This is a genomic window from Streptomyces sp. SX-6 (assembly GCF_059089585.1).
The window spans coordinates 170141-227811 of sequence record NZ_JBTHHU010000010.1 but is presented as its reverse complement, the minus strand read 5'-3'; the positions used below and the strand labels follow the sequence as shown (position 1 = coordinate 227811).

The window sequence follows — 57671 nt, the reverse complement described above, 5'->3', positions numbered from 1 at the left end:
CGCAGGGTGGTCAGCTTGACGCCGAGTGCGGCGAGGTGGAGTCGGGCGACCTTCTCGTCCAGGTGCTTGGGCAGGACGTAGACGTCGGTCGGGTAGGACTCGGGCTTGGTGAACAGCTCGATCTGGGCCAGCGTCTGGTCGGCGAAGGAGTTCGACATGACGAAGGACGGGTGGCCGGTGGCGTTGCCCAGGTTGAGCAGGCGGCCTTCCGACAGGACGATGAGGACCTTGCCGTCGGGGAAGGTCCAGGTGTGGACCTGCGGCTTGACCTCGTCCTTGACGATGCCGGGGAGCTGGGCCAGGCCGGCCATGTCGATCTCGTTGTCGAAGTGGCCGATGTTCCCGACGATGGCCTGGTGCTTCATCTTGGCCATGTCGGAGGCCATGATGATGTCGCGGTTGCCGGTCGTGGTCACGAAGATGTCGGCCGTCTCGACGACCGCGTCGAGGGTGGTGACCTGGAAGCCGTCCATCGCGGCCTGCAGCGCGCAGATCGGGTCGATCTCGGTGACCACCACGCGGGCGCCCTGGCCGCGCAGCGACTCCGCGCAGCCCTTGCCCACGTCGCCGTAGCCGCAGACGACGGCGACCTTGCCGCCGATCAGCACGTCGGTGGCACGGTTGATGCCGTCGATCAGCGAGTGGCGGCAGCCGTACTTGTTGTCGAACTTCGACTTCGTCACCGCGTCATTGACGTTGATCGCCGGGAAGAGCAGCGTGCCCGCCTGCTGCATCTCGTAGAGGCGGTGGACGCCGGTCGTGGTCTCCTCGGTCACGCCGCGGATCTCCGACGCCAGCTGGGTCCACTTCTGCGGGCTGGCGACCAGGGTGCGGTTGAGCACCTTGAGGATCTCCGCGTACTCCTCGCTGTCCGCCGTGGACGGGTCCGGAGCCGCGCCGGCCTTCTCGAACTCCACGCCCTTGTGCACCAGCAGCGTGGCGTCACCGCCGTCGTCGAGGATCATGTTCGGACCGCCGGTGGCGGCGTCCGGCCAGGTCAGCGCCTGCTCCGTGCACCACCAGTACTCCTCCAGCGTCTCGCCCTTCCAGGCGAACACCGGAATGCCCTGCGGGTTCTCCGGCGTACCGTCCGGACCCACCGCGATGGCCGCGGCCGCGTGGTCCTGGGTGGAGAAGATGTTGCACGACGCCCAGCGCACCCGCGCACCCAGCGCGACCAGCGTCTCGATCAGCACCGCCGTCTGCACCGTCATGTGCAGCGAACCGGTGATCCGGGCGCCCGCCAGCGGCTGCGCCTCGGCGTACTCCTTGCGAATCGCCATCAGACCGGGCATCTCGTGCTCGGCGAGGGTGATTTCCTTGCGGCCGAAAGCGGCCAGCGACAGATCCGCGACCTTGAAGTCCTGGCCGGTGGAGGTGGTGGACATACGGGCTGCTCCTCCTGAAGGGCGAGCGAGGGTTGGGTACGGCCGTGCACGCGACCAGGCTTTTCCGACGCAGGAGTCCCACGGGCACCCTCAAGGAGCCCAAAGGTCTCGTGCACCCCCTGGACGCAGCGCAGTTCGTCGGAGGCCCTCTCTCCCTCGGCCGGTCCGTCGCGTCCATCGCGCGAACCGCCCGACCGCCATCAGCAGCGACGTCTGGCTCTGCCCGAATCTACACCGGACGGCATGGTGATCCCCAGCCCCTTCCCCGCCTCGATCCGGGCCCGCTCCGGCGGAATTCGAGATTCCGGGTCCGTCCGGACACCGGTCGTGCCCGATCGCTTTGATCCACTGGCCGGTTGTTGCAGGATGCGCATGCGCGAGGGCACAAGGAGGAGTTCACGTGATCAGTCCAGCAGATCCCCCCGAGGCCGCCGGGGCGGGCGGACGGCGGCTCAAGTTGCTGGCCGTCACCGCCTGTCCGACCGGCATCGCCCACACCTACATGGCGGCGGAGAAGCTGGCGCAGGCCGCCGAGGCGCTCGGCCACCAGATCAAGGTGGAGACCCAAGGATCCATCGGCGCCGAGAACGTCCTTTCCGACAACGATGTCAGGGAGGCGGACGGCATCATCGTCGCCGCCGACAAGGACGTCGACCTCGGCCGCTTCACCGGCAAGAGAGTGCTGTCCGTCGGCGTTGCCGAGGGCATCCGCCACCCGGAGCAGCTGATCGGGCAGGTCATGCAGGCGCCCGTGTACAGGGGCGGGGGCGGCGGCACCGCGGCTGCCGCGACGGCGGTTGCGGGCGGTGGTGGCGGCAAGGGCCGCGGCGTCGTCTACAAGGCGCTGATGAACGGCGTCTCGTACATGATCCCGTTCGTCGTCGTCGGCGGGCTGCTGATCGCGGTGTCGCTGGCGCTGGGCGGCCATGCGACCGAGCACGGTCTGGTGATCCCGGACGGCTCGTTCTGGAAGCACGTCAACGACATCGGGGTCATCGGCTTCACGCTGATGGTGCCGATCCTGTCCGGCTATATCGCCTACGCCATCGCCGACCGCCCCGCGCTCGTGCCCGGAATGATCGGCGGCTGGATCGCCAACACCGGTGCGCTGTACGGCTCGAAGTCGGGCGCGGGCTTCATCGGGGCGATCGTCACCGGCTTCCTCGCCGGGTACGTGGTGCTGTGGATCAAGCGGATCCGGGTGCCGCGGTTCGTCCAGCCCATCATGCCGATCATCGTGATCCCCGTGGCGGCGACGTCGGCGGTCGGCCTGTTCTTCGTCTACGTGCTCGGCAAGCCGATCTCCTGGGTCTTCGAGCACCTCACGGACTGGCTCGGGACCCTGACCGGGGCGAGCGCGGCGGGTCTCGGGGTGCTGCTGGGCCTGATGATCGCCTTCGACATGGGCGGACCGGTCAACAAGACGGCGTTCCTCTTCGGCGCGGGTCTCGTCTCCAAGAACCCCGAGATCATGGGCATGTGCGCCGCGGCCATCCCGGTGCCCCCGCTCGGCCAGGGGCTGGCGACGCTGATGCGGCGCCGGCTGTTCGACGAGCAGGAGCGGGAGACCGGCCTGGCGGCGCTGTTCATGGGCTTCTTCGGCATCACCGAGGGCGCGATCCCGTTCGCCGCCGCCCGCCCCGCCCGGGTGATCCCGGCGAACATGCTGGGCGGCGCGGTGGCGGGCGCGATCGCGGGCCTCGCGGCGGTGAAGGACCATGTGCCGCACGGCGGTCCGATCGTGGCGGTGCTGGGCGCGGTCGGGCGCGTGCCGATGTTCTTCGTCGCCGTGGCCATGGGTACGGCGACGACCGCGCTGGCGACCGTCACTCTGATGTCGCTGGGTCGTAAGTCCGCCGAGCCCCAGCCCGTACCCGTACCCGTAACGCCGCCCGCCGTGGCCGAGGCCGGAGAGGTGCTCTCCGGACACCTCACCGAGCTCACCGTGCGCACCGGACTCGCGGCGGGCCGGAAGGAGGCCGCCCTGCACGAGCTGGCCGAACTGCTCGCCGCGAGCGGCAGGGTGACGGACATGGACGCCCTCGTCCGCGCGGTCCTGGCCCGCGAGGCGCTGGGCACGACCGGGCTCGGCGAGCACATCGCGATCCCGCACGCCAAGACGGACGCCGTCTCGGCACCCGTCGTGGCCTTCGCGCGTTCCGCCGAGGGCATCGAGTGGGGCTCGATGGACGGTACGAAGGCCCGGCTCCTGTTCATGATCGCGGTGCCCGAGGCGGCCGCCGGCGACGAGCACCTGCGGATCCTCGCCATACTGTCGCGGCGCCTGATGGACCGCGGGTTCCGGGAGCGGCTGATGGCGGCCCCGGACACCGCGGCGATCATGCGGGTGCTCAGCGAGGTGGGCTGAGTGCCGAGGAGCGGTGAATGTCCGGCTCCAGATAGATCACCCGGGCGATCGGCACGGCCGCGCGGATCCGCGCCTCGGCCGCGTCGATCGCCCTGGCCACCTGCGCGGCCGTGTCGTCGTGCCGTACCGCGATCTTGGCGGCGACGAGCAGTTCCTCCGGCCCCAGGTGCAGCGTGCGCATGTGGATGACGCCCGTCACCGTCTCGCCGTCGACGGCCGCGGCACGGATCAGCGCCACCTGGTCGGGCCCGGCGGCCTCGCCCAGCAGCAGCGACTTCGTCTCCGCCGCCAGCACCAGCGCGATGAGCACGAGCAGCGTGCCGATGCACAGCGTGCCGACGCCGTCCCAGATGCCGTTGCCCGTGGCGACCGACAGGGCGACACCGCCGAGCGCGAGGACGAGGCCGACGAGGGCGCCGAAATCCTCCAGCAGGACGACGGGCAGTTCGGGCGCCTTGGCCGTGCGTACGAACCGGCTCCACGACTGGCCGCCGCGCAGTGCGTCGGCCTCCTTGACCGCCGTGCGGAACGACAGCCCCTCGGCCACGAGCGCGAAGAGGAGCACGCCGACCGGCCAGTACCAGTTCTCCAGCGTGTGCGGCTGCCGGATCTTCTCGTAGCCCTCGTAGAGCGCGAACACGCCGCCGACGGCGAACAGGACGACGGAGACGAGGAACCCGTAGACGTACCGCTCGCGGCCGTAGCCGAAGGGGTGCTCCTCGGTCGCCTCGCGCCGGGCTTTCTTGCCGCCCAGCAGGAGCAGCGCCTGGTTGCCGGAGTCGGCGACCGAGTGCACTCCCTCCGCGAGCATCGACGACGAGCCGCTGAACGCGAAGGCGGTGAACTTCGCGACGGCGATGGCCAGATTGGCCCCCAGCGCGGCAACGACGGCCTTGGTCCCGCCGGTTGTGCTCATGTGCCCGGCCCTCAGACCGTCACCGTGGCGCGGAAGACCGTGCACGCGCCGTCGAGGACGGCCTGCTCCCCGGCCCGTACGAACGCGGACTCCCCGCGCGCGAGCGCCAGTTCGCCCCCGTCCTCGCCCCGCAGGACCGCGGTGCCGGAGGTGCACAGGAGGATCTGCGGGGTGCGCGCGTCGAGCGGGCGGGGCGGCGAACCGGCGGCGCGTACGTACCGGGAGAGCCGGAACTCGTCGACCGGGGTGTCGTAGACCTCTTCCTCGCCCTCGCCGGCCTCCGGGCGCAGCACCGCGGGGGCGCTCGGCTCGAAGCGGACGACGCGCAGCAGTTCGGGCACGTCGACGTGCTTGGGCGTGAGGCCGCAGCGCAGCACGTTGTCGGAGTTGGCCATGATCTCGACGCCGAGGCCGTCGAGGTAGGCGTGCGGGACCCCGGCGCCGAGATAGAGCGCCTCGCCCGGCTGGAGCCGTACGTGGTTGAGGAGCATGGCCGCGATGACGCCGGGGTCGCCGGGGTGGTGCCGGGCGACGGAGGCGTACGCGGCGTACGCCTCGCGGTGCGGGCCGGGCTCGGCGGCGAGCTTCTCGGCCGCGGTGGCGGCCGCGGCCACGGTGTCGGCCATGGCGGTGCGGTCGGCGGTCAGGACGGCCGTGAGCACCTCGCGCAGGGCGTCGATCTCCGGGTGGGCGTGCAGCAGGTCGACGTACGGCTTGAGGGAGTCGACGTCGAGCGCGGCGATCAGTTCCGCCGTTTCGAGGGGGTCGCGGAAGCCGCACAGTCCCTCGAAGTGGCCGAGGGCGCAGAGGAGTTCGGGCTTGTGGTTGGTGTCCTTGTAGTTGCGGTGCGGGGCGTCGCGGGGGATGTCCTGGGCCTCCTCCTCGGCGAAGCCGGCCACGGCCTGGGCGCGGTCCGGGTGCACCTGGAGGGAGAGCGGGGAGGCCGCGGCGAGCAGCTTGAGCAGGAACGGCAGCCCGGGGCCGAGGTGCTGGACGGTGGCCTCGCCGAGCTCGTGCACCGGGCCGGCGGCGATGACCTCGCCGAGGGAGCGGAGCCCGTCGCCCCGGTCGATCCGGGAGGGCGCGCCGGGGTGGGCGCCCATCCACAGCTCGGCCTGCGGCTCGCCGGTGGGCGGGGTGCCGAGCAGCTCGGGGATCGCGGTGGTGGAGCCCCAGGCGTAGGGGCGCACGGTGTTGACGAGGCGGTCCATGGGCGGTCCTGACTGTGGGGGCGTGGTTCCGGTCGCTGGGTACGGCTAGGGCGTGCCGGCGAGGGCCAGGTAGACGGCGGCGAAGTCCGTGACGGCCAGGAGTTCGGCGACGGTTTCCAGGGCGGCACCGCCGTCCTCGGCCTCGAGCTCGCTGACGGGGGTGCCGCGGTGCAGGGCGAGTTCCCGGGCGGCGGAGGCGGGCGAGGTGACGGCCGGTGCCTGTTCGCGGAGCAGGACGACGCGGGCGTGCAGCGCCTCGGGGTCGTCGACGCGGTCACGGAAGAAGTCGTCGGGGTCGGCTCCGGCGGCGAACGCCCCGGAGAGCAGGGTGCCGTGCGCGGTGAGCGCCTCGGGCAGCTCGGCGGCGAGCGCGGGCCGCCCGGCGAGCGCGGCGAGGACCGTCGCGAAGCGGCGGCCGACGGCGGCGGCGAGTTCGCCCTCGGTCCAGATCAGGGGGAGGGTGTCCGCCAGCTCGGCGGCGAGGGTCTTGGCCGGGTTGCTGTAGGTGGCGATCGCGGGCCCGCAGCGCTCGGCGAGGCGGTCGAGGCGGTCGGCGAGCGATTCGAGCGCGGAGGTCGGGGCGTCGAGCACGCCGATGCGGTCGGCGAGCGCGAGGAGCGGGGTGAGCAGGGACCAGAGCGTGCCCGGGCCCGTGGGCAGCACCGTCCCGTCGTCCGCCGGCCGCTCGCCGCTCGCCATCGCGGCCTCGTACGGGGTGTCGGTCAGCGGGATCGCCAGGCCGCGTACCTGGGCGGTGGCCTCGGCGAGCGGGGAGCCCGCGGGGGTGACGCAGACGACGGAGCAGCCGCGGCGGTAGGCCTGTTCGAGGAGCTGGGCCAGGCCCGGTTCGGTGCCGTCCGGGCTGGCGACGAGCAGCAGGTCGAGCGGGCCCGTCCAGCCCGGGAGGTTCCAGCGCAGGGCCCCCGGGGCGGGGGCCACGCCGGACGGGCGGATCAGGGCGACCGGGCAGCTGCCGTCGGCGAGCGCGGTGAGCAGGTCGGCGGTGGAACCGGCGGCGTGTCCGGGCCCCGCGACCAGGATGGCGCGTGGGCGGCCGTCGGGCTTCAGGGCGCCGATGCCCGCCTCGGCCGCGTTGCGGACCGCCGTGCGCACGCGGGCACCGGACTCGGCGGCGCCGCGCAGCAGGCCGTGGAGGTCGGCGCGGGACAGGGCCTCGGGGTCATCGAGGAGTGACTCGTCGAACACCGTTGATCAGCCTCCGGTCGCCGGTGCGTTGGCCGGCGGCTTGGTCGGTCGGGGGTTGCCCGTACGTTCCCCCAGGGCTTGTCCGGCGGGTCCCTTCGCCGCGGCGGCGACCCGCCGGCCACCGCTAGGCGGGGCGCCGGGCCTCGTCGACGAGCAGGACGGGGATGCCGTCGCGGACCGGGTACGCCAGCGCGCAGCTCTGGCCCTCGCAGACCAGCTCGGAGGTGTCGCCGTCCTTCTCCGCGACCTCGCGCAGGGGGGCGTGGCACGCCGGGCAGGCGAGGATCTCCAGAAGTCCGGCTTCGAGCGGCATGAGGGTTCCCTTCGGGACGTGCGTCTTCGTTCGGTCAGCGTACCGCCGGGTCCCGGGGCCCCGCGCCGCGTGACCCCGGAGATCGGGCTGGGACCGGCCAGGACCCGCCTCAGGCGCGGACGATCGCCAGGACCTCGTCACGCACACGGGCGACGGTCGCCGCGTCGCGCGCCTCCACGTTCAGCCGCAGCAGCGGCTCCGTGTTGGAGGGACGGAGGTTGAACCACCAGTCGGCGGTGCTGACGGTGAGGCCGTCGAGCTCGTCGGCCTCGGCACCCTCGAGAGAGGCGTACGCGGCCTTGACCGCGGCGGTCCGGCCGGCCTGGTCGCCGACGGTGCTGTTGATCTCGCCGGAGCCGGCGTAGCGGTCGTACTCCCGGACGAGGTCCGAGAGCGGGCGGGCCTGGCCGCCGAGCGCGGCGAGCACGTGGAGCGCGGCGAGCATGCCGGTGTCGGCGTTCCAGAAGTCGCGGAAGTAGTAGTGCGCGGAGTGCTCGCCGCCGAAGATCGCGCCGGTGCGGGCCATCTCCTGCTTGATGAAGGAGTGCCCCACGCGGGTGCGGACGGGGTTGCCGCCCTGCTCCCGGACGACCTCCGGCACGGACCAGGAGGTGATGAGGTTGTGGATGACCGTGCCGCCCGGGTGCTTGGCCAGCTCGCGCGCGGCGACCAGCGCGGTGATGGCGGACGGGGAGACGGGGTCGCCCTTCTCGTCGACGACGAAGCAGCGGTCGGCGTCGCCGTCGAAGGCGAGGCCGATGTCGGCGCCGGTCTCGCGGACCTTGGCCTGGAGGTCGACGAGGTTCTTCGGGTCGAGCGGGTTGGCCTCGTGGTTGGGGAAGGTGCCGTCGAGCTCGAAGTACATCGGGACCAGGTCGACGGGCAGGCCGTCGAGGACGGTGGGGACGGTGTGGCCGCCCATGCCGTTGCCCGCGTCCACGACCACCTTCAGCGGGCGGATCCCTCGGAGGTCGACCAGGGAGCACAGGTGGGCGGCGTAGTCGGCGAGGACGTCCTGCTCGGTGACCTTGCCCGGGGAGGCGACGGGCGCGGGCGCGCCCTCCTCGGACCAGCGCTCCACGAGCGCGCGGATCTCGGTGAGCCCGGTGTCCTGGCCGACGGGCGCGGCGCCCGCGCGGCACATCTTGATGCCGTTGTACTGCGCGGGGTTGTGGCTGGCGGTGAACATCGCGCCCGGCAGCCCGAGACGGCCGCTCGCGAAGTAGAGCTCGTCGGTCGAGCAGAGCCCGATCCCGGTGACGTCGGCGCCGCGGGCCGCCGCGCCGCGGGCGAAGGCCTGCGTCAGGCCGGGTGAGGAGGGCCGCATGTCGTGTCCGACCACGATCGCGTCCGCGTTCGTCACCTCGGCGAAGGCCGCGCCGAACAATTCGGCGAGCGTCTCGTCCCACTGGTCGGGGACCACACCGCGCACGTCGTACGCCTTGACGAGCTGCGACAGATCGGCCATGGTCAGCCCCTCCTGGAGTCGGGTTTGCAGACCCCCCAACCTACCCGGCGCGACGGACGTCGCCATCACTCCTACGAGGTGTCAGAGGCGTCAGGAGAGGTGTCAGGAGTCGGGCGAGCGCAGCACCCTGAGGTGGCCTCGGCGGGCGACCTCCATCGGATCGGCCTCGCGGGCGTTCGGGGCGACGGGCCCCTTGAGCGCGTTCCTGCCGGTGATGCGTTCCTGCGGACGGGCCGCCTCGCGCACGGCGTTGGCGAGGGCCTCGAGGTCGTCGCCGCTGGGGCGGGCGGTGGAGCTGTCGACGGCGAGGCGCACGACGTCCCAGCCGCGCGGGGCGGTCAGGCGCTCGGAGTGCTCGGCGCACAGGTCGTAGCAGTGCGGTTCCGCGGAGGTGGCGAGGGGGCCGAGGACGGCGGTCGAGTCGGCGTAGACGTACGTCAGTGTCGCGACGGCCGGGCGGCCGCACGCGGTGCGCGAACAGCGACGTACAGGACTCACGAGGTGGGACGGTACCGCACTCTTGAGCGGGCCGCGACGACTCACCTTTGGCTCACCCCTCCGTGTCCAACCGGCTCGCTGGGTGGACGCCTTCTCCGGAGGGCCTGCTTGACCTGCGGGGAGAATGCGTGAACGGGTGGCTGCCGGTAAGGCGGTCCGTCACCGCCCGGCCCCCATAGTGTCATTCGGTATGCGGCCACCGGTCGCACAGGTGGCTGTAATCGATCGCAAGGATGACCGGAACGGTCATGGGGCGACATGCGATGAGATGCGCGGCCACGCGTGTACTCGGCCGGGTGGCGGATACTCTCGGAAGTGATGGACAGCCCCGTACCTCCCCGCCCCACCGGCCCCCGTCCCCGGCACCGCGACCGGCACGGCCGCGGCATGCGCGGGCCGATCGCACCGCCGCAGGTGCCGCTGTCGGTCAGCCGGACGGAAGCGTTCGTCGACCTGGTGCAGGACTCCGTGGAGCGACTGGAAAGGCGCTGGCCGCAGCTGGCGTCGGTGGACTTCCTGGTGCGCGAGGTGCCGGTCGCGGGCGAGGACGGCGAGCCGGGCGACGCCCTCCTCGACGGCGACACCGTGCCGCTCGGCCGCTGTGTCGCGGCGCACGGCGACAGCCCCGACCGGATCATCGTCTACCGCCGCCCGGTGGAGATCCGCACCAAGAACCGCGACGAGCGGGCCCTGCTCGTGCACGAGGTCGTGGTCGAGCAGGTCGCCGAACTCCTCGGGCTGGCACCCGAATCGGTGGACCCGCGCTACGGGCAGGACTGACGACGCCTCGTCAGCGGTTCAGCATGGACAGGTCCGGCCGGGCCTCGGGGACGGCCACCAGGGAGCGGTCGTCCGGCAGTGGCTGGATCGTGAACATGGGGACGCCGTCCTTGGGCAGCGCGAGCATCCGCGCCGCGTACACCGGGCCGCCGGACACCTTTTCCACCGTCAGGGCGTAGCTCCCCTTGCCCCCTGAGGGCTGCGGCGGCTCGACGGCCAGGGTGGTGCCGGCCTTGACGGTGTACGTCTTGGTGACCGGTGACCCGCCGTCGCTGCCCGCCGATGCCGTGACCTTCACCGTGGCCTCCTTGCCGGGCGCGGCCAGCGACAGCGTGGTGCCCTTCGGGCGGTTGTCGGCGACCGTGCCGCGCACGTCGACCGGGGGCGTGCCCGGGATGAAGGCGGTCTCCTGCTTGTCGTCCTTGCCGCGGGTGACGCGCAGGGCGGCGACGACCGGGCCGCTGCCGTCCTGGGAGGACAGCAGCAGCGAACCCGCCTCGCCCTTGGTGAGGTTGCCCAGGTCGACGGCGGCCGTCATCCCGCTCTTGACGTGCAGCTGCTCATGCCCGGCCGGGGTGATCGAGCCGCCCGGCCCGGCGAGGCGCAGCGTGACGTCGGCGTCGTCGGTGCCGGGCGCGAAGGCGACGAGGCGTACGGACGTGGCGTCGGCGGGGATGCCGGGGAGGACCACGTTCCCGGAGGCGTCGGCGGCGGGCGGCAGCCAGTCGCCGCCGGCCTTGTCGTCGGAGGCCTGTACGGCGGCGCCCAACCGGCCGGAGCGGGCGACCGCGTGGAGGGTGAGGCTGTCGGCGGGGCCGTCGGTCAGGGTCGACAGCAGGACGGGCACGGTGGAGCGGGGCGGGATCGTGATGCCCTCCCCCGCGGGGGACTTGATGCGGCCGTCCTTGCCGTAGAGCTCCAGGTCCACGACGGCCGGGGTGGCGTCGGGGTTGGTGAGGTGGGCGTAGTCCTGGCGGCCCTTGGCGGTGCTCGCGCCCGGGAACCAGAAGGACGTGCCGGGGGCGGTGCAGGACAGGCCGTGCAGCCCGCGGCCGCTGCCCGCGCCGATCACCGTGGTCTGCTGCACGGTCCAGCCGGGGGCGAGCGCGCCGGAGGCCGTGCCGATGAGGGCGGGGGCGTCCGAGCGGTCGGTGGAGGCGGTGACGGGCTTGCCGGGCTCCTTGAGGGAGAGCACCGGCTTGTCGGCGGCCTTGGCGCCCCCCTTGCCGGCGGCGGGCAGGAGGTCCGCCGCCTTCTTCGTCCCGCTCCCGCCCCCGCTGCCCGCCGGGGTGACCGCGGTGTACGTCGTCTCCCCCACGTCCGACGAGGTCGGTGCCGGGCAGAGCAGCGCGGACTGCTGCACGGGCAGCCGTGCGGGCGCGGTGACGGTCTGCTTGCCGCCGCCGTCCGAGGGCGCCTGGAGCACGGCGACGCCGGTGACCGCGGCGAGGGCCGCGGTCGCAGCGAACAAGCTGTGTTTTGTCCTCAAGCGCCGGACGGGCTGAGGGGTGGTGCGCTTCACTGCTGCTCGCTCCCGTCGCGGTACGTCGTGTCGTAGTGCTGCTGCTGGCCGTAGCCGTAGGGGTCGTACGTCCCGTCCGGATACGGGGCCTGCTGCGGGTACGAGCCGTCGTACGTGGTGCCGTAGGGGTCCTGGTAGTAGGGCTGCTGCTCGTGGCCCGGGTACGCCTGGGCGGTGTCCCAGCCGTAGGGCTGCTGGTGCGGCACGGCGGCGTACGGGTCGGCCGGGTCGGCCATCGCGGGCTGCTCGTACGGGTCGGCCGGTTCGGCGGGCTGCGGCGGTACGGGCTCCGGCGCGGGCGCGGCGGGCGGCTCACCGGCAGCGGCGGCGCGCAGGCGGCGTGCCCGGCGGCCCTCCCCCGTCGCGGGCTGCGCGGGCACGGCGGTCTGCGGCTCGGCGGCCGTCGTGCCGTCTTCCGGCAGGTCGTCGTCGACCTCGCGGCGACGGCCGGGCAGGGCGAGCACCACGAGCACGAGGGTGAGCAGCGTCTGGGTCCACACCCAGGCGCTGTGGGCGAAGGGCGTCTCGTAGGTGAGGGACAGCTTCCCGCCGCGCGCGGGGAGTTCGAAGCCCTGGGCCCAGCCGTCGACGGTGGTGCGCTTGAGGGCGCGCCCGTCGAGCGTGGCCGTCCAGCCGGGCGCGGCCTTGTCGGCGACGCGCAGCACGCGCCCGCCGGGTCCGCCCGGGATCGTGGTGTGCGCCTCGACGGGCCCCGCGGCGACGGGCACCGGCGCACCGGCGCCGGTGATGGTGACCCGGGCGACCTGCCGGTCGACCCGCCACAGCGAGCTGTCGCTCTGCTTGCTGAGCCGGGTGAGGCCCGGGGTGGTGTCCAGGACCTGGCCGAGCTCCTTGGGCGCGCTGTCGCGTACGAGCACGTAGCCGACCGCGTAGTCGGCGAGCCGGGCCGCCTGGTCGGCGCCGGACCCGGCGACGAGGTTGGCGACCAGGCCGTCGAGCCTGGTGTCCCGGCCGGCGGTCTCGGCGTCGCCGAGCCGTACGCCCGAGCCGCGGACGAGCGCGTGGCGGACGTGTGCGGCGTCGCCGTCGAGCACCAGGGTGCGGGTCCGGTCGCGGGTGCCCGACTCCTCCGCGACGAACGCCGGCACCTGTGCCGGGTCGCGGCGCTCGAGCGGGCCGCCCGCGCCGCTCACCGCCCAGCACACGGCGCCGGCCAGCGGGGCCAGGACCGCGGCGACGGCGACGAGTCCCGCGGCGGGCTGGCGCCAGCCGAAGCTGAGCGCGGCGACGCGCTCGCGGGCGCCCTCGGCGCCAACGACAGCCGCCGCGATGAGCGCCAGGCCGTAGACGAGCGTCGCCGGTCCCGCCCACGCGGTGTGGTTGACGAGCGCCGCGCACAGCAGCGCGGCGAGGGCGGCGGCCCAGGCCGTGCGGACGGCGAGCGTGCGGTCCGCGCGCAGCAGGGCGGCGAGTGCCGCGAGGACGATGCCGGCGCACAGCAGCCCGCCGAAGGTCTTCGGCCCTCCGGGGTCGCCCGTCAGCAGCCACAGCGCGGAGGAGGTGCCGTGCCCGTAGGCGAGCCCGGCCTCGTCGAGGAAGCGCCCCGGGTGGGTGAGCAGGCCCAGCGACCAGGGGGCGAGGACGACGACCGGGGTGGCGGCCACCGTGAGGAACCCGAGCCCGTGCGCGGCGAGCCGGCCGGTGCGGCGCACGGCGCGCACGACGAGGACGGTCAGGCCCAGCGCGACGGCGAGCGGCCACACCACGGGGGTGAAGGCGGTGGTGACGGTGAGCAGGAGCGCGTACGCCCAGACCGCGCGCCAGGAGGGCCGGGCGTCCGCGGAGCGGAAGCCCGCGGCGGAGACGGCCGAGCGGGCCATGAGCGGCAGCAGGATCGCGAGGACCGCGGTGCCCAGGCGGCCGGTGGCGAGGGCGCCGGTCGCGGCGGGCAGGAAGGCGTAGGCGACGGCCGCCCAGGCGCGCAGCAGCCGCGAGGAGACCAGCGGGCGGGAGGCGAAGTACGCGGTGAGGCCGGCCAGCGGGACCGAGCACACCAGCAGCAGGGTGAGCGTGGTGCCGGTGGAGCCGAGGAAGATCCCCGACAAGGCGGCGAGGAACGCCAGGTAGGGCGGTGCCCCCGCGGTGGTGCCCGTGCCGACGGGGTGCCAGCCGTCCGCGTAGCCCGACCACAGGGCGGACACCCCGTCGGGCGCGGGCAGCAGGGCGCCGCCGGACAGCGCTCCGCCGCCGAACAGCCCCCGGCAGGCGATGGCGGAGACCAGCAGCAGGAGGAGGAAGAGGACGGGCGCGGGCTTGCGCGCGATCCGCTTCAGGCGGGCGAACTGCTCGATCTCCAGGTAGTCCGCGTCGTCTCCGCCGGGCCCGGACTCGACCGCGCCGTGGCGGCCCGCGGAGGACGCCTCGGCGTCCGCGCGTCCGCCGAAGCCGGCGGCCAGTTGCTCGGCGGCCGCCCGGAGCGTGGCGCCGGGCGGCGGGAAGAGGGGCCGCAGCTCACCGGCCGTCACCTTCGGCGCGCCCCTTCTGCCGCGCGCCGCGCGGATGCGCCCTGGGCGCAGCAGGACGGCGGCGAGGCCGGTGAGTTCGTCCAGCGCCTGCCCGGGTGCCTTGCCGACGAGGTAGCCGAGGGAGCGCAGCAGGGTGCCGAGGACGATCCGCAGCATGACGTACGGCAGCTGCGCGCCACGGGTGTTGGCGAGCAGGGTGTGGACGGCGCCCGCCTTGTCGACGCGGTGCGGCGTCGTCCGTTTGCGGCCCGCGCAGTCGACGGGGCGGCGTTCGCGGGACGCCGCCTCGGCGTGGCGCAGCACGGCGTCGGGGGCGACGAGGACGCGGTGGCCGGCGGCGTGGGCGCGCCAGCACAGGTCGAGGTCGTCGCGCATGAGCGGCAGGCGCGGGTCGAAGCCGCCGAGTTCCGCCCAGACGTCGCGGCGGACGAGCATGCCGGCGGTGGACACGGAGAGCACGGTCCGTACCTGGTCGTGCTGGCCCTGGTCCTGCTCGCGGCGGTCGAGCCCGGTCCAGCGGCGGCCGCCGCGGGCGACGGAGACGCCGACCTCGAGCAGCTGGCGGCGGTCGTACCAGCTGCGGAGCTTGGGACCGATGACGGCGGCGGGCCGGCCGGCGGTGATCTCGGCGTCGGCCACGCGCAGCAGCTCGCGCAGGGCGTTGGGCTCGGGCGCGCAGTCGTCGTGCAACAGCCAGAGCCACTGCACGGGTTCGGCGTCGCGGGCGGGGGCGTCGAAGTCGTGGGTGTCCTCGCGCCAGGTGCGGCTGACGGGGTCCCAGCCGCTGGAGCTGCGCAGGTAGGGCAGGTCGTCCTCGGTCGGTGCGGGGGCGGCGCGGACCGCCTCGTCGACGGCCGTGCCGAAGCTCGCGCGGCGGGCGAGGTGCAGGACGCCGCCCGCTCCGAGCGCCTCGTCGAGCAGCCGTGCGGAGTCGTCGGTGCTGCCGGTGTCGGCGGCGACGACGCGCTGCACGGGCCGGTCCTGGCCGAGCAGTCCGGCGAGCGCGTCGGGCAGCCACCGGGCGCCGTCGTGCGCGACGAGCACGGCGGTGACGACGTGCCGCGGGAAGGCCGGCGGACGGTCGGGCTCGTACGCGGAGGCGGGGGCGGCGAAGGGGGCGGCCGTACCCGGGTAGGGGACCGTCGTATTGCTGTGTACGGACATCGGCGTACGGGCCCTCCGGCCGGGAGCGGCCGCCGGGAACCGCTCCGGCGGGAGCTGCTCCGGCGGGGCCGCGGTGCTGGACTGCGGTGCACGCGCCCGCCCGCTGGGGCGGCGGCGCGTCTCGGACGGCCCCCCACACTAGTGGCTCCAACACGACGGTCCGCCTCCTGAGTGCGGGGCGCGGAGGCGGACCGTGTGGGGTGTGCTTTCGGCGGGTGCTTTTCAGCGGGCGCTTCTCGGTGAGCGCACGGGGTCGGTGGGTGCGCGGGGTCGTGGTGCGCGTCAGGGCCGGTGACGGCCCGTCGGCTCGTGCCGTCGGACTCGTGCCGTCGGGTGGCGGGCGCCGGGTCGCGGCGGCCGGGCGGACGGCGGGCCTCGTCGGCCTCAGGCTGCGGCCTTAGGCCTCAGACCGCGGCCTTCTTGAGGCGGCGGCGCTCCCGCTCGGACAAACCGCCCCAGATGCCGAAGCGTTCGTCATTCGCGAGGGCGTATTCAAGACATTCGGACCGGACTTCACAGGCGAGGCAGACTTTCTTCGCCTCTCGAGTGGATCCGCCCTTTTCCGGGAAGAAGGACTCGGGGTCGGTCTGGGCGCACAATGCGCGCTCCTGCCAGCCGAGCTCCTCGTCCGCCTCCTCGACCAGCAGTTGCTGAAACAGCTCGGTCATGTGCGCCCCTCGTCTGTCATTGCGTCCCTGTGATGCTGCCGTGATCAGGTGCGGCAGAAAGACACGAGTGAAATTACAAGTGCGCCGATCCGGGCCAGTCAAGCCGGGATCTGCTATTGAGCCCCTTATTCACTCTGCGGAACCAAGGGCGAGCAGAAAGTTGCCAAATCACCACAAGAATGGACACTTCCCTCGCTCGTCACAGACGCCTCAGGTTCCCCTCTCAAAGGGAGGGACGCCGGGTCCGGCGTTCCAGTTGCGGCGCCCGGCCACAGGGCCCGGCGAGTGCGCGCTGTCCGCGGGCACGGCCCGGCAAACCCTTCCCGGGGCCTCCCCACCGGATGGAGTGAAAGATGCCACCAAATCGGACATCCGGTTGACACGGTGCGGCCGGGGCCGTTCTCCTTGTCCGTATGCCAGCGACCTTCGTCTCCCTGACCCGTGCCTACGGGTCGCGCTGCGCTGTTCACGCGCGCTGTCGCTGTTCGAGCTGTTCCAGCTGTTGATGCGTCGTCGTTTTCGACGTTTTCGCCACAGCTGACCCTCTTGCTTCTTCGCCCTTCGGGCTCCCGCTCCGGCGTACCACCCTGCGCTGCGCGCCACCCGCACCTCTTCCGCCGAGGAACCCTTTTCATGAACAGCGACGTCCAGATCGCCGGCGACCCGCTCGCCATCCCGCACCTCATGCCGCCGCCCGCCGCCCACCCCCGCACCGTCGCCGAGTTCGCCGGCCTGGCCCGTACGATCGCCGACCGTACGGACTGGGCCGGTCTCGTGCGGTACGACGCCGTCAGCCGCTGGTACCACCGGCTGCGCACCGGCCCGGGGTACGAGGTGTGGCTGCTCAGCTGGGTGCCCGGCCAGGGCAGCGGGCTGCACGGCCACGGCCCGTCCTCCGGGGTGCTCACCGTCCTGCGCGGTGCGCTGACGGAGCTTCACGAGACCGCCGGGGGCACCGTGCGGCGCGGCCTCGGGACCGGCGCCCAGCGGGTCTTCGCCCCCGGCTACGTCCACGAGGTCGTCAACGACTCGCTCGAGCCCGCGGTCAGCCTGCACATCTACTTCCCGGGCCTGACCGAGATGCCGCTGCACCGCCCGCAGAGCGCCGAGGCCGGGACCGTGACCGTGTCCGGGTAGACCCCCCGCGGCCCCCAACCCCCCTGCTGACAGACTGCATTCCATGCAGCAGCGCATTGTGGTTCTGGCCGGCGGGATCGGGGGCGCCCGCTTCCTCCGCGGCCTGAGAGCAGCAGTCCCCGACGCGGACATCACCGTCATCGGGAACACCGGCGACGACATCCACCTCTTCGGCCTCAAGGTCTGCCCCGACCTCGACACGGTGATGTACACCCTCGGCGGCGGCATCCACGAGGAGCAGGGGTGGGGCCGGGCCGGCGAGTCCTTCGCCGTGAAAGAGGAACTGGCCGCCTACGGGGTGGGCCCGGAGTGGTTCGGGCTGGGCGACCGCGACTTCGCCACGCACATCGTCCGCACCCAGATGATCGCCGCCGGCTATCCGCTCAGCGCCGTCACGGAGGCGCTGTGCAAGCGGTGGCAGCCGGGAGTCCGGCTGCTGCCCATGTCCGACGAGCGCGTCGAGACCCACGTCCTGGTCGACGCCCCCGACGGCGAGGGCCGCAAGGCGATCCACTTCCAGGAGTACTGGGTACGGATGCGCGCCGCGGTGCCCGCGCGCGCGATCGTCCCCGTGGGGGCCGAGCAGGCCAAGCCCGCGCCCGGCGTGCTGGAGGCCGTCGCGGCGGCGGACGTCATCCTCTTCCCGCCCTCCAACCCCGTCGTCAGCGTGGGCACGATCCTCGCGGTGCCGGGGATCCGCGAGGCGGTCGCGGACGCCACGGCCCCGGTCGTCGGCCTCTCCCCGATCGTCGGCGGCGCGCCCGTGCGCGGCATGGCCGACAAGGTCCTCGCGGCCGTCGGGGTCGAGGCCACGGCCTCGGCGGTGGCCGCGCACTACGGCCCGGACCTCGTCGACGGCTGGCTGGTGGACACGGTCGACGCGGCGGCGGTGGCCGAGGTCGAGGCGGCGGGCATCCGCTGCCGCGCCGTGCCGCTGATGATGACCGACACCGAGGCCACGGCCCGGATGGCCGCCGAGGCGCTGGCGCTGGCCGAGGAGGTGCGCGCGTGAGCGAGGTCCCGGCGTTCCGGGCGTGGGCCCTGCCCGGCATCCCCGAGATCCGCCCGGGCGACGACCTCGCCAAGGTCGTCGCCACGGCCGCCACCGCCGAGGAACTCCCCGGGCTCGCCGACGGCGACGTGGTGATCGTCACCTCGAAGATCGTCAGCAAGGCCGAGGGCCGCGTCCTGCGGGCCGAGGACCGCGAGGCCGCGATCGACGCCGAGACCGTACGGCTGGTCGCCCGGCGCGGGACCCTGCGCATCGTCGAGAACAAGCTCGGCCTCGTCATGGCCGCCGCCGGCGTCGACGCCTCCAACACCCCCGACGGCACTGTGCTGTTGCTGCCCGAGGACCCCGACGCCTCGGCGCAGCGGATCCGCACCGGGCTGCGGGACGCGCTCGGCGTGGACGTCGGCGTCGTCATCACCGACACCTCCGGGCGGCCGTGGCGCGGGGGGCTGACGGACATCGCGATCGGCGCCGCCGGGGTGCGGGTCCTGGAGGACCTGCGGGGCGGCACCGACGCACAGGGCAGGCCGCTGGTGGCGACCGTCGTGGCCACGGCCGACGAACTGGCCGCGGCCGGCGACCTGGTGAAGGGCAAGGCCGGCGGGCTGCCGGTGGCGGTCGTGCGCGGCCTGGCGCACATCGTGGCGGACGACGCCGAGGGCGCGCGGGCGCTGGTGCGCGGGTCCGCGCACGACATGTTCCGGCTGGGCACGTCGGAGGCCCTGCGCGAAGCGGTGACGCTGCGGCGCACGGTACGGGAGTTCACGGACGCCCCCGTCGACCCCGGTGCCGTGCGCCGGGCCGTGGCCGCCGCCGTGACGGCACCCGCGCCGCACCACACGGCACCGTGGCGGTTCGTACTGCTGGAGTCCGAGGAGTCGCGGGTGCGCCTGCTCGACGCGATGCGGGACGCGTGGATCGCGGACCTGCGCGCGGACGGCCTCCAGGAGGAGAGCATCGCCCGCCGGGTACGACGCGGGGACGTCCTGCGCCGGGCCCCGTACCTGGTGGTGCCCTGCCTGGTGGCGGACGGCGCCCACCCGTACCCGGACGCGCGGCGGAGCACCGCGGAGCGGGAGATGTTCGTCGTGGCGGCGGGCGCGGCGGTGCAGAACTTCCTGGTCGCGCTGGCGGGTGAGCAGCTGGGGTCGGCGTGGGTGTCGTCGACGATGTTCTGCCGCGACGTGGTCCGGGAGGCGCTGTCGCTGCCCGCGGACTGGGACCCGATGGGCACGGTCGCCATCGGCCACGCGGCGGCCCCACCGCGCAGCCGCCCGGCGAGGGACGCGGAGTCGTTCGTGACGGTCCGCTAGCGCCTGCCCGGCACCGCCGGACTCCCCCGCCGTAGCCGGTCGCCGCTGCGGCGGGGAACAGCTCGCGGCTCCGCCCCGAACCCCCCGAGCCGCCGGGCACCCAAGCGGGCAGCCACTGCGCCACGCGGCGACGCCCCGCTTGCACTTGTCCGGCAGGTCTTCGCCCTTGGGCATGACCGGTTCGGCACCGCCGGACCCCGCCACCGTGGCCGGTCGCCGCTGCGGCGGGGAACAACTCGCGGCTCCGCCCCGAACCCCCCGAGCCGCCAGGCACCCGAGCGGGCAGCCACTGCGCCACGCGGCGACGCCCCACGGGAGAGCTCCGCACCGCGCAACGCGGCGGAGTGACGCCGCTCAACCCAGCGACCCCGCTGTGCGGCCGTCCGGCCCGCTGGCCGCCGACGGCGGCCAGCCACCCAACCGGAGGGCTCAGCCTCACACCTGGGGGTAACGGGTGGTGCGGGAGGGTCTACCGACGCCCCGAAGGGCGTGCCCCCCGACGCACCCGCAGGTGCAGGCCCGCACCGGGAAGCGCGGCGCACGGCGCGGCGGGGCGACGCCGCTCAGCAGGATCAGGCGGCACGCCCGGTGCCGCTGTCCGGCGTACGGCGCGAGCAGCTCGAGCATGCGCTCGTCGTCCGCGTCCCGCGTGCCCGTGAGCGCGTAGCCGACGATCCGCGGCAGGTGCAGGTCGCCGACGGTCACCGCGTCGGGCGCGCCGTTGCTGCGCTGGAGCGTCTCGGCCGCCGTCCAGGGGCCGACACCGGGCAGCGCCCGGAGCCGGGCGGCCGCGGCGCCGGCGTCGTCCATCGCCGCGGCCTCCTCCAGCCGCACCGCGGCACGCGCGGCGCGGACGATCGTGGCCGAGCGCTTGGCGTCGACGCCCGCCTTGTGCCACTCCCAGGACGGGATCAGCGCCCAGGCACGCGGCTCCGGCATGACACGCATCCGCCCCGCCGGGCCGTCGGCGGGGCCCGGCGCGGGCTCGCCGAAGCGCGTGAGGAGGAGGCGCCAGGCGCGGTACGCCTCGTCGCTGGTGACCTTCTGCTCGAGGACCGAGGGGATCAGCGACTCCAGGACCAGCCCGGTGCGGGCCAGGCGGAGTCCGGGGTTCCGGCGGTGTGCCTCGTGGACGAGCCGGTGGCGGGGGACGAAGGCCCCGGGGTCGTCCTCCGCGCCGAGCAGGGCGGGGAACCGGTCCAGCAGCCACTCCCCGCCGGGCCCCCAGGCCTGCGCCCGCACCTCGCCACCGCCGTCGGCGAGGCACACGGTGGCGGGGCCCTCCGGGGTGCGGGTGGCCCGCCAGATCCCGGCGGGGGTCACCCGGTACGCGGGGTCGCCGGGACCGCGCGCGAGGACGCCCAGGGTGCGTCCGAGGTCGTACGGGCCCTGCGGGGTCCAGGTACGGGTGGCCATCCGGCCAGGGTACGTCCGGGGCCGGACACCCGGATTGCACCTGCGGGTGCGTCGGGGGGCACGCCCCTCCGGGGCGTCGGTAGACCCTCCCGCACCACCCGTTGCTCCCAGCCGTGAAGCTGAGCTCTCCCGTGGGCGGCCCGTCGGCCCGTCGACGGGCCGACGGGCCGAAGATCCGCCCGGCAGGGCCTACGCGTCGGAGGAGAAGCGGATCGACCCCGCGGGGATCCGCGCGTCGCACCAGACCCGCGCACCCGCCCGCAGCTCGTTGTCGGCGCCGATGACCGCGCCGTCGCCGATGACCGCGCCGTCGAGGACCGTACGGGCCCCGATCCGCGCACCCGCGCCGACGAGGGAGTCGCGGATCACCGCGCCGTCCTCGACGACCGCGCCGTCGAGGACGGTGCTGCCGTCGACGCGCGCCCCGGCTCCGATCCGCGCGCCCGCGCCGACGGCCGTGCCGCCCATCAGCTTGGCGTCCGGCGCCACCTCGGCCGTGTCGAGGACCAGCCGCTCCCCGCAGCGGCCCGGCACCGCCGGGGACGGTGCGCGGCCGAGGACGAGGTCGGCGGAGCCGCGTACGAAGGCCTGCGGCGTGCCGAGGTCGAGCCAGTACGTGGAGTCGACCATGCCCTGCAGGTGCGCGCCCTCGGCCAGCAGGCCGGGGAACGTCTCGCGCTCCACCGAGACGGGGCGCCCCGCCGGGATGGAGTCGATGACCGACCGGTTGAAGACGTACGCACCGGCGTTGATCTGGTCGGTAACGATCTCCTCGGGCGTCTGCGGCTTCTCCAGGAAGGCGGTGACCCGCCCGTCCGGGTCGGTGGGCACCAGCCCGAACGCCCGCGGGTCCTCGACCCGGGTCAGGTGCAGGGAGACGTCCGCGCCGGCCGTGCGGTGGGTGTCCACCAGCGCGCCGATGTCGAGGCCGGTGAGGATGTCGCCGTTGAAGACGAGCACCGGCTCGTCCGGCCCGGAGTCGAGCCGCGAGGCGACGTTGCGGATCGCCCCGCCGGTGCCCAGCGGCTCCCGCTCGGTGACGTACTCCAGCCGCAGCCCGAGCGCGGAGCCGTCGCCGAAGTACGGCTCGAAGACCTCGGCCAGGTACGACGTGGCGAGCACGATGTGCTCGATGCCCGCCGCCCTGGCCCGGGCCAGCTGGTGGGTGAGGAAGGGGACACCTGCCGCCGGCACCATGGGCTTGGGCGTGTTCATGGTGAGCGGACGCAGCCTGGTCCCCTTGCCACCGACCAGAAGAATCGCTTCTGTCACCTTGACGTCTCTGCTTCCTGCTGGAGGCCGGGCCTTGATCGGCGGCCAGTGTATGCAGACCGTACGGACCCGGCCGAGCCCGGTCAGCGGCCCTGGAGCCGGGCCGCGGCGGAACGGATGGTGCCGAGCCGTTCGTAGAGCCGGTCCCCGGGGCATTCGGTGGCGAACCCGTCACGGTGCCCGGAGATGACCTTGATTTTGACCTTCGAGCCCTTCTTGAAGAGGTTTCCGCCCGCGGACACCAGGGTCGCGGTGCCGCGCGGATTGGCGTTGAACAAGCCGAGCTTCCACGCTGTGAGCCGCTCCAGCGCGTCGAGCGCGGCGGAGGACGGACTGTTGGTCCCGTACGTGCCGAGGACGGCGATGCCCATGCTGTTGGTGTTGAAACCCATCGTGTGGGCGCCTCTGACGGCCTTCGCCACGCCACCTGCACGGCCTTCGTAGATCGTGCCGCACTTGTCGATGAGGAAGTTGTAGCCGATGTCCCGCCAGCCGCTGCTGACGACGTGGTAGCGGTAGATACCCCGGATGACGGAGGCCGACTGCGCACAGGTGTAGCTGTTGCCCGAGGCGGTGTGGTGGACGAAGGCCGCCTTCACGCTCTTGGTGTAGGCGAAGCCCTTTTCCCGCAGCGACTCGTCGGCGCCCCAGCCCGCCCGGGTGACGATGCGCGGGCGCGCCCCGGCGTACCCGGAGTAGGCGCCGTTGTCGTTGTCGTCGGTGTCCGACGGCGGGGTGTCGGGCTCGGGGTTCCGGTCGGGGGCGGACCCGTCGGCCGTGCCCGGGCCGCCGGAGGTGCCCTCGCCCGGGTTGATGATGGGCGGCGTCGGGACCGCCCCCTCCCCCTCGCCGGTGCCGCCCGATGTCGCGTCGGCGATGGCCGTCATCACGGCCACCTCGTGCGGCGAGGGCCGGTGCCCGGCGGGGATCTCGGTGGCGCCCAGGGCCGCGAGCGGGGCGTTGGCGACGGAGCTGGCGTCCTTGTCGTCGTTCGGGCCCGGCCCGCCCGCCCGGCGGCCGCTCCGCCCGCCCGGGTCCGCGCCGGGGTCGACGAGCTCGAGCCGCAGGCCGCTGGGCAGCAGCTTGGCGTCGGTGCGGCCCGTCCGGCCGTGCGGGACCACCCGGGCCTCGACGGCGTCGGAGTCGCCGACCCACAGCGGTGCGGTGGCCCCCTTGCGGCCCTCCCGCTCTTCGGAGGTACCGAGGTCGGGCCGGTCCTGGTTCTGGGTCTGCACGTCCTGCCAGCGGGACCAGGTCCGGCTGCCCAGGGAGCGGGTGCGCACCTGCGCGTGGCCGCGCAGCCGTGCGGCCGGACTGTCCCACACGATGCCGACCAGCGAGAAGGGCTTGACCTGCTGCGCCCTGACGCCCTGTCCGCCGCTCGCCCCGTCGGCGGCGCCGAGCGGGGCGAGCGGCAGCGAGCGGGTCGAACCCGCCAGCTTCGGCGCCCCGGGCAGCGCCTTGCCGGGGTCGCCCGGGGAGGCGATACCGGACGTGGCGAGGAACGGCAGGGCGAGGGCGGCGGCGCAGGCCGTGACGGTCGAGGTGACGAGGATTCCACGCATGACAGAAATCCTGGCCATATCTGGACATATATGTCCATTCTTGAGCTGACGGCCAGTCGGCTCGAGACCGGTTCCGCACACACCCGTCCGACTGACCGTCACGGCCCGTGCCACGTACCCTGACGCGCATGCACGCCACCGACCGCACCCCCGCCGACCTGCTGCGTTCCGCACTCGCCGCGGACCCGGGCCGCCCCCTCGTGACCTTCTACGACGACGCCACCGGCGAACGAGTGGAACTGTCCGTCGCCACCTTCGCCAATTGGGTGGCGAAGACCGCCAATCTGCTGCAGGGCGATCTCGCCACCGAGCCCGGCGACCGCCTCGCGCTGCTCCTGCCCGCCCACTGGCAGACCGCCGCCTGGCTGCTCGCGTGCTCGTCGGCCGGCGTCGTGGCGGAGGTGGACGGCGATCCCGCCGCCGCCGATCTGGTCGTCAGCGGCCCGGACGCCCTGGAACAGGCGCGCGCCTGCACCGGGGAGCGCGTCGCGCTCGCCCTGCGCCCGCTGGGAGGCCGGTTCCCCCAGCCGCCGGAGGGCTTCGCCGACTACGCCGTCGAGGTGCCGGGCCAGGGCGACCGCTTCGCCCCGTACGCCCCCGTGGACCCGGACGCGCCCGCCCTCTCCGTGGGCGGCACCGAGCTGACCGGCACCCAGCTGGTCGAACGGGCGCGCGAGGACGCGGCCCGCCTCGGCCTCGGGCCGGGCTCGCGGCTGCTGTCCGGGCTGCCGTACGACACCTGGGACGGCCTCTCCGCCGGGCTCTTCGCCCCGCTCGCCGCCGGGGCCTCCGTGGTGCTGTGCCGCAACCTCGACCGGCTCGCCGAAGGCGGCCTGGAGCAGCGCCGGGAGAGCGAGCGCGTCACCGTGACGGCCCTCTGACGCTGCCGGACCGCGCCGACGGGGTGATGATCGGGCGTACGACCCGGTTCACGGCAACCGTGGACCGGGCACCGTCCACCGCGGAGGAGGACGCCCGCCGTGAACCGCCGCAGCAGCCCGTACGCCACCGGTCCCGCCCCCGAGCGGCAGCGCCGACGCCGATGGCTGCGCTGGCTGGCCGCGGGGCTGGCGGGGCTGGTGCTCGTCACGGCCGGGCTGGGCTGGCTGCTCTACGAGCAGCTCAACGGCAACATCACCACCGACACCCGCACCGCGGACGAGCTGGCGCGCTACGAGCACGAGCGCCCCACAGCCCAGGTGGCGGGCGCCCAGAACATCCTGATCATCGGCTCCGACAGCCGCAGCGGTCCCGGCAACGCGAAGTACGGCGAGGACAGCGGCACCCAGCGCTCGGACACCACGATCCTGCTGCACCTGTCGGCCGACCGGCAGCGCGCGACCGCCGTCAGCCTCCCCCGCGACCTGATGGCGAGGATCCCCAGCTGCCGCCGTCCGGACGGCAGTTACACCAACGAGCACTTCGCCCAGTTCAACTGGGCGTTCGAGTTCGCGGGCGCCGCCTGCACGATCCGTACGCTCGAGAACATCACGAACATCCGGATCACCCATCACATCGTCGTGGACTTCAGCAGTTTCAAACGGCTGGTGGACGCGGTCGACGGCGTCGAGGTGTGTCTCAAGAAGCCCGTAAACGACCACGAGGCCCACCTGACCCTGCCCGCGGGCCGTCAGGTGCTGCACGGGGAACAGGCGCTCGGCTATGTCCGGGCCCGCTACAGCATCGGCGACGGCAGCGACACCGAGCGCATGGGGCGTCAGCAGGAGTTCCTGGGCGCCCTGTTCCAGGAGATGCGCAGCGACGGGGTGCTGCTCAACCCCACCCGGCTCTACCCGGTGCTCGACGCGGCGACCAGATCGCTCACCACGGACGAGGGGCTCGACTCGCTGAAGAAGATGTACGACCTCGTGCGCACCGTGCGCAACATCCCCACCGAGCGCGTCCAGTTCCTCACCGTGCCCCGCAGGCCGTACCCCTACAACCCGGACCGCGACGAGCTGGTGCAGCCGGATGCCGACCAGCTCTTCGAACTGCTGCGCATGGACCGGCCGGTGGCGGTCACCAAGCACGTACGTCCCGCCGACAACAAGCCGGGCGGCAGGCCGCGGTACGACTCCGACGAACCGTCGGACGAAGCGCCGTCACCCTCCCCCACCTCCTCCCTCACACCCGCCCCCTCCCAGACGCCGACCTACGAGGGAACCACCGCGGCCCGAGGCATCTGCGGCTGATGGGATGGATTGACCGGTTATAAGGTGACCGGGATTTGTCACCGGTGTCGCTTGGCGCTGAACTGGGCGATTAATGTGAGTGATCCGTGCGCACGGCCGCGTGAGGCGCGCACTCACCAGTCGACGCCGGAGGATTCAAGCGACCGTGGACGCGCAGGGCCGTGGGCAGGCGGACGGTGTCGACCCCGCCGACCAGTGGGTGTACGACCCCAAGACCGGAAGCTACGAGCTGCGGCTCGACCCCGCCGAGGGAGCGCTGCCCCCTGCCGCGCCGTCACCGTCCCCCCGCGTGCCCGAACAGCCGGGCGGCGGCGGCCGCATGGCGAACAAGAAGGCAGCGGGCAAGAAGACTGCGGGCACGAAGGCAACGGGCACGAAGGCAGCTGGCAAGGCCGCACCGGCAGCGGCCGGCCGCCGCAAGCAGAAGCCGAAGAAGTCGGCGAAGAAGAAGGTCCTGATGTGGACCGGCGGCACGCTCGCCTTCCTCCTCGTGGGCGGCGGCGTCGGCGCGTACCTGATCTACCAGCACTTCAACAACAACCTCGACAAGGTCGACGTCGGCATCGACAACGACGCGGTGCCCGACGGCCCGGTCAACATCCTGGTCATCGGCACCGACAAACGCTCGGGCGCGGGCAACACGGGCTACGGCGACGACGGCAGCGTCGGGCACGCCGACACCACCCTGCTCTTCCATGTCTCCGAGGACCGGTCGAACGCGACGGTCGTCTCGATCCCACGCGACATGATCACCGACGTCCCGGAGTGCCCCACCAAGCAGCCGGACGGCTCGACCAAGAACATCCCGGGCTCGAAGAACGTCCGCTTCAACGAGAGCCTGGGACAGGAGGCCCGTGACCCGGGCTGCACCTGGCGCACCGTCGAGAAGATCACCGGCCTGAAGATCAGTCACTTCATGATGGCCGACTTCAACGCGGTCAAGAAGATGTCCTCGGCGGTCGGCGGCGTCGAGGTGTGCCTCGCCAAGGACATCAACGACCCCAAGTCCCACCTCAAGCTGAGCAAGGGCCGGCACGAGATCGAGGGCGAGGACGCGCTCGCGTTCGTCCGCACCCGGCACAGCGTCGGCTTCGAGAGCGACCTGGACCGCATCAAGCTCCAGCAGCAGTTCCTGAGCTCGATGATCCGGAAGATGAAGTCCGGTGACACACTGTCGGATCCCACGAAGCTCTACGCCCTGGGCAACGCCGCCACCAAGTCGCTCACCGTCGACACCGGCATAGGCTCCATATCCAAGCTCACGAGCCTGGCCAAGGAGCTGAGCAAGGTGAACCTGAAGAACATCACCTTCACCACGCTCCCGGTCCTGGACAATCCGGCCGACGGCAAGGTCCGCAAGACCGTCATCATGGACAAGGCGAAGGCCGATCCGCTGCTCGAGATGGTGCGCGGCGACGTCTCGCTCACCGAGGTCAAGCAGAAGGAGAAGCAGGCCAAGGAGGAGCAGGACGCCAAGCAGGAGGCGCTCCTCAAGGGCCCGCGGGCCGACGCCTCGAGCGTCCGGGTCAAGGTGCTCAACGGCTCCGGCAAGGTGGGCGCGGCCCAGGTGACGGCCGCCTGGCTGCAGAACTCCCAGAACATGCCGCGCGCTTCGAACGGCGGCAACGCGCCGGACAAGAAGGTCGCCAAGACGGTCCTGGAGTTCGCCCCCAACCAGGCCGACCAGGCGCGCCGCCTCGCGGACGCGATGGGGCTGCCCGCCGACGCCCTCCGTCAGGGCACGGCGAACGCGGCGCCCACCGCGGACATGACGCTCACCCTCGGCGCGGACTTCAAGGGCGCCGGCACTCCGGTCAAGGCCCCCAAGGCGCCGTCGAAGGCGCCCGAGGGAATCCAGAAGATCGAGGCGGACGACAAGAACATCTGCGCGAAGTGAACCTTTCGCACAGGCTTGCGCATCTCTTTGCTCAACACCACAGTCACCAGGTAGCTCACGCCTGTGCCCATCGGGCCGGCCGGACACACCGCACTCATGGGGAGGCCCGATGGGAGAGAAAAAGGCGCCTGGAGAGAAGCCCGGGGAGAAGCCTGGAGAGAAGCCCGGAGGGAAGAAGGAGCGCAGCAGGACGGTCCGGATCCTGCGATGGAGCGGGCTCTCCCTCGCCGTCCTCACCGTCGTGGCGTCCACGGGCGCGTACTTCTACTACGAGCACCTCAACGGCAACATCAAGAAGGGCGCTCTCAACCTCAGCGACAAGCCGCTCGACCGCAGCGTCCCCAACTCCGCCGGCCAGCGCCCGCTGAACATCCTGCTCGTGGGCTCGGACAGCCGCGCGAGCAAGGAGAACCAGGACCTCGGCGGCGCCCGCGATGACGCCGACCGGCCGCCGCTCGCCGACGTCCAGATGCTCCTGCACGTCTCGGCCGACCGCAGCAACATGTCGGTCATCAGCGTCCCGCGGGACACCCGGACCGCGATCCCCAAGTGCACCGACCCGTCCGACGGCAAGGTCTACCAGGCGACCGACACCCAGATCATCAACACCAGCCTGCAGAACGGCGGTCCGGGCTGCACGGTCGCCACCTGGGAGGCTCTCACCGGCATACCCGTCGACCACTTCATGATGATCGACTTCGCCGGTGTGGTGAGCATGGCCGACGCGGTCGGCGGCGTCCCGGTCTGCGTCGACAACAACGTCTACGACGACAAGTCCGGCCTGCGCCTGGCCAAGGGCACGCACACGGTCAAGGGCGAGCAGGCCCTCCAGTGGCTGCGCACCCGCCACGGCTTCGAGGACGGCAGCGACATAGGCCGTACCCACGCCCAGCACCTCTACATGAACGCGATGGTCCGTCAGCTCAAGGGCGGTACCAAGCTCTCCGACGCCGGCCAGCTCACCGACCTCGCCGAGGCGGCCACCAAGGCGCTCACCGTCGACAAGGACCTGGGGTCGGTCAAGAAGCTCTACGACCTGGCGAACGACGTGCAGCGCGTGCCGTCCGGCCGGATCACCATGACCACCATGCCGTGGGTCCAGGACCCGCAGGACCCGGACGCGCATGTGATACCCAAGCCCGGCGATGCCGACAAGCTCTTCTCGCTCGTCCGCAACGACATCGCGCTGGACGGCAAGGACAAGAAGAAGGACGACAAGGGCTCACGCCCCGCCGCTCCCGACGCGGCGAGGAAGGGCATCGAGGTGACCGTGCAGAACGGCACCGGCACCGCCGTCCTGCCCCCGGCCACCGGCCGTGGCTCGGACATCGCCGCATACCTGGTGAAGCAAGGTTTCGCCAAGGCCGTCGCCGACTCCACGCCGAGGGCCCAGGCGGACACCACGATCACCTACCCCGAGACCGCGCAGCGGCCGGAGGCCCTCGCCGTGGCGAAGGCCATCGGCCTGCCGGAGAGCGCGGTGCGGATGTCCCCCTCCGCAGAGCGGGTGACCCTGGTCGTCGGAGGGGACTGGCGCAAGGGCACGGCCTACCCGAAGCCCGACGACGGCGCGAAGGACGACGGTGCGAAGGACGACGGGAAGCAGCCGAAGGAGGACAAGCGCAAGCCGGACGACAACAAGGCCCCCGAGAGCGCCGATCCGCTCAACGGGGACGACAAGTCGGCCTGCATGAAGGTCAATTCGCTGAACCGCTTCTGACCGCCGGGCGGCGGCTCGCGATGACCTTGCGGGCGAGCGACCGCGGGCTCGTCAGGAAGCCGTAGCCCCACGACATGTGCATCGTCGCCAGGGCCACGGGGATCCACGCCCGGGCCCTGGGCGGCAGCCCCTTGCCGGCCGGCACCGACCCCGCCACGATCGCGGCGAGGTACCCGGCCGGCACAACCAGCCCCCACGGGGTGACCGTCACGCCCACGACCGTCCCCGCCGCGATGGCGAGCAGCGCGGCGGGCGGGGCGAGGTAGCGCAGGTTGATCGAGCCCTTGTGGTAGCGGGAGACGACGTGCCGCCAGCGGCCGTACTCCATGTACTGCCGGGCGAGCTTGCGTACGTTCGGGCGCGGCCGGTAGTGGACCTTCAGCTCCGGGGAGAACCAGACCAGCCCGCCCGCCTCGCGGATGCGGAAGTTCAGCTCCCAGTCCTGGGCGCGGATGAACTCCTCGTTGTATCCGCCCTGTTGCTCCATCGCCTCGCGCCGGAAGATGCCCAGGAACACCGTCTCCGCCGGGCCCGCCGCGCCACCGGTGTGGAACGCCGCGTTGCCCACGCCGATCTTGGAGGTCATGGCGGCCGCGACGGCCTTCTCCCAGTCGTTCTCCCCCTCGGCGAACATGATGCCGCCGACGTTCTGGGCGCCCGTCTCCTCCAGCAGCCGCACGGCCGTTTTGATGTAGCCCGGCGAGAGCAGCCCGTGCCCGTCCACCCGCACGATGACCGGGTGCCGCGACGCCTTGATCGCCGCGTTAAGGGCGGCGGGCGTACGGCCCGTGGGGTTCGGCACCGTGTGCACCCTGGGGTCCTCGCGCACGAGCTCGGCGGCGATCTCGTCCGTACGGTCCGTGGACGGGCCGAGGGCGATCACCACCTCGAGCTCACCGGGGTAGTCCTGCTCCAGGATGTGCTGCACGGAGGCTCGCAGATAGCGCTCCTCGTCGAGCACCGGCATGATCACGGAAACGGGGGGATGCTGCTCTGGCATGGCGGCCACGTTACCGCCAACGGGGGACGCACCCCGCCCCGCCCGGGTGGCCGGGCCCCTCACCGGCGGCGTGGGGCCGCGAGCTGTTGATCGTATGGACCTACCGTGTCACCGGTTTCTGCCCGCATAGACGCGGAGGTGCTCGACATGACCGCACCGGCTCTCCCCCGCCGCCCGCACCGGGCCCGTCACGGCGCGAAGCCCCGCCCCCGCTGGGGACTGCGCCTCGCGGCCGGAGCCGCCGTCGTGGTGCTGGGCACCGGCGGCATCGGGCATGCGATGGTCAACGGGATCAACAGGGGCATCGGCCGCATCGACCCCTTCGGCGGGCTGTCGAACCGGCCGGACAACAGCCAGGGCGTGAACTTCCTCCTCGTCGGCACCGACAGCCGCGACACCATCACCGAGGACGAGCGCACCCGCTTCCACCTGGGCGGGGACCCGTGCCACTGCACCGACACGCTGATGCTGGTCCATCTCTCCGCCGCCCGTGACCGGGCCACGGTGGTCAGCCTCCCGCGCGACACCTACACCGTGCTGCCCGAGCGCACGGACTCCGCGGGCCGCGTCCATCCGGCCCACCCGCAGAAGCTCAACGCCGCCTACGCGGAGGGCGGCCCGGGGCTGACCGTCCGCGTCGTCGAGCAGCTGACCGGGCTGCACATCGACCACTACGTGGAGGTCGACTTCACCAGCTTCATGAAGACCGTGGACATGCTGGGCGGGGTGGAGGTGTGCACGACGCGTCCGCTCAAGGACCGTTTCAGCGGGCTGGACCTGCCGGTCGGCACCAGCACCCTGGGCGGCGGGCAGGCCCTGCAGTACGTCCGCTCCCGGCATGTGGACGGCAGCTCGGACCTCGGCCGGATGCGCCGGCAGCAGCGCTTCGTCGCCGCGCTCCTGCACAAGACGACCAGCACCGGCATGCTGCTCAACCCGGTCCGGTTCCACGACGTCGCCACCACCCTCCTCGGCTCGGTCCGCGCCGACCGGGGCCTGACCAGCGACGAGCTCGTCGAGCTGGGCCGCACGCTCAAGGACCTGACCCCGTCCTCGTCGGAGTTCACCTCGGTGCCGGTCGCCGTGGTGGACTTCCCGGTGCCGCACGTGGGCTCGACGGTGAAGTGGGACGAACAGGGGGCGGCCCTGATCTTCAAGGCGCTGCGCGAGGACCGGCCGATCGTCCTGCGGCCCGCGCGCCACGGCCAGGACGGCAAGGCGACGTCGAACAAGCTCCGCGACCAGCCCCCGACCACCGTGGGGATGTCGCCCGGGCAGATCCACGTCCACGTCCTCAACGGCACCGGCCGGGCCGGCCTGGGCGCCGCCACCGACCAGGAGCTGCGCGGCACCGGCTTCTCGACCACCGGCATGCCGACCAACGCCCCGCACGTGGCGCGCACGATCATCGACTTCGACCCGCGCTGGGACCGCTCGGTCCGGGTGGTCGCGGCGGCCCTGCCCGGCGCCGAGCTGCGGGCGGTGACCGGACAGGGTCCGTTGATGCTGGTGACCCTCGGCGCCGACTTCGTGGGCGTCCACCGGGTGCACTACCAGGAGCCGCTGCCGGTGAAGCCCGGCAGTCCGCAGGCGGTCACGGGCGACCAGGTGGCCTGCGGGGACGGAACGTGACCCCCGCCGTGAGCACCGTCAATCCGTGAGCACCGTCAGTCCGTGAGCCCCTCGGCGGCGCGGTTCTCCCGCAGCTCCTTGATCGCGCGGCGCCGGGCGAGCCGGTGCGTGCGCCGGATCTGCGCCTCCTGGTAGCGGCGCCGGTCCTCCTCCGTCTCCGGGACCACCGGCGGTACGGCGCGCGGCCTGCCGTCCTCGTCGACGGCGGCGAAGACGAGGTAGGCGCTGCCGACCTGGGTGGCGGGGGTGGATTCGTTCCACCGCTCGGCGAGGACCCGGACACCGATCTCCATGGAGGACCGGCCGGTCCAGTTGACCTGCGCCTTCACATGGACCAGGTCTCCCACGCGCACCGGCTCCAGGAAGGCCATCTCGTCCATCGACGCGGTGACGGCGGGGCCCTCGGAGTGCCGTCCGGCGACGGCGCCCGCGACATCGTCCACCAGCTTCATGATCACGCCGCCGTGCACGGTCCCCAGCAGGTTCGTCTCGCTGCTGGTCATGATGTGGGAGAGCGTCGTGCGCGAGGCCGAGATCGGCTTGCCGGGTATGCCAGGCGTGTCGTCCGCCGTGCTCCGGTCCTGAATGGTCATGTACTCCACTGTATGCGCGGCGTTCCCACGCGCTCCGATTGCATCAGCTCTGCTACAGCCCTGCCCCGGTCCTGTTCCTCGGGGCGAGCCTCCGTGCACCTCCGGGCACACTGGCACTCATGAACGAGTGGACCGACCCCCAGCGCCGGCCCGCCCGCGACGGCTACACCACAGGCCAGGTCCACGGGCGCGGCAGCGGCACCCCCCGCACCGCACGGAAGCCGAGGCCCCGCTGGGGCAGGCGGATAGTCATCGGCCTGCTCGTGCTCGTGGCCTTCCTGCTGGCCGTCTCGGTCGGCACGTACTTCTGGGCCGACTCGAAGCTGCGGCGCGAGGTCGACCTCGGGAAGATCCAGGACCGCTCCCCCTCCGGGAAGGGCACCAACTACCTCATCGTCGGCTCCGACAGCCGCGAGGGCCTGTCCGACAAGGACAAGGAGGAGCTGCACACCGGGTCGGACGACTACGGCAAGCACACCGACTCGATGATGATCCTGCACACGGGCGACAACGGCACGACGATGCTCAGCCTGCCCCGTGACTCGTACGTCACCATCCCCGCCTTCACCGGGGAGAAGTCCGGCAAGCACTACCCCGCCGCCACGCACAAGCTCAACCAGGCGTACGGGGACGGCGGCGCCGAGCTGCTGATCCGGGCCGTCGAGTCCAACACCGGCCTGCACATCGACCACTACGCGGAGATCGGCTTCGGCGGCTTCCGCGATCTGGTGGACTCGCTCGGCGGTGTGGACATGTGCATCGACAAGCCGATCAAGGACCGGGACTCGGGCGCCGACTTCAAGGCGGGCTGCCAGACCCTGGACGGCCGGCAGTCGCTGGCCTTCGTGCGCCAGCGCCACCAGGAGGCCGACCAGGACCTGGGCCGGATGCGCAACCAGCAGAAGTTCCTCAACACCCTGGCCAAGCAGGCCGCTTCACCCTCCACGGCCCTCGACCCCTTCACGCTCTACCCCGTCATCAGCTCCGGCCTCGACACGCTGATCGTCGACAAGGACATGGAGCTGTGGGACCTGACCTCGATGTTCTGGGCGATGAAGGACGTCACGGGCGGCGACGGACAGCAGCTGACCGTGCCGATCTCCAACCCGGACATGACGACGCGCGACGGCTCGGCGGTGAAGTGGGACGCGGTGAAGTCGAAGCAGCTCTTCGACCGGCTGAAGAACGACCAGAAGATCGACAAGGCCTCGTAGCCCGGACCTCCTCGGCTCAGGCCTCCTCGGGCGGGACCGCCTTGATGACGGCGAAGATCCCGCCCTGCGGGTCCTGCACCACGGCCATCCGCCCCGCGTCCATGTCGAACGGCGGCTTGAGCACATTGCCGCCCGCCCGGACGAGCGCGGCGACCGTGCCGTCGGTGTCGTCGACCTGGAAGTACGTCATCCAGTGCGACGGCACGTCCTCCGGGAGGTCCGGGATGTTCCTCAGCCCCTGCATGCCGCCGACGACCTTGCCGTCCACCTTCAGGACGTAGTAGCCGGGCATGCTCTCCATGGGCTCGACGGCGACGCCGAGGGCGGCCGGGTAGAACGTCCTGGCCGCCTCGGGGTCGGTCGTGTCGAGCTCGTTCCAGATCACCGAACCGGGCGCGTTGACGACCTCGGCACCGAAGAAGTCCCTGGGCTCCCAGATCCCGAACACGGCGCTCGTCGGATCCGACACGATGGCCATGCGCCCGAAGGTCAGCACGTCCATCGTGGGCATCATGACCATGCCCCCGTGCTCGGTGATCGCCGCCGAGGCGGCGTCCGCGTTCTCCACCGCCAGATAGGTCGTCCACACGGTCGGCGCCGGGGTCTGCCCCTCCTGCGACACCGACGGCCCGATCCCCGCCACGGCCCGCCCGTTCAGCGTGCACACCGCGTACCCGCCGGTCTCGGGCGGCCCGGGCTCGCCCTGCCAGCCGAACAGGTCCCCGTAGAAGTTGAGCGCCGCCCGCTGGTCGGGTGCCATGAGATCCACCCAGCACGGGGTGCCGGGAGCGTACGGTCTGATGACCTCGGACATGACGAGCCTCCAGGCACGGTGCGGGCCCCCACGGCACCACCCTGGCGGCTCCCGTACGGCCCCGCCACCGGGCGGGGCCGTACGGGCGCGGGCTACCGTCGTCAGACCGCGATTCCCGACAGCTTCGACAGCCTGAGGAGCTGAGGGTTGCTCCGGCGGTGCAGGGACGACAGCACCCGGAACACCTCCCGCCCCATCGGATGAATACGCGCCATCTGTGGAGCCACATCCCAGGCGGTGGACAGGTTCTCCAAGGCGCCGTCCCGGTCCCCGATGTCGAGCTGTGCCCGCGCCATGTTGATCCGCGTCGGTGCAATGCGAGTAGGCGGCAGCCCGTCCAGAACGGTGTCGATGCCTTCGGCCGCGCTCAGTGCCTCACGAGGCTTGCCAAGATCCAGACGGGTGGCGAGGACGTGCGTGGCCATGTTCTGGGGGCCAAAGATCATGTGGTGACGGTTCCAGTCCCGGCCGAACCACTCAGCAGCTCCAGCCGCCGACGCAATGTGCCGCTCTGCCTGCCGCTTGCCCTCTGCCTTGTCCCTGAGCCGACCGGCCAAGGTCATGCCCCGAAGATTGAGCAGGCCGACCGCGAACGCGCGTTCCTGCCCTGACAGGCTCCTCTGAGCCGCACCGATGGCACGGTCGACGATGGTCAACCCGCCTTCGAAGTCGCCTCCGTTCAAATATGCCCCGGCCCTGTCCCGTGCCGCGATGGCCTCACCCAGGGGGTTGTTCCTCTGCTCGACGGCCCACCGCTGGCGTGCCACGGCCAGCTCTGCCATGTCCATCCACCTGTGGCGTGCAGCCAGCCAGTAGACCGTGCCGTAAGCATCCGTGAGTACCGCCCAGGCTTCCACCGTGTTCGCGGTGTACGCGAACGTCGTGGCGTCCCTGAGCAGCTTCGGCAGCATGGCCAGAAGACGGGTCACCTCTACGCCATCTCGGAAATGCCCGGCAACCTCCAGAGCGGAGCCGATCTCCCTGTCCCCGACGTTCCGCCTTCCGGGTAGGTCGTAATCCCTGATGGCCGACCGCAGTGCCGACAGGTGCGCTTCCGAGTCGTGTTCCACAGTGACCTTGCCCTGGACTTCCGCCATGGACAGCCCCAAGGCCTCGGCCAGAGCAGCGGCAGCCGCAGGCGTGAGCGTCCGGTCCCCCACCTCGATCTTGGACAGCAGAGAGACAGAGACGTTCGCCTTCCTGGCCAGCCGCGCCTGCGACAGACCGCGCGCCTTCCGGAGTGCCGCCAGGTTCGCACCGGGGGCCAGATCAGTGCTCATGGGCTCAGTCTTCCTCGCGGATACAGGTCCTGGGAGTCATGGTCACAGGACACACGGATTCCCGCCCACCCGTTGTGCAATCCGTGTGCAAGTCCCCTCGTCCGTACGGGCGTTGACTGGATATAAGGCCGGTCGCCGACGAAGCGACACCAGGGCCGCATCGGTTCGTGCCGCCAACCGCAGGGACCTGGTTCAGCTCGCAGCCCTCGAAAAGCACCACCGCCACGTGCGCAGTCTCGCCGTCATCCGGCACATGTGAGCGACGTACCACCAACAACCAACGAGGAGAGTGAAGCAATGAACGCAGCATTTGTCCGCCCCGCTCCTGAGAAGGCAGCGGCGCGGGCCCGCGAAATCCTGTCAGCCATCGAAGCCGACCCCGAGTTCGAGCGGCTGCGCACCGGGTGCGCGAAGTATGACCAGGACTGGCAGAGCTTCACGGGCTACGCCCTGGTGGACGGCTTCGACGTGGAGAAAGACACCACGCCCCTGTTCCCCGAAGCCCTTCGCGCCATGTCCATCAAGTGCGCCGTCTACGAGATGACGGACGGCGACGAGTATGCCGCCGAAGTCCCCGTCTCCATCCCCGTGGACGAGATGATCCACGCCCTGGCCGCACAGTTCACCGTGCTGAGTCGCGTACAGGAACGGACCGGGATCAAGTTCGTGCACGCCACCGACCGCGAGGAGATCGGCGGTTGGGACTACGGCGACTACACGCACCAGGCCTACCGGGCCGCGTGGGGACCGATCAACGAACGGTTCTGGTTCGGCAAGGACGAGACCGCCAAGCGCAGGGCGGCCGTGATCGCCAAGTACGAACCTCTGGGGATCAAGGGTGGGGGACGCTCTTTCGCTCCCGGCTTCGCAACGGCAAGCTAGCTGGCCACACCGACCGGCTAACCCAGCGCACGGCGCAGCGCCTGGACAACATCCACTTCGGGGAAGGCGTGAGGGATCTGCTCGGCGGCTTGTTCAATGAGCTGTTCAAGCACTCCGGGCGCTGCGCTGTGCATCAGGTCGCGCAAGTACTGGTCAAGGTCGGCAGGATCGTCCGGCAACCGCAATTCGGAGACCGGAAGCGTGCCATCGCTCGCGTACCTCCCGGGCGGGACACCGACCTTCTCCGGGTGGACGCAGACGGGGACGCCGGCAGACGTGTACCTGTGCCCATCCGATGGGTTGAACGGGAACTCGTGGGAGGGACGTTCGGCCACGTCGAACCCTCCGAGAGGGAACCGGCGTGACGGGCAGATGCCGCATGCAGGGTGCTCGTCGCTGGCGACGAAGGCGTCGACCATGGCAGTGAAGAGTAGCCCCCGGAGGAAGAACCGGGGGCTACTCTTCACACCTGCGTGAACAGCTCTACGGCAGGTTCCTGGCCATCACGATCCGCTGCACCTGGTTCGTGCCCTCGTAGATCTGCGTGATCTTGGCGTCGCGCATCATGCGCTCCAGCGGGTAGTCGCGCGTGTAGCCGTAGCCGCCCAGCAGCTGCACCGCGTCCGTGGTGATCTCCATGGCGGCGTCGGAGGCGTAGCACTTGGCCGCGGCGCCGAAGAAGGTGAGGTCGCCGTCGACGCGCTCGGACTTCGCCGCCGCCGCGTAGGTGAGCTGGCGGGCCGCCTCCAGCTTCATCGCCATGTCGGCGAGCATGAACTGGATGCCCTGGAAGTCGGCGATCGGCTTGCCGAACTGCTTGCGCTCCTGGACATAGCCCTTGGCGTAGTCGAGGGCGCCCTGGGCGATGCCGAGGGCCTGGGCGGCGATGGTGACGCGGGTGTGGTCGAGCGTCTTCATCGCGGTCGCGAAGCCGGTGCCCTCCTCGCCGATCATGCGGTCGGCGGGGATGCGGACGTTGTCGAGGTAGACCTCGCGGGTCGGGGAGCCCTTGATGCCCAGCTTCTTCTCGGGCGCGCCGAAGGAGACGCCCTCGTCGGTCTTCTCGACGACGAAGGCGGAGATGCCCTTCGAGCGCTTCTCCGGGTCGGTGACGGCCATGACCGTGTAGTAGTCGCTGACACCGGCGTTGGTGATCCAGCGCTTGACGCCGTTGAGCACCCAGTAGTCGCCGTCGCGCACGGCGCGGGTCTTCATCCCGGCCGCGTCCGAGCCGGCGTCGGGCTCGCTCAGGCAGTACGAGAACAGGCCCTTGCCCTTCGCGAGCGGGCTCAGGTAGCGCTTCTTCAGGTCCTCGGAGCCGGAGAGCACGACCGGCAGCGAGCCCAGCTTGTTGACCGCCGGGATCAGCGAGGAGGAGGCACAGACCCGCGCGACCTCCTCGATGACGATGACGGTGGCCAGCGCGTCGGCGCCGGCGCCCCCGTACTCCTCCGGGACGTGCACCGCGTGCAGGTCGGCGGCCAGGAGCGCGTCGAGGGCCTCCTGCGGGAAGCGCGCCTCCTCGTCCACCTCGGCGGCGAACGGCGCGATCTTCGCCTCGGCGAGCGAGCGCACGACCTTGCGGAGCTCACCGTGCTCCTCGGACGGCCGGTACAGGTCGAAGTCCTTGTTTCCCGCCAAGACGGCTCCCCTGGAAAATTGCTACTGGCTGGTAACCGGGATTCTAGAGGTGCGGCACCGCGGTAACCACGTGAGCTTGCCGACAGCCCGCGCCTTCCCTCCCGGGCTTCCCCGTGCCGGGCCGCGACTATGCTCGGGCACGCAATCCGGCCAGCCCGTACGTCCCTGGAGCATCCATGGCCCTCAAGATCACCGTGATCGGCACCGGCTACCTCGGCGCCACCCATGCCGCGGCCATGGCCGAACTCGGATTCGACGTACTGGGCCTGGACGTCGTCCCGGAGAAGATCGAGATGCTCGGCCGCGCCGAGGTCCCGATGTACGAGCCGGGGCTCGAGGACCTGCTGCGCAAGCACGTGGCCGGAATCGAGGGCTCGAGCGGACGGCTGCGCTTCACGACCTCCTGGGAAGAGGTCGGCGAATTCGGCGACATCCACTTCATCTGCGTGAACACCCCGCAGAAGCACGGCGAGTACGCGTGCGACATGTCGTACGTCGACGCCGCCGTCACCGCCCTCGCCCCGCACCTGCGCCGTCCGGCGCTGGTCGTCGGCAAGTCCACCGTGCCGGTCGGCAGCGCGGCCCGGCTGGCCTCGCTGCTCGAGGAGCTGGCCCCGGCGGGTGCGGACGTGGAGCTCGCCTGGAACCCGGAGTTCCTGCGCGAGGGCTTCGCCGTCCAGGACACCCTGCACCCGGACCGCATCGTCGTGGGCGTCTCCGGCGAACGGGCCGAGAAGCTGCTGCGCGAGGTGTACGCGAAGCCGGTGGGCGACGGCTCGCCGTTCGTGGTCACCGACTACCCGACCGCGGAACTGGTCAAGGCGGCCGCGAACTCCTTCCTCGCCACGAAGATCTCGTTCATCAACGCCATGGCCGAGGTCTGCGAGGCCGCCGACGGCGACGTGGCCAAGCTGGCCGAGGCGATAGGGCACGACGAGCGGATCGGCAAGAAGTTCCTGCGGGCCGGCATCGGCTTCGGCGGCGGCTGCCTGCCGAAGGACATCCGTGCCTTCATGGCCCGTGCCGGTGAGCTGGGCGCCGATGAGGCGCTGACCTTCCTGCGCGAGGTCGACTCGATCAACATGCGGCGCCGTGCGCACATGGTGGAGCTGGCCCGGGAGGCCGTGGGCGGTGGCTTCCTCGGCCGGCGCGTGGCCGTCCTCGGCGCCACGTTCAAGCCGGACTCGGACGATGTCCGGGATTCGCCCGCGCTCAACGTCGCGGGCCAGATCCACCTCCAGGGCGGGCAGGTCACGGTCTACGACCCGAAGGGCATGGACAACGCGCGCCGCGTCTTCCCGACGCTGGCGTACGCGCCGAGCGCGCTGGACGCGTGCCGGGGTGCGCATGTGGTGCTGCACCTGACGGAGTGGGCCGAGTTCCGGGAACTCGACCCCTCGGAGCTGGGCGCCGTGGTGGCGGAGCGCCGCATCCTCGACGGCCGCAACGCGCTGGACGCTGCCGCGTGGCGCGGTGCGGGTTGGGACTTCCGCGCGCTGGGCCGCCCGCGGGCGTAGGGGTGCCTCGCCGTTTCTTCCGGGGGCAAGCCCCCGGACCCCGGAACCGCGCTCCGCGCGGTTGTCCTCAATCGCCGGACGGGCTGAATGGTGCCCGGCCCGGCACTATCAAGCCCGTCCGGCGATTGAGGACGAGCGGCGAAGCCGCGACAAGCGGGGTCTGGGGCGCAGCCCCAGGAAACGGCGAAAGGGCGGGACCGGGGCAGAGGCACAGGCAGCCTCAGCCATCCAGCTGGTCGATCGTCGCGACCGACGGCCGCCGCACGGCGGAAAGGTCGCGGGCCACACTCTCCGCATCCCGCAGCACCCGCACCGCGTTCCCCCACGTCAGCTTCGCGAGGTCGCCCTCCGACCAACCCCGCCGCAGCAGCTCGGCGATCAGGTTCGGGTAACCCGCCACATCCGCGAGGTCCGTCGGCGTGAACGCCGTGCCGTCGAAGTCGCCGCCGATGCCGATGTGATCGACACCGGCCACCTCCCGCATGTGGTCGAGGTGATCGGCGACCGTCGCCGCCGTGGCGAGCGGCCGCGGATGCACGGCCTCGAACTCCTGGTGCACCGCCATCGCCCCGGCCGTGGTGTCGAGGTGGTGGAACCCATGGGCCCGCATGTTCTCGTCCGCGGCCCGCGTCCAGGCGACAGCCTCCGGCAGGATGAACTTCGGCACGAACGTGGCCATGGCCACGCCCCCGTTCGCCGCCAGCGCGCCCAGCACGTCGTCCGGCACGTTGCGCGGATGGTCGCACACCGCCCGCGCCGACGAGTGCGAGAAGATCACCGGCGCCTCGGTCACCCGCAGCGCGGCCCGCATCGTGTCGGCGGACACGTGCGAGAGGTCGACGAGCATGCCGACGCGGTTCATCTCGCGCACGACCTCCTCGCCGAAGCGAGTCAGCCCGCCCACCGCGGGCTCGTCGGTCGCCGAGTCCGCCCACGGGATGTTGTCGTTGTGGGTGAGGGTCATGTACCGCACGCCGAGCCGGTGCAGCGCACGCAGCGTGGCGAGCGAGCAGTTGATGCTGTGCCCGCCCTCGGCGCCCATCAGCGAGGCGATGCGCCCCTCGGCCCGCGCGGCCTCCATATCGTCGGCCGTGAACGCGAGCCGCAGATCCGCGGGGTAGCGGTCCGCCAACTGCCGCACGATGTCGATCTGTTCGAGCGTGGCGCTGACCGCGTCGTCGCCGGTCATGTCGCTGCGGACGTACACGGACCAGAACTGGGCGCCCACGCCGCCCTCCCGCAGCCGGGGCAGGTCGGTGTGGAGGCCGGCGCCGCGCTGGTCGGCGGCGATGTCGCGGCGGTCCAGGTCGTAGCGGACGTGCTGGCGCAGCGCCCAGGGGAGGTCGTTGTGCCCGTCGACGACGGGGTGCGCGGCGAGGAGTTCGCGGGCGCGTGCAAGCTCAGTCGTCATCCCACTCACTCCACTCACTTCCCGAAGCCGAATCCGGTCGCGCCCTCGACCTTGGCGCGCAGCCGCTTGCCCTTCTCCGTCGCCTGCTCGTTCAGCTCGTCCTGGAACTTCCGCATGCGCTCGCGCAGTTCGTCGTCGTGCGCGGCGAGCATCCGCACCGCGAGCAGCCCGGCGTTGCGGGCGCCCGCGACGGACACGGTGGCGACCGGCACCCCGGCCGGCATCTGCACGATGGACAGCAACGAGTCCATGCCGTCGAGGTACTTGAGCGGTACGGGAACCCCGATCACCGGCAGCGTGGTGACGGAGGCCAGCATCCCGGGCAGATGGGCCGCGCCGCCCGCGCCCGCGATGATCGCCTTGAGGCCGCGCTCCGCCGCCCGCTCGCCGTACGCGATCATCTCGCGCGGCATCCGGTGGGCGGAGACGACGTCGGCCTCGTACGGGACCCCGAACTCGTCCAGGGCCTTGGCCGCGGCCTCCATGACGGGCCAGTCGGAGTCGGAGCCCATCACGATGCCGATGACAGGGGAGCTCATTCCGTGATCGTCCCTCGCAGGTATCCGGCGGCGTGGCTCGCGCGCTCGCGCACGTCCGCCAGGTCGTCGCCGTAGGTGTTGACGTGTCCGACCTTGCGGCCGGGCTTGACGTCCTTGCCGTACATATGGATCTTCAGGCCCGGGTCGCGTGCCATGCAATGGAGGTACGCGGAGTACATGTCCGGGTAGTCGCCGCCCAGCACATTGGCCATAACGGTCCACTTGGCGCGCGGCCGCGGGTCGCCGAGCGGCAGGTCCAGCACGGCGCGCACATGGTTGGCGAACTGCGAGGTGACCGCGCCGTCCTGGGTCCAGTGGCCGGAGTTGTGCGGGCGCATGGCGAGCTCGTTGACGAGCACCCGCCCGTCGGCGGTCTCGAACAGTTCCACCGCGAGGTGCCCGACGACGCCGAGCTCCTTGGCCACCCTGAGCGCGAGCTGCTGCGCGTACGCGGACAGCTCGTCGGACAGGCCGGGCGCCGGGGCGATGACCGTGTCGCAGACGCCGTCGACCTGGACGGACTCGACGACCGGGTACGAGACGGCCTGGCCGTGCGGGGAACGCACCACATTGGCGGCGAGCTCGCGCACGAAGCCGACCTTCTCCTCGGCGAGCACGGGCACCCCGGCCCGGAAGGGCTCCTCCGCCTCGCGCACATCACGCACGACCCAGACACCCTTGCCGTCGTAGCCGCCGCGCACGGTCTTGAGCACGACGGGGAAGCCGCCCAGCTCCTCGGCGAACCGGGCCACGTCGGCCGGGTCCGCCACGATGCGGTGGCGCGGGCACGGCACCCCGATCTCCACGAGCCTGGCCCGCATCACACCCTTGTCCTGGGCGTGCACCAATGCGTCGGGCCCCGGACGGACGGGGATGCCGTCCGCCTCCAGGGCCCGGAGGTGCTCGGTGGGGACATGCTCATGATCGAACGTGATCACATCGCAGCCTTGTGCGAAAGCACGAAGTGTTGGAAGGTCGCGATAGTCGCCGATGACGACATCGCTGACGACCTGCGCCGCCGAGTCCTGTGGGGTATCACTGAGCAGCTTGAACCTGATGCCGAGGGGGATGCCCGCCTCGTGGGTCATACGGGCGAGCTGGCCGCCGCCGACCATGCCGACTACCGGGAACGTCACGCCCACCAGGGTATCCGTACGCACGACCGGTCCCGGCCACCCCTTGGACGATCCTCCAAGTGCGTTCTCCATACGTTTACCTGCTCACGGGACTGGGCCCCGAGCCCGCTCGCTAGCATGGGTGCCTGTTCCACGCCCCAGACCGCCCATTCAACGGAGCCTGACGATCGTCATGAGTCAACGGCGCACAGTGCGTTCCCGGCTGGAGCGGCTGGCCCGCGAAGTCGCCAAGTTCGGCGCGGTCGGGGCCATCGGGTTCGTGGTCAACCTCGTCGTCTTCAACATCTGCGTGCACTGGATGCACCTCGCGGTGGTCCGCTCGGGCGTCATCGCGACGGTCGTCGCGATCGCGGCCAACTACCTGGGCAACCGCTACTGGACGTACCGCGACTGCGACCGGAACCGGCGCAGCCGTGAGCTGATGCTGTTCCTGCTGTTCAGCGGGGTCGGGCTGGTCATCGAGAACGGCATCCTGGCCCTCTCGCACTACGGCTTCGGGCTCACCACGCCGCTCGCGGACAACATCGCGAAGAACGTGGTCGGCCTCGGCATCGGCACGGTCTTCCGCTTCTGGTCCTACCGCACCTGGGTGTTCCGCCGCGAGGCCGTGGAGACGGCCGAATCGTTCCTTACGGACGCGGCGACGGCGGACGCGACGCCGAACCTGCCGAAGCAGCGCACGACAGCGACCTCTCAGTCGCCGTCTTCCATGGTCTGATCCACTTCCCGGCCCAGAACTTCGCGGCTCAGGAACAGCGCGAAGATCGGCGGCCGTTGCTGGAGCAGCTCCAGCCGGCCGCCGTCCGCCTCCGCGAGGTCGCGGGCGACCGCCAGGCCCAGGCCGGTGGAGTTGCGGCCGCTGACCGTCCGCTCGAAGACCCGCGCCCCCAGGTCCGGCGGGACGCCCCGGCCCTCGTCGGAGACCTCCACGACCGCTTGGTTGCCGGTGACGCGCGTGCGCAGCGCGACCGTGCCGTCCCCGTGCGTCAGCGAGTTCTCGATCAGGGTCGCGATCACCTGGGACACCGCGCCGGGCGTGCCCACGGCCCGCAGCCCCTGCTTGCCCGAGCGCACCAGCGCCCGGCCGCTGCCGCGGATGGCGGGCCGCCACTCCTCCAGCTGCTGCTTGATGACCTCGTCGAGGTCGAAGGTGACGGCCGAACCGGTCTGGGGATCGCGGGAGTTGGTCAGCAGCCGCTGGACGACGTCGGTGAGGCGCTCGACCTGGGTGAGGGCGATCGTCGCCTCCTCCTTGACCGTCTCCGGGTCGTCGGTGAGCGTGATCTCCTCGAGCCGCATGGACAGCGCGGTCAGCGGGGTGCGCAGCTGGTGCGAGGCGTCGGCGGCCAGCCGCCGCTCGGCGGTCAGCATCCGGGCAATGCGCTCGGCGCTCGAGTCCAGCACGTCCGCGACCCGGTCCAGCTCGGGCACGCCGTAGCGGCGGTGCCGGGGGCGGGGGTCGCCGGAGCCGAGGCGCTCGGCCGTCTCCGCGAGGTCCGTCAGCGGCGCGGCGAGCTTGTTCGCCTGGCGCACGGCGAGGAACACGGCGGCGGTGACGGCCAGCAGCGCCACGGTGAGGATCACCAGCAGGGTGCGGCCGACTTCCTTGCTGACCGTGGAACGGGACGCCTCGACCCGTACGGTCTCGCCGTGCTCGCCCTTCTGCGTGGAGGTGATGACACCGCCCTCGGGCTTGGTGCCGAGCACGATGGCCGGCTTGCCGGGGATCTCAATCCGCGCGTACCGGTCATGGGTGATCTGCTCGTCCAGCACTCCCGGCTCGACGCGCTCACCGCCGACGATGCGCCCGTCCACGACACTCACCAGGCGCACGGCCTCGGACTGCACGCTCTCGCGGGCGCTGCTCTCGATCGTCCGGGTCTCGACGATGACGAGCGAGATCCCGAAAACGGCGATCACCACGAGCACGACGGCGAGCGTGGAGTTGATCAGTCGGCGTCGCACGGTGGCGCTTCTTCTCTTCTTGGGAGGTGGTCAGTTCTTCTCGAACCGGAAGCCCACACCACGGACGGTGGCGATGTAGCGGGGGTTCGCGGCGTCGTCGCCGAGCTTCTTCCGCAGCCAGGAGATGTGCATGTCGAGGGTCTTGGTGGACGACCACCAGGTGGTGTCCCAGACCTCGCGCATCAACTGGTCACGGGTGACGACGCGACCGGCGTCACGGACGAGCACGCGCAGCAGGTCGAACTCCTTCGCGGTGAGCTGGAGTTCCTCCTCGCCCATCCACGCCCGGTGCGATTCGACGTCGATCCGCACCCCGTGGGTGGCCGTCGCCTGCTGGGCCGACTCGACCGCGCCGCGGCGCAGCAGGGCCCGTACGCGGGCGAGGAGCTCGGCCAGCCGGAAGGGCTTGGTGACGTAATCATCCGCACCGGCGTCCAGGCCGACCACGGTGTCCACCTCGTCGGCACGGGCGGTGAGCACCAGCACCGGGAAACCGTGGCCTTCGGTACGCAGTCGCCGGCACACTTCCAGGCCGTCCATGCCGGGCAGCCCGAGGTCGAGGACGAGCAGGTCCACGTCTCCCTTGAGGCCGGCGGCAAGCGCTGTGGGACCGTCTTCACGGACCTCCACGTCGTACCCCTCGCGGCGCAGTGCGCGTGCGAGCGGTTCCGAGATGGAGGCGTCGTCCTCGGCGAGCAGTACTCGGGTCATGGGTGTGATGGTAGTCCGCTCGGACGCACGTCAGAGTGCACTCGGGAGGAGCTGCGGCAACAGATCGCCAACGGTTTCGCTACTCCGCAACCCTTGCGAATGGTTCCAGGGATCGCTGTGATCCACGTCTCAACTCCTTCCATATCCGCCCGGGGTGTGACGTATGGTGACGGGACGTCTAAGCACCACGGGGGACCTTCGGAACGACAACCGCGCCGAAGGTCCCTGTTGTGCACGTGGCTGGGACACCAGCCTTGTTTCACAGTGAATGACCTGTCGGCCGGGTCCGCCGCGCGAAGATGCGCGGGGGCGTGGATCCCGGCGTACGGCCGCTCTGCCGGCCCCTTTCGGGGCCGAACCCCAGGGGCGTGGGGGCGGGCGGTGCAGTAGCCGGTGCCGGTCAACCCACACGGGCGCGCAAACAGCTCGACGCGCACCCTTCAGACCCTAGGATCACCATGGCGTCCAGCCTGACGAAGGACTCCGCGGCGAAGGAGACGACCTCTCCGGCCGCCGAGAAGACCTTCTTCGGCCACCCCCGCGGACTGGCCACTCTCTTCATGACCGAGATGTGGGAGCGCTTCTCCTACTACGGCATGCGCGCCCTTCTCGTCCTCTACCTGATCGCCGGCGGCCCGGACGCCAAGCCCGGCAGTCAGGGCGGCGGTCTGGCCATGCCCGAGGCCAGCTCGGTGGCCATCTACTCCGTCTACGTGGCGATGGTCTACCTCCTCGCCATGCCCGGCGGATGGATCGGTGACCGCATCTGGGGCCCGCGCAAGACAGTCGCCATCGCGGCGAGCGTGATCATGTGCGGCCACCTGGCGCTGGCCATTCCCGGCAAGCCCTCCTTCTTCGCCGGTCTGGCCCTGGTCGCCATCGGTTCGGGTCTGCTGAAGGCCAACATCTCCACGATGGTCGGCCACCTCTACAACGGTCCCCAGGACCCGCGCCGTGACGCCGGCTTCTCGGTGTTCTACATGGGCATCAACATCGGCGGCTTCGCCGCGCCCCTGGTCATCGGCACCGTCGGCCAGAAGGTCAACTGGCACCTGGGCTTCACCATCGCCGCCGTCGGCATGGGTCTGGGTCTGATCGCGTTCCTGATCGGTACGCGCAACCTGGACCCGAAGAGCAGCCAGGTCCCGACCCCGCTGACCGTCGAGGAGCGCAACTCCTGGATCCGCAAGGGTCTGATCTGGCTCGCGATCGCCGCCGTCTTCTACGGCGTCGTGATCGGCACCGGCCACTTCACCATCAACTGGGCCCTGGTCCCGATCGCCCTGCTGGGCCTGATCATCCCGATCTTCGTCCTGGCGCGCATCAAGCGCGACAAGGAGCTCACGAAGGACGAGCAGACCAAGGTCAGCGGCTACATCTGGTTCTTCGTCGCCGCCGCCGTGTTCTGGATGATCTTCGACCAGGCCGGTTCGACGATGTCGACCTTCGGCGACAAGAAGACCGCGGACAACGTCTTCGGTTTCCACTTCCCGTCGACCTGGTTCCAGTCGGTCAACTCCGGCTGGGTCATGATCCTTTCCCCGGTCTTCGCCGCGATCTGGCTGACGCTGGCACGCCGCAAGCGCGAGCCCAGCACCACGGTGAAGTTCTCCGCGGCGATGATCTTCGCGGGCGTCTCCTTCGTCATCTTCGCCGTCCCGATGGCGATGGCGGTCGACGGCAAGACCGTCAGCCCGATGTGGCTGATCGCGATCTACATGCTGCAGACCTTCGGCGAGCTGTGCCTGTCCCCGGTGGGTCTGTCCCTGACCACCAAGATGGCGCCGCAGAAGTACGCGAGCCAGATGATGGGCGTGTGGTTCCTCGCGGTGACCGCGGGCGACTGCACGATGACCCTGCTGGCCACGGCCGGCGTGGACCTCAACGGCATAGGCGTGATCCTCGGCGAGGCGGCCGCCGCCCTGCTGGCGGGCATCGCGATCTGGACGTACCGCAAGAAGATCGAAGCGTCCATGGGCGACGTGCGCTGACGCACGCGAAGTCCTCGGTGGCCCCGGCACGGATTCCGTGCCGGGGCCACCGGCGTTTACTCACGTTTCCCGTGTGATGTCCCCTCCGGGTGCCCCGCGCGGACCTGGTCTTTCGGCCGGGGGGTCCGGGGGTTGTCCCCCGGGAAAGCGCAGTCGGCCGGGGGTCCGGGGGCCGCGCGGCGGAGTCGCTGGTGTCGCAGCCCCCGGGAAGGCGCAGTAGGGATCCTCCCCGCCCAGCGTCCCCGGCCGGAACCACGGCAGCCCGGGGGCCTCGGCGGCGGGCGGCGGCGGCGCGGGGGCGGCGGCCCGTGGCCGTATCCGGTACACGACGGCCATCCCCAGCCGGTACAGCCCCGTCACGGCCACCACGGCGGCCAGCGCCCAGAACAGCGTCACGCCCCAGGGCCGTGCGACCGCCCACGGCTGCTCGACCACCGCCTTCCCGCCGTACTCCAGGGACACCAGGTAGTCGCCGTACGCCCCCGCCGCGAGCTCCACGTCCAGGGACACCCGCGCCGTGGCGCCGGCCGCCACCGTGCCGTGCCAGGTCCGCTTCTCCCACTCGGGGGCGAGCACGTCCCGTGAGACGCCGACCCGGAAGCCGGGGTTCTTCACCGGCGCCGTCCCCGGATTGCCGACTGTCAGCACGAGCCGCCGCCGCGGCGGCGCCCCGAACCAGGTCAGCACCCCGCTGCTGCCCTCCAGGCGCGCGCCCAGCACGCTCAGCCGCTCCCCCGCGCCCTGCGGCAGCGGCGCGACTGGATGCCCGGCCACCCGGAACCCGGCGTCCGCGGTCGCGGCCGGGCCCAGCACGGTCGCGGCGTGCACCACGCACGGGCACGGCTTCGGCGGCGCGGAGACCGGCAGGCTCCGCCGGAACGTGCCGTCCGCGGCGGTCGTGACCGTACGCCCGTCGGCGTTGGCGCACGCGTTGGTGCCGCCGATCATGTTCTGCCCGCAGACGACCAGCGTGAGCAGCGCCCGCGGCCGCCACCCCGCGCCCGTCACCACGACGCTGCCGCCCGTACGGGCCTCGACCCGGTCGACGGCGACCGTCGGCCCGCCGGCGGCAGCCGCGGTCGGTCCGGGCAGCAGCGCGACCAGCACCGCCGCCAGCAGCCCCCACAGCACGCGCCTCACGACGCGCCCCTCACACGCCGACGGCGCCGCCTCCGCAGCGCCCAGACGCCCGCACCGGCGAGCGCCGCGCCCAGTCCGCCCACAGCCGGGCGCAGCCAGGGCAGCGGTGTGTACGACCCGGTCGCGGACGCGGGCGGTGCCCCGGGGGCCGTGGCGGTGACACGGACCTCGACCCGGTCCGTCACGCGCGGCGCGTCCGGCCACCGCTCCTCGAGCCGTACGCTCCGCCCCGGCGGCACCTCGGCGGGCACCTCTTTCGCCGTACGCCGCATGACCTCCCCGAACAGGCCGGACGCGCGGATCGTCAGGCGCGGGGCGACGGCCGTGTTGCCCCGGTTGACCAGCTCGTACCGGATCACCGCACCCCCGCCGCCACCCGCATCGCCGACGCGGACATGCGCCACGCCGAGCGCGTGCAGGACGGCCCCGCCGACCCGTACGGCCACGGGCACCCGCGCCTGCGCACCGTCCCCGGTGACGACGACCGCGGCGGAGTGGTCACCGGGCGTCGCGTCCGCCGGCACGGTCACGGTCAGCGGCACGTCCGCCCGCGTACGGGGCGGTATCCGCACCCGCGCGGCGGCGAGGACGATCCACGGCCCGGTGCCGCGCAGCGAGACCGTACGGACGCGGTCCCCCGCATTCACCACCGTCAGCCTGTCCTCGAGCACCGTGCCCGGGGCGCCCTCCAGGTAGAACGATCTCCGGGTCTCCGGGCCGGGCACCCCCGTGCCGCCCGCGGCGGGCGAGGCCGTCCAGGGCGGCGGGACGGGCGGCGGGACGGCCAGCACAAGGGCCGCCAGAACGGCGGCCGTTCGCGTCACGGGGTGGTGCGCCGGCGCCGGGTCAGCCAGAACACTCCGGCGATCCCGGAGAGGAGCACCGTGCCGCCGAGGGTGCCGAGGGCGACGGCGGAGTCACCGGGCCCGGTCTGCGGCAGCTTGCCGCCGCCGGTGGTCGAACCGCCGGTGGTCCCGCCGGTCGTCGATCCTCCGGTGGTCCCGCCAGTCGTGGACCCACCAGTCGTCGACCCTCCAGTGGACTGTCCACCCGTGGTCTGCCCACCGGTCGACTGCCCGCCCGTCGTGCCTCCCGTCGTGTCCCCGCCCGGCCCCTTGACGTCGAGTGTCAGCGACGGCTTGGGGTTGTTGGTCGGTTCGCACGTCGTCGTCGTGCCCATCGCCTTGATCGTGAGCGTGGAGGCCGTGAAGGTGACCTTGCCGCTCTTCTTCGGCGTGTACGTACCGGACAAGTCCCCTATCTTGATGGGCGTGTTGGCCGGTATCTCCGCATCGTTCGGCTTCCCTTGCACCGCGACAGTGCCGCTGTCCGCACCACCCAGCTTGATGACCGCATTTGGCTGCATCACGCCTTTCGGGAGCGCGATCGGACTGCTCGACACGCCCTTCTGGAAGGACATGGTGAGCTTGTACGCGCTGCCGTCGGCCGCCGCCGTGATGTCGATGGGCGACACGGCGCCCTTGTCGCCGATCGGCGTCTTGCACATGTAGTTCACGTCCACCGTCTCGGCGTCGGCGGCCGGTGCTGCCAGCAGCACCGTGCCGCCCGCCACAGCGGTGGAGAGCGCCAGCGCTCCGGCGCGGCGCAGGGGATGTCGTGGAGTACGGGACACCTGGGGCTCCCCTCATCGTCCGGTGCCGCAGCCGAAGTTACTGACGACACATCAGATCGGCCGCCGACGGTACGCCGGAGATCTTGAGGAGGGAAGACCCGGAACAGGACGCCCCGTATACCGGAGCCATCTCACGAGAGCTACAGAGCTACGAGGGCCCGGCGAGCTCCGCCCACACCGTCTTGCCGACGCCGCCCTCGCAGCGCACGACGCCCCAGTCCAGGCAGAGCCGCTGGACGATGAACATGCCGTGCCCGCCCGGGCGGCCCGCGCGGTGCGGGGTACGGGGTGCGGGCCGTCCGGCACCGAGGTCGGTGACCTCCAGCCTCAGTACCTTGGCCGCCTGGGCGACCAGCAGCTCCTCGGGGCCGCCGGCGTGCAGGCAGGCGTTGGTGACCAGCTCGGAGACGACCAGCAGGACGTCCTCCGCGGCCGCACGGCGGTCGGCCGTGGTCGCGGGCAGCCAGCCCCAGTCGTGGAGCGCCTGCCGGGTGAAATCGCGGGCGAGCGGCACGGCGCCGCTGACCCCGGCGAGCCGGAGACGGCGGACCTGTCCCCCCGGCGGCGGGCCGACGGCGGCTGCGCCGGCCTCGGGACCGGGGTCACCCGGGCCCGGCGAGTATGGCCGGGTGGTGCTCATCAGCGCTTCACCTCACCGATTTCACCGACTAGGACGGACTCGGGTCTTCGCGGACCCTGTGGATTCAGCGGGCTCCTGCCCTGCCGGACGCCATGAACACCTGCGCCCGGCCGCGTGTGACACGAGCAACGCACGTCACTCGGCCAGTGCCGCGTCAAGGGTGTCGTGGACGGCGAAGACCGCCCCGGCACCCGTGATCTCGAAAAGCCGGGCCATCATGGGCCCCATGGCCGCCAGGTGCACCGCACCTCCCGCGGCCTCGGCCTTCAGCCGGGCGCCGAGCAGCACGTTCAGCCCGGTCGAATCACAGAAATCCAGCCGCGAGCAGTCGACGACCACGCGCGCACCCGTTTCCCGTGCGCATTCCTCCAGCGGCTCCCGCAGAAGCTCGGCCGTGTGGTGATCGAGTTCACCGACCGGGGCCACGACCGCGCTCACGCCCTGCCGCCGTACCTCCACCCTCAGCCGGGCCGCGCTCACGGCGACACCCTTCCCCTGGCATCTCCGTATTCCATTGCGCGCGTCCCTTCGTGATGGAGTCGTGACGTACTCGCGAAACCCTGGGAAAACCCTACGGGTTCGATACGCACCGCGAAAACCGAAGAACGGGCATTACCTACCAAATACGGACACCCCGCACTTGCCAAGTCAATGTAAAGACCGGTACGGCTAGATGAAGACAGAAACCGCCACGGACGGCCTTGGAGGCGCCGCAAACCGCAGCACGAGCTCAGGCTCCGGCAGCCATACGCCGAGAAAGATGGAGGAGACCATGTCACCCCGGCTCGACGAATCGCGTTCCCCGCTACCTTCGGAGACCGCCTCGTCGGCATCCGCACCACTGCCCGGACTCCCGGAGATCCCCCCGTTCCATGAGGTGGGACCGGTCGACGCACGGGCACTGTCCAAGACCCTGTTCGCACGCCTCGAATCGCTCGAGGAAGGCACGCACGAATACGCGTATGTGCGCAACACTCTGGTCGAACTCAACCTGGCGCTCGTGAAGTTCGCCGCCTCCCGGTTCCGTACCCGCAGCGAACCGATGGAAGACATCATCCAGGTCGGCACCATCGGCCTGATCAAGGCGATCGACCGCTTCGAGCTCAGCCGCGGCGTGGAATTCCCCACCTTCGCGATGCCGACCATCATCGGCGAGATCAAGCGCTTTTTCCGCGACACCAGTTGGTCGGTGCGCGTGCCCCGCCGCCTCCAGGAACTCCGCCTCGATCTGGTCAAGGCCGGCGACGAGCTCGCCCAGCGCCTCGACCGCTCGCCGACCGTCGCCGAACTCGCCGCACACCTCGGCATTTCCGAGGACGAGGTCGTCGAGGGCATGGGCGCGAGCAATGCCTACACCGCGAGCTCCCTGGACGCCCCGCCCGAGGCCGACGAGCCCGAGGGCGCCCTGGCGGACCGCATCGGCTACGAGGACCACGACCTCGAGGGCGTCGAGTACGTCGAGTCGCTCAAGCCCCTCATCGCCGAACTGCGGCCCCGCGACCGGCGGATCCTCTCCCTCCGCTTCGTGGCGAACATGACGCAGTCCGAGATCGGCGAAGAGCTGGGCATCTCGCAGATGCACGTCTCGCGTCTGCTGTCGCGCACGCTGGTCAGACTCCGCCGCGGCCTCCTCGAGGAGTAACGCCCCACCGCCGTACCGCCCTTGCCCGGCGGTACGGCGGAGTCACAGGCCGCCCAGCAGCCCCTCGGCCAGCACCCGCAGCGCGACGGCGAGCCTCTCCCCCTCCCCCTGAGCCAGCAGGCCCAGCACCGGGCCGCTCTGCAGGCTGCCCAGCAGGACGTGCGCGAGCAACTCCGCGTCCAGGTCAGGGCGTTCCTCGGCGATGAGCGCGCTCACATGGCCGTGCCAGAACGCGTAAACCGGGTGAGCCTCCCCCGCCCCCTCCTGCGGCACCGCCACCGCATGCCCAAGTGCGGCCAGCAGCCCCTTATTTCGCCCCACGACATCCACGGCCGCGTCCAGAAACGCGAACAGCCGCTCACGCGGCGGCGCCCCTGGCCCCAACGGCGGCGGCCCGTTCCGCACCGCACCCTCCAGCGCGTACGCCCGCTCCTGCATCAACTCCCGCATCAGCCCCATGCGGCTGCCGAAACGGTGGAACACCGTCCCCTTGCCGACCCCCGCCGCGGCGGCGATCCGCTCCACCGAGACCTGATCGGGCCGGTGATGCGCGAGGAGTTCCTCCGTCGCCGCCAGGATCGCGCGCCGATTGCGCGCAGCATCGGCCCGTTCACGACGCACCTCTGCCACTGCTACGTCACCTCTCCGTTCTGCCCGTCCTGGACAACTGGACCGACGGTCCACTACGGTTCCTGACCGTCAGTCCAGTTTAGAACCCCACCTGTACGGAGGAGAGTTCTCATGCGACGCATCCGTTACCACCAGCACGGCGGCCCCGAGGTCCTCACCTTGGAAGAAGCCCCGGTTCCCACTCCCGCATCGGGCCAAGTCCTCATCCGCGCCGAGGGAATCGGCGCCAACTTCGTCGACACCTCGCTCCGCCGGGGCGGTGCCTACAGCAACCTCTACCAGCGCCCCCTGCCCAGAACCCTCACCGGCGACGTCGTCGGCGTGGTGGAAGTGGTGGGCCCGGACGTCGACTCCGCCCTCGTCGGCCGCCGGGTCGCCGGCCTGTCCGAGGACGCCTTCGCCGACTACACCGTCACCGACGCACAGTGGCTCGCCCCAGTACCCGATGGCCTCGACCTCGGCATGGCCAGCATGCTCCCCATGGGCGCCCCGGTCGCCCTGCGCTCCCTGCGCACCGGCCGCCTCGCCCCCGGCGAGACCGTACTGGTCCACTCGGCCGCAGGAGGCATCGGCCATCTCGCCGTCCAGCTCGCGAAGTTGCTCGGCGCGGGCACCGTCATAGCCACCGCCGGCTCGGCAGCCAAGCTCGACTTCGCCCGCGAACTCGGCGCCGATGCGGGCGTCGACTACACCGCCGACGACTGGCCGGACCAGGTCCGCAAGATCGCCCCCCAAGGCGTCGACGTCGTCGTCGACGCAGCAGGCGGCGAAATCCTGCGCCGCAGCCTCGGCCTACTGGCCCCGCACGGCCGCCTGGTGACGTACGGAGCCGCGAGCGGCGCCTTCGACGGCATCCCCGTGACGGACCTCTACGCCCTGCGCTCGGTGGCGGGCTTCTCCCTCATAGCCTGGCGCGCGGCGGCCCCGGAACAGGCCCGCCAGGACATCACCGACTCCACCGAGTACGCGACAACAGGCCGCCTGCGCACGGCGGTTCACGTCGCCCTCCCCCTGACCGAGGCAGCGGAGGCCCACCGGATCCTCGAGGGGAGGGAACAACTGGGGAGGGTGCTCCTCGTCCCCTGACCGCGATACTCGCCGAGCCTGCGCTCAGCTTCCGGACATCCAGGCCCGGACGACCTCGCGCGGCCCCCAGACGAGGTCGAGCTTGCCGGGCTCCAGGTCCGTTGCCATCCCGGACAAGGACACCGCCACCAGCCCCGTACACCCGGGTTCGAACCCGGGCACCTGTGCCGCACCCTTCACCAGCGCGGCGAGGTCGTGGCTGTCGAACGGCGTACCCAGCCACTTGATGGAACCCGCGAAATGCAGCTGCCGTGCGACGGGGTAACGATCCGCTCCGACGAGATCCACCTCGGGGTTGAACTGCCGGTTCCACCAGCCGCCCACGGACTCGGTGTCACCCCAGGGCAACTCACCGGATACAGCGGCGAGTTCCAGCGCCTCGCGGATCAGCGGCTCGACAGCCCGGCCACGCCAAGTGGCCCACCGCCGTTCCACGAGCCGGAAGCCCACCTCGGGCCGGCCTCTGCGCGCCTGCTCCTGCACGGACCGCAACGCACCCAGGTAGAGGCGCAGATTACTGTCCGCGACCCGGTAGAGCATGGGCTTGCCCGCCTGTGTGGACAGCGGCTCGTCCGCCGCGAGAACCCGCTTCTCCTCCACCAGCCGGCGCAGCAGGGGGGACAGGGACCCGGACGGCAGGGCGCCCTGTCGACTCCCGGCTGTCGCCGCAATGTTGGCATGGGTACGGTCGCCGCTGCCCACCGCTTCCAGGACGCGCCTCGCCTGGTCGGGAGAGGGGAACTCGGCCAACAGCGCCGACTCCGGCACGCTGAACACCGGTGCGGCGGGGTCGGCGCACTCCGCCTCGAGAAATGTGAGCGCCGGCGTGCTGTGCGGCCAGCTGCGCAAAATGCCCGGCAGTCCGCCGGACACCAGGTGGGCATCGATCGCATCGGCACCCTCGAGGCCGAGGGCCTGCCCCGTCTCCGCCGGATTGAGCGGCCCGAGCACCAGGTTGTCGGCCCGTCCGTAGAAGGGCCGGTCATAAGCGGTCAGCCGTTCCATCATGTGGATGTCGCTGCCGAGAAGCAGGAGCAGCACAGGCTTCTGCGCAAGCAGCCGGTCCCACGCAGTCTGCAACGCCCCGTCGAACAGGTCGTCTTGCTCCGCCAACCAGGGCAGTTCGTCGAGGACGACGATGGAGGGAGTGTCGGGGAGCACCGAGGCCAGGACCCGGAACGCATCGGGCCAGCTACCACCGCTGTGTGCGGGGACGAGCTCGCTGTTGGCGGGCAGAGGGGAATCCTTGAGATCCGCGAGGAACGAGCCCACCGCCTCGACGGGCGATGCCCCCTTCGTCGCGGTGGAGAAGAGGTAGGGCATCTCTGCGCGATCGCAGAATTCCTGGACCAGACGCGACTTGCCCACCTGGCGGCGCCCTCTTATCGCGACGGCCGTACCGGTCCCCGATGCTGCGATCCGGTTCAGACGCTTACGCAGGACCGCCAGCTCGGTCGCGCGCCCGATGAATTCCGCCATGCCGAACCCCGCATCTACGTAGATCCGATCTACATAGACTGACTCTACCTTCTACTGGTGCCTGGCGCGCCATGAAATGGAGGCGCACCACATCCAGGAGGCATACATCCAACCGGGGCCGTTGTGCGTCCCGCGCGCGGCGGGGGCGGGACCCACAACGCCCGCCCGGACACCGCCCGCTACTTGTCCGCGGCGAGCTTCCCCGCGACGCCGAAGCTGTCGGTCGGGGTCTCCTCGATGAAGACCATGACCGTCTCGGCCGGGATCTGGTACGTCTCGACGAACGCGTCGGTGACCTTCTTGATCAGCTCCCGCTTGAGCTCGACGCTGCGGGGACCCTGCTGAATAGTGACGGCAGGCATGATCTCTCCTACGTTGCTTCCGTTTTCGAACATGACCACCCTCACGAAATCGCATGTCCACATCAATCACGGCGTGTGAAAGGATCGATGATCCAGGATCATCGACGGAGGTCAGCGGTGGAACGGCAAGAGATGGAGACGTTCCTCGCCCTGGCCGAAAACCTGCACTTCGGGCGCACCGCCGAACACCTCGGCCTCGCCTCCGGGCGGGTCAGCCAGATCATCGCCAAGTTGGAACGCCGCTTCGGCACCACGCTGTTCGAACGCACCAGCCGCCACGTCGCCCTGACCCCGGCCGGGCAACAACTCCGCGACGACCTCCTGCCCGCGCAGCAGCAGATCCGGCAGGCCATAGCCCGCATGATCGCCACCGGGCGGGGCATCACCGGCACGCTGCGCGTCGGTTACTCCACGCAATGGGTGGGCGACCTCATCCTCGAGGCCGGTGACGCCTTCCGCGCCGACCACCCCGACTGCGACGTCCAGGTGCAGGAGGTGCATCTCGGCGACCCCCTCGGCCTCCTGCGCTCCGGCGGCCTCGACCTCCAGCTCACCGAATTCCCCATCGACGAACCGGACATCACCACCGGCCCGGTCATCTTCTCCGAGCTCCGCGCCCTCCTCGTCCCGGCCCAACACCCCTTCGCCCGGCGCGACACCGTCTCCCTCGAAGACCTCGCCCGCACTTCGCTGGTGACAATGGCCGCCGGAGACATTCCGCCCTACTGGTTCGACCACCACTTCCCGACCCACACACCCCAGGGCCGCCCCATCCCCCGTGGCCCCGCCGCCACCCACTGGACCGAAATACCGTCCCTCGTCGCGGCGAACCGAGGAGTCTCCCCCGCCTCCGCCCGAGCCGTCGACTACTACTCCCGCCCCGGCATCACCTTCGTACCCTTCCGTGACGCCCCGCCCGTCGAATACGGCCTCCTCTGGCCCACGTCCGGCAACACCGCCCGGGTCCGCGCCTTCGTCGAGACCATCTGCAAGATCGCCGCCGCGGGCGGGTCGGCGACTGCACGGTCAACGGTGTAAGCCAATTTTCGGCCGGTGACACGAGGCCGACGATCACCGGCGGTCTGTTGCTCGTGGGTGCCCGGTGCCTGCATACGTGATCCAGCAGGTGTCACGACCGGTGTCCACGAGGTACCAAACGCGCCCGCCGCCGGTCACTTCGATCTGCCACTGCTCGCATATGCGCCCATTGCGGGGTGTATG

At 71.6% G+C, this 57671-nt stretch carries 50 protein-coding genes (1 of these 50 cut by a window edge); 18 read left to right on the top strand and 32 right to left on the bottom strand.

Translation table 11 applies throughout. The features are described 5' to 3' along the window. Positions 1-1388 carry the 5' portion of an adenosylhomocysteinase gene (gene ahcY, locus ACV530_RS15570; RefSeq protein WP_494333034.1) on the bottom strand. 70 nt of this gene lie to the left of the window's left edge, so the window shows 1388 of its 1458 coding nt (coding positions 1-1388); it begins with the start codon at positions 1386-1388; its stop codon lies off the left edge, out of view. Positions 1389-1788: 400 nt separating this feature from the next. On the opposite strand from ahcY, the gene ACV530_RS15565 reads away from it, so the two are divergent. Next, positions 1789-3756, top strand: a complete 1968-nt coding sequence (locus tag ACV530_RS15565; protein ID WP_494333033.1) for a fructose-specific PTS transporter subunit EIIC — start codon at positions 1789-1791, stop codon at positions 3754-3756. Here the strand turns inward: ACV530_RS15565 and ACV530_RS15560 are convergent. The 6 genes from ACV530_RS15560 to ACV530_RS15535 all read right to left on the bottom strand — a co-directional run bounded on the left by ACV530_RS15560 (position 3740) and on the right by ACV530_RS15535 (position 9413). Then, positions 3740-4672 carry a cation diffusion facilitator family transporter gene (locus ACV530_RS15560; protein ID WP_494333032.1) on the bottom strand — a complete coding sequence of 311 codons (933 nt, stop codon included), beginning with the start codon at positions 4670-4672 and terminating at the stop codon, positions 3740-3742. The two genes, ACV530_RS15565 and ACV530_RS15560, sit on opposite strands and share 17 nt — an antisense overlap. An 11-nt stretch (positions 4673-4683) precedes the next feature. Continuing rightward, positions 4684-5883, bottom strand: coding sequence for a mannose-6-phosphate isomerase, class I (manA, locus tag ACV530_RS15555; RefSeq protein ID WP_494333031.1), 1200 nt, complete (start codon positions 5881-5883; stop codon positions 4684-4686). 45 nt (positions 5884-5928) lie between these two features. Further along, complete coding sequence (locus ACV530_RS15550) at positions 5929-7089, bottom strand: SIS domain-containing protein (protein WP_494333030.1); 1161 nt, start codon at positions 7087-7089, stop codon at positions 5929-5931. A gap of 124 nt (positions 7090-7213) precedes the next feature. Further along, complete coding sequence (locus tag ACV530_RS15545; RefSeq protein WP_494333029.1) at positions 7214-7402, bottom strand: Trm112 family protein; 189 nt, start codon at positions 7400-7402, stop codon at positions 7214-7216. 109 nt (positions 7403-7511) lie between these two features. Beyond that, on the bottom strand, positions 7512-8870 hold the full coding sequence (locus ACV530_RS15540) for a phosphomannomutase/phosphoglucomutase (protein ID WP_494333028.1): 1359 nt from the start codon (positions 8868-8870) through the stop codon (positions 7512-7514). Between the two features lie 102 nt (positions 8871-8972). Next, a complete protein-coding gene (locus ACV530_RS15535; protein WP_494333027.1) occupies positions 8973-9413 on the bottom strand; it encodes a DUF3499 domain-containing protein in 441 nt (146 codons plus the stop codon). 273 nt (positions 9414-9686) lie between these two features. Here ACV530_RS15535 and ACV530_RS15530 point away from each other — a divergent pair, with 273 nt between their 5' ends. After that, positions 9687-10148 (top strand): metallopeptidase family protein, encoded by a 462-nt coding sequence (locus ACV530_RS15530; protein WP_494333026.1) that lies wholly within the window; start codon positions 9687-9689, stop codon positions 10146-10148. A gap of 10 nt (positions 10149-10158) precedes the next feature. Here ACV530_RS15530 and ACV530_RS15525 read toward each other — a convergent pair whose 3' ends face one another. The 3 genes from ACV530_RS15525 to ACV530_RS15515 all read right to left on the bottom strand — a co-directional run bounded on the left by ACV530_RS15525 (position 10159) and on the right by ACV530_RS15515 (position 15988). Then, the gene (locus tag ACV530_RS15525; RefSeq protein WP_494333025.1) at positions 10159-11619 is read right to left on the bottom strand and encodes a DUF5719 family protein; all 1461 of its coding nucleotides are present in this window, start codon (positions 11617-11619) and stop codon (positions 10159-10161) included. 47 nt (positions 11620-11666) lie between these two features. Then, a complete protein-coding gene (locus ACV530_RS15520) occupies positions 11667-15320 on the bottom strand; it encodes a glycosyltransferase family 2 protein (protein ID WP_494333024.1) in 3654 nt (1217 codons plus the stop codon). Positions 15321-15724: 404 nt separating this feature from the next. Further along, complete coding sequence (locus ACV530_RS15515) at positions 15725-15988, bottom strand: WhiB family transcriptional regulator (protein ID WP_004952403.1); 264 nt, start codon at positions 15986-15988, stop codon at positions 15725-15727. Between the two features lie 633 nt (positions 15989-16621). Here ACV530_RS15515 and ACV530_RS15510 point away from each other — a divergent pair. From ACV530_RS15510 to ACV530_RS15500, 3 genes are read left to right on the top strand one after another with little or no spacing between them, the layout of a single operon-like run. Then, positions 16622-17125 carry a cysteine dioxygenase gene (locus ACV530_RS15510; RefSeq protein WP_494333023.1) on the top strand — a complete coding sequence of 168 codons (504 nt, stop codon included), beginning with the start codon at positions 16622-16624 and terminating at the stop codon, positions 17123-17125. A 43-nt stretch (positions 17126-17168) separates the two neighbouring features. Next, complete coding sequence (cofD, locus tag ACV530_RS15505) at positions 17169-18137, top strand: 2-phospho-L-lactate transferase (RefSeq protein WP_494333022.1); 969 nt, start codon at positions 17169-17171, stop codon at positions 18135-18137. Beyond that, complete coding sequence (locus ACV530_RS15500; RefSeq protein ID WP_494333021.1) at positions 18134-19450, top strand: coenzyme F420-0:L-glutamate ligase; 1317 nt, start codon at positions 18134-18136, stop codon at positions 19448-19450. The genes cofD and ACV530_RS15500 overlap by 4 nt, the downstream gene beginning before the upstream one ends. 435 nt (positions 19451-19885) lie before the next feature. Here ACV530_RS15500 and ACV530_RS15495 read toward each other — a convergent pair whose 3' ends face one another. The 3 genes from ACV530_RS15495 to ACV530_RS15485 form a co-directional block, all read right to left on the bottom strand. Next, positions 19886-20866: a DNA-3-methyladenine glycosylase family protein gene (locus ACV530_RS15495; protein ID WP_494333020.1), complete on the bottom strand. Its 981-nt coding sequence runs from the start codon at positions 20864-20866 to the stop codon at positions 19886-19888. 189 nt (positions 20867-21055) lie between these two features. Then, a complete protein-coding gene (gene manB / locus ACV530_RS15490; RefSeq protein WP_494333019.1) occupies positions 21056-22138 on the bottom strand; it encodes a mannose-1-phosphate guanylyltransferase in 1083 nt (360 codons plus the stop codon). An 83-nt stretch (positions 22139-22221) separates the two neighbouring features. Then, entirely contained in the window at positions 22222-23703 is a 1482-nt protein-coding gene (locus ACV530_RS15485) for a peptidoglycan recognition protein family protein (protein ID WP_494333018.1), read from the bottom strand. A 128-nt stretch (positions 23704-23831) separates the two neighbouring features. Here ACV530_RS15485 and ACV530_RS15480 point away from each other — a divergent pair, with 128 nt between their 5' ends. From ACV530_RS15480 to ACV530_RS15465, 4 genes are all read left to right on the top strand, one after another. Continuing rightward, the gene (locus tag ACV530_RS15480) at positions 23832-24584 is read left to right on the top strand and encodes a TIGR03089 family protein (protein ID WP_494333017.1); all 753 of its coding nucleotides are present in this window, start codon (positions 23832-23834) and stop codon (positions 24582-24584) included. Positions 24585-24683: 99 nt separating this feature from the next. Continuing rightward, the gene (locus tag ACV530_RS15475) at positions 24684-25895 is read left to right on the top strand and encodes an LCP family protein (protein WP_494333016.1); all 1212 of its coding nucleotides are present in this window, start codon (positions 24684-24686) and stop codon (positions 25893-25895) included. Between the two features lie 145 nt (positions 25896-26040). After that, complete coding sequence (locus ACV530_RS15470; RefSeq protein ID WP_494333015.1) at positions 26041-27792, top strand: LCP family protein; 1752 nt, start codon at positions 26041-26043, stop codon at positions 27790-27792. Between the two features lie 109 nt (positions 27793-27901). Beyond that, positions 27902-29512, top strand: a complete 1611-nt coding sequence (locus ACV530_RS15465; RefSeq protein WP_494333014.1) for an LCP family protein — start codon at positions 27902-27904, stop codon at positions 29510-29512. On the opposite strand, the gene ACV530_RS15460 is transcribed toward ACV530_RS15465, so the two are convergent. Beyond that, positions 29490-30512, bottom strand: coding sequence for a glycosyltransferase family 2 protein (locus tag ACV530_RS15460; RefSeq protein ID WP_494333013.1), 1023 nt, complete (start codon positions 30510-30512; stop codon positions 29490-29492). The two genes, ACV530_RS15465 and ACV530_RS15460, sit on opposite strands and share 23 nt — an antisense overlap. Before the next feature lie 147 nt (positions 30513-30659). Here ACV530_RS15460 and ACV530_RS15455 point away from each other — a divergent pair, with 147 nt between their 5' ends. Continuing rightward, a complete protein-coding gene (locus ACV530_RS15455; protein ID WP_494333012.1) occupies positions 30660-32144 on the top strand; it encodes an LCP family protein in 1485 nt (494 codons plus the stop codon). Between the two features lie 35 nt (positions 32145-32179). On the opposite strand, the gene ACV530_RS15450 is transcribed toward ACV530_RS15455, so the two are convergent. Beyond that, positions 32180-32737: an acyl-CoA thioesterase gene (locus ACV530_RS15450; protein WP_494333011.1), complete on the bottom strand. Its 558-nt coding sequence runs from the start codon at positions 32735-32737 to the stop codon at positions 32180-32182. Positions 32738-32856: 119 nt separating this feature from the next. Between ACV530_RS15450 and ACV530_RS15445 the strand changes: the two genes are divergently transcribed. After that, on the top strand, positions 32857-33951 hold the full coding sequence (locus tag ACV530_RS15445) for an LCP family protein (RefSeq protein WP_494333010.1): 1095 nt from the start codon (positions 32857-32859) through the stop codon (positions 33949-33951). A gap of 16 nt (positions 33952-33967) precedes the next feature. Here the strand turns inward: ACV530_RS15445 and ACV530_RS15440 are convergent, their stop codons facing one another. Both ACV530_RS15440 and ACV530_RS15435 read right to left on the bottom strand, forming a co-directional pair. Beyond that, positions 33968-34765 (bottom strand): VOC family protein, encoded by a 798-nt coding sequence (locus ACV530_RS15440; RefSeq protein ID WP_494333009.1) that lies wholly within the window; start codon positions 34763-34765, stop codon positions 33968-33970. Positions 34766-34866: 101 nt separating this feature from the next. Then, positions 34867-36045 (bottom strand): helix-turn-helix domain-containing protein, encoded by a 1179-nt coding sequence (locus ACV530_RS15435; protein ID WP_494333008.1) that lies wholly within the window; start codon positions 36043-36045, stop codon positions 34867-34869. A 297-nt stretch (positions 36046-36342) separates the two neighbouring features. On the opposite strand from ACV530_RS15435, the gene ACV530_RS15430 reads away from it, so the two are divergent. Beyond that, positions 36343-36927, top strand: a complete 585-nt coding sequence (locus tag ACV530_RS15430; protein ID WP_494333007.1) for a hypothetical protein — start codon at positions 36343-36345, stop codon at positions 36925-36927. 17 nt (positions 36928-36944) lie between these two features. On the opposite strand, the gene ACV530_RS15425 is transcribed toward ACV530_RS15430, so the two are convergent. Both ACV530_RS15425 and ACV530_RS15420 read right to left on the bottom strand, forming a co-directional pair. Next, entirely contained in the window at positions 36945-37346 is a 402-nt protein-coding gene (locus ACV530_RS15425) for a hypothetical protein (RefSeq protein ID WP_494333006.1), read from the bottom strand. 64 nt (positions 37347-37410) lie between these two features. Further along, positions 37411-38568 (bottom strand): acyl-CoA dehydrogenase family protein, encoded by a 1158-nt coding sequence (locus tag ACV530_RS15420; RefSeq protein WP_494333005.1) that lies wholly within the window; start codon positions 38566-38568, stop codon positions 37411-37413. A gap of 176 nt (positions 38569-38744) precedes the next feature. Between ACV530_RS15420 and ACV530_RS15415 the strand changes: the two genes are divergently transcribed. After that, on the top strand, positions 38745-40085 hold the full coding sequence (locus ACV530_RS15415; RefSeq protein WP_494333004.1) for a UDP-glucose dehydrogenase family protein: 1341 nt from the start codon (positions 38745-38747) through the stop codon (positions 40083-40085). Positions 40086-40305: 220 nt separating this feature from the next. Here ACV530_RS15415 and ACV530_RS15410 read toward each other — a convergent pair whose 3' ends face one another. From ACV530_RS15410 to ACV530_RS15400, 3 genes are read right to left on the bottom strand one after another with little or no spacing between them, the layout of a single operon-like run. Next, positions 40306-41496 (bottom strand): dipeptidase, encoded by a 1191-nt coding sequence (locus ACV530_RS15410; RefSeq protein ID WP_494333003.1) that lies wholly within the window; start codon positions 41494-41496, stop codon positions 40306-40308. Positions 41497-41510: 14 nt separating this feature from the next. Continuing rightward, positions 41511-42035 (bottom strand): 5-(carboxyamino)imidazole ribonucleotide mutase, encoded by a 525-nt coding sequence (gene purE / locus ACV530_RS15405; protein WP_494333002.1) that lies wholly within the window; start codon positions 42033-42035, stop codon positions 41511-41513. Then, the gene (locus tag ACV530_RS15400; RefSeq protein WP_494333001.1) at positions 42032-43171 is read right to left on the bottom strand and encodes a 5-(carboxyamino)imidazole ribonucleotide synthase; all 1140 of its coding nucleotides are present in this window, start codon (positions 43169-43171) and stop codon (positions 42032-42034) included. The genes purE and ACV530_RS15400 overlap by 4 nt, the downstream gene beginning before the upstream one ends. 172 nt (positions 43172-43343) lie before the next feature. On the opposite strand from ACV530_RS15400, the gene ACV530_RS15395 reads away from it, so the two are divergent. Further along, complete coding sequence (locus ACV530_RS15395; protein WP_494333000.1) at positions 43344-43889, top strand: GtrA family protein; 546 nt, start codon at positions 43344-43346, stop codon at positions 43887-43889. Here the strand turns inward: ACV530_RS15395 and ACV530_RS15390 are convergent. Then, positions 43865-45136 carry a sensor histidine kinase gene (locus ACV530_RS15390; RefSeq protein WP_494332999.1) on the bottom strand — a complete coding sequence of 424 codons (1272 nt, stop codon included), beginning with the start codon at positions 45134-45136 and terminating at the stop codon, positions 43865-43867. The two genes, ACV530_RS15395 and ACV530_RS15390, sit on opposite strands and share 25 nt — an antisense overlap. A gap of 30 nt (positions 45137-45166) precedes the next feature. Then, positions 45167-45847, bottom strand: a complete 681-nt coding sequence (locus tag ACV530_RS15385; protein WP_494332998.1) for a response regulator transcription factor — start codon at positions 45845-45847, stop codon at positions 45167-45169. Positions 45848-46305: 458 nt separating this feature from the next. On the opposite strand from ACV530_RS15385, the gene ACV530_RS15380 reads away from it, so the two are divergent. Further along, the gene (locus tag ACV530_RS15380; protein WP_494332997.1) at positions 46306-47838 is read left to right on the top strand and encodes a peptide MFS transporter; all 1533 of its coding nucleotides are present in this window, start codon (positions 46306-46308) and stop codon (positions 47836-47838) included. 60 nt (positions 47839-47898) lie between these two features. Here ACV530_RS15380 and ACV530_RS15375 read toward each other — a convergent pair whose 3' ends face one another. From ACV530_RS15375 to ACV530_RS15355, 5 genes are all read right to left on the bottom strand, one after another. Then, on the bottom strand, positions 47899-48978 hold the full coding sequence (locus ACV530_RS15375; protein ID WP_494332996.1) for a hypothetical protein: 1080 nt from the start codon (positions 48976-48978) through the stop codon (positions 47899-47901). Continuing rightward, positions 48975-49802, bottom strand: coding sequence for a COG1470 family protein (locus tag ACV530_RS15370; protein WP_494332995.1), 828 nt, complete (start codon positions 49800-49802; stop codon positions 48975-48977). Before ACV530_RS15370 ends, ACV530_RS15375 begins: the two co-directional genes overlap by 4 nt. After that, a complete protein-coding gene (locus ACV530_RS15365) occupies positions 49799-50611 on the bottom strand; it encodes an LPXTG cell wall anchor domain-containing protein (RefSeq protein ID WP_494332994.1) in 813 nt (270 codons plus the stop codon). Before ACV530_RS15365 ends, ACV530_RS15370 begins: the two co-directional genes overlap by 4 nt. A 148-nt stretch (positions 50612-50759) precedes the next feature. Next, entirely contained in the window at positions 50760-51251 is a 492-nt protein-coding gene (locus ACV530_RS15360; protein ID WP_494332993.1) for an ATP-binding protein, read from the bottom strand. A gap of 135 nt (positions 51252-51386) precedes the next feature. Next, on the bottom strand, positions 51387-51731 hold the full coding sequence (locus ACV530_RS15355; protein ID WP_494332992.1) for an STAS domain-containing protein: 345 nt from the start codon (positions 51729-51731) through the stop codon (positions 51387-51389). A 280-nt stretch (positions 51732-52011) separates the two neighbouring features. Between ACV530_RS15355 and ACV530_RS15350 the strand changes: the two genes are divergently transcribed. Beyond that, complete coding sequence (locus ACV530_RS15350; protein ID WP_494332991.1) at positions 52012-52893, top strand: RNA polymerase sigma factor SigF; 882 nt, start codon at positions 52012-52014, stop codon at positions 52891-52893. Positions 52894-52935: 42 nt separating this feature from the next. On the opposite strand, the gene ACV530_RS15345 is transcribed toward ACV530_RS15350, so the two are convergent. Beyond that, the gene (locus ACV530_RS15345) at positions 52936-53523 is read right to left on the bottom strand and encodes a TetR/AcrR family transcriptional regulator (protein WP_494332990.1); all 588 of its coding nucleotides are present in this window, start codon (positions 53521-53523) and stop codon (positions 52936-52938) included. Positions 53524-53634: 111 nt separating this feature from the next. Here ACV530_RS15345 and ACV530_RS15340 point away from each other — a divergent pair, with 111 nt between their 5' ends. Next, positions 53635-54609: a quinone oxidoreductase family protein gene (locus ACV530_RS15340; RefSeq protein ID WP_494332989.1), complete on the top strand. Its 975-nt coding sequence runs from the start codon at positions 53635-53637 to the stop codon at positions 54607-54609. A 24-nt stretch (positions 54610-54633) separates the two neighbouring features. On the opposite strand, the gene ACV530_RS15335 is transcribed toward ACV530_RS15340, so the two are convergent. After that, the gene (locus tag ACV530_RS15335; protein ID WP_494332988.1) at positions 54634-56088 is read right to left on the bottom strand and encodes an ATP-binding protein; all 1455 of its coding nucleotides are present in this window, start codon (positions 56086-56088) and stop codon (positions 54634-54636) included. Between the two features lie 179 nt (positions 56089-56267). After that, entirely contained in the window at positions 56268-56450 is a 183-nt protein-coding gene (dmpI, locus tag ACV530_RS15330) for a 4-oxalocrotonate tautomerase DmpI (RefSeq protein ID WP_494332987.1), read from the bottom strand. A 117-nt stretch (positions 56451-56567) separates the two neighbouring features. Between dmpI and ACV530_RS15325 the strand changes: the two genes are divergently transcribed. Then, the gene (locus ACV530_RS15325) at positions 56568-57488 is read left to right on the top strand and encodes a LysR family transcriptional regulator (protein ID WP_494332986.1); all 921 of its coding nucleotides are present in this window, start codon (positions 56568-56570) and stop codon (positions 57486-57488) included. Positions 57489-57671 lie beyond the last annotated feature (183 nt).

Excerpts from the sequence above, each read along its gene's own strand:
- ACV530_RS15455 (WP_494333012.1), top strand. The coding sequence starts at position 30,660 with ATGACCGCACCGGCTCTCCCCCGCCGCCCGCACCGGGCCCGTCACGGC.
- ACV530_RS15445 (WP_494333010.1), top strand. The coding sequence starts at position 32,857 with ATGAACGAGTGGACCGACCCCCAGCGCCGGCCCGCCCGCGACGGCTAC.
- ACV530_RS15545 (WP_494333029.1), bottom strand. The coding sequence starts at position 7,402 with ATGCCGCTCGAAGCCGGACTTCTGGAGATCCTCGCCTGCCCGGCGTGC.
- purE (WP_494333002.1), bottom strand. The coding sequence starts at position 42,035 with ATGAGCTCCCCTGTCATCGGCATCGTGATGGGCTCCGACTCCGACTGG.
- ACV530_RS15495 (WP_494333020.1), bottom strand. The coding sequence starts at position 20,866 with ATGGCCACCCGTACCTGGACCCCGCAGGGCCCGTACGACCTCGGACGC.
- ACV530_RS15485 (WP_494333018.1), bottom strand. The coding sequence starts at position 23,703 with ATGCGTGGAATCCTCGTCACCTCGACCGTCACGGCCTGCGCCGCCGCC.
- ACV530_RS15530 (WP_494333026.1), top strand. The coding sequence starts at position 9,687 with ATGGACAGCCCCGTACCTCCCCGCCCCACCGGCCCCCGTCCCCGGCAC.
- ACV530_RS15385 (WP_494332998.1), bottom strand. The coding sequence starts at position 45,847 with ATGACCCGAGTACTGCTCGCCGAGGACGACGCCTCCATCTCGGAACCG.
- ACV530_RS15395 (WP_494333000.1), top strand. The coding sequence starts at position 43,344 with ATGAGTCAACGGCGCACAGTGCGTTCCCGGCTGGAGCGGCTGGCCCGC.
- ACV530_RS15340 (WP_494332989.1), top strand. The coding sequence starts at position 53,635 with ATGCGACGCATCCGTTACCACCAGCACGGCGGCCCCGAGGTCCTCACC.
- ACV530_RS15435 (WP_494333008.1), bottom strand. The coding sequence starts at position 36,045 with ATGAGCACTGATCTGGCCCCCGGTGCGAACCTGGCGGCACTCCGGAAG.
- ACV530_RS15450 (WP_494333011.1), bottom strand. The coding sequence starts at position 32,737 with ATGACCATTCAGGACCGGAGCACGGCGGACGACACGCCTGGCATACCC.
- ACV530_RS15415 (WP_494333004.1), top strand. The coding sequence starts at position 38,745 with ATGGCCCTCAAGATCACCGTGATCGGCACCGGCTACCTCGGCGCCACC.
- dmpI (WP_494332987.1), bottom strand. The coding sequence starts at position 56,450 with ATGCCTGCCGTCACTATTCAGCAGGGTCCCCGCAGCGTCGAGCTCAAG.
- cofD (WP_494333022.1), top strand. The coding sequence starts at position 17,169 with ATGCAGCAGCGCATTGTGGTTCTGGCCGGCGGGATCGGGGGCGCCCGC.
- ACV530_RS15460 (WP_494333013.1), bottom strand. The coding sequence starts at position 30,512 with ATGCCAGAGCAGCATCCCCCCGTTTCCGTGATCATGCCGGTGCTCGAC.
- manA (WP_494333031.1), bottom strand. The coding sequence starts at position 5,883 with ATGGACCGCCTCGTCAACACCGTGCGCCCCTACGCCTGGGGCTCCACC.
- ACV530_RS15410 (WP_494333003.1), bottom strand. The coding sequence starts at position 41,496 with ATGACGACTGAGCTTGCACGCGCCCGCGAACTCCTCGCCGCGCACCCC.
- ACV530_RS15425 (WP_494333006.1), bottom strand. The coding sequence starts at position 37,346 with ATGGTCGACGCCTTCGTCGCCAGCGACGAGCACCCTGCATGCGGCATC.
- ACV530_RS15430 (WP_494333007.1), top strand. The coding sequence starts at position 36,343 with ATGAACGCAGCATTTGTCCGCCCCGCTCCTGAGAAGGCAGCGGCGCGG.
- ACV530_RS15520 (WP_494333024.1), bottom strand. The coding sequence starts at position 15,320 with ATGTCCGTACACAGCAATACGACGGTCCCCTACCCGGGTACGGCCGCC.
- ACV530_RS15440 (WP_494333009.1), bottom strand. The coding sequence starts at position 34,765 with ATGTCCGAGGTCATCAGACCGTACGCTCCCGGCACCCCGTGCTGGGTG.
- ACV530_RS15515 (WP_004952403.1), bottom strand. The coding sequence starts at position 15,988 with ATGACCGAGCTGTTTCAGCAACTGCTGGTCGAGGAGGCGGACGAGGAG.
- ACV530_RS15480 (WP_494333017.1), top strand. The coding sequence starts at position 23,832 with ATGCACGCCACCGACCGCACCCCCGCCGACCTGCTGCGTTCCGCACTC.
- ACV530_RS15335 (WP_494332988.1), bottom strand. The coding sequence starts at position 56,088 with ATGGCGGAATTCATCGGGCGCGCGACCGAGCTGGCGGTCCTGCGTAAG.
- ACV530_RS15510 (WP_494333023.1), top strand. The coding sequence starts at position 16,622 with ATGAACAGCGACGTCCAGATCGCCGGCGACCCGCTCGCCATCCCGCAC.
- ACV530_RS15540 (WP_494333028.1), bottom strand. The coding sequence starts at position 8,870 with ATGGCCGATCTGTCGCAGCTCGTCAAGGCGTACGACGTGCGCGGTGTG.
- ACV530_RS15350 (WP_494332991.1), top strand. The coding sequence starts at position 52,012 with ATGGAGGAGACCATGTCACCCCGGCTCGACGAATCGCGTTCCCCGCTA.
- ACV530_RS15360 (WP_494332993.1), bottom strand. The coding sequence starts at position 51,251 with ATGAGCACCACCCGGCCATACTCGCCGGGCCCGGGTGACCCCGGTCCC.
- ACV530_RS15560 (WP_494333032.1), bottom strand. The coding sequence starts at position 4,672 with ATGAGCACAACCGGCGGGACCAAGGCCGTCGTTGCCGCGCTGGGGGCC.
- ACV530_RS15465 (WP_494333014.1), top strand. The coding sequence starts at position 27,902 with ATGGGAGAGAAAAAGGCGCCTGGAGAGAAGCCCGGGGAGAAGCCTGGA.
- ACV530_RS15380 (WP_494332997.1), top strand. The coding sequence starts at position 46,306 with ATGGCGTCCAGCCTGACGAAGGACTCCGCGGCGAAGGAGACGACCTCT.